The sequence below is a fragment of the Paenibacillus sp. FSL H8-0168 genome (genome assembly GCF_038592955.1).
GTDB lineage: Bacteria > Bacillota > Bacilli > Paenibacillales > Paenibacillaceae > Paenibacillus > Paenibacillus polymyxa_B.
Genome location: NZ_CP151948.1, coordinates 807058 through 864728 on the forward strand (window position 1 = coordinate 807058; position 57671 = coordinate 864728).

Here is a 57671-nt window from a genome sequence, read left to right on the forward strand (position 1 = left end):
TTACGTTGACGTTAACGTTATAGAGGCGTAGTATTTATATATAATCTTTTTCATAAGGTGGGTGTCATGGTTACGTATAAAATTGATGAGGTCGCCAAACAAAGCGGATTAACCAAGCGAACCATTCGTTATTATGAGGAAATCGGCTTACTGCCCTCTCCGCAGCGCAGTGAAGGAAATATGCGCCTGTATACGCAGGAGGATGTGGATTTACTAAAAAAAATAGTGAGTGCCAAGGAAGTACTTGGATTCTCCTTGCAAGAACTTCAGCGTTACATGTCCGCAGCGGAAATGCTCAAGGGTCAGCGGGAGGAATATCGCGAGCGAACAGAGCATTTGCAACCGAACGAGCGACGGGCCATGTTGGAGGATATGGAAGGTACACTGAACGAACAGTTGGAATTAATGGAGGGAAAAATCAACAGCATCCGTATGCTCCAGACTGAGCTGGAGGAGTTGCGGGTTAGGGTGCGTGAACGCAAGGTTCTTCTGGATGAGGAACTTGATCACGACCCGTCATAACAAGAACATTTACATTCAGATGTGGAGGTAACATCATAATATGAGTTCACAACATGCATTACCTGAAGAGTTAAAAGAACGCTCAGGCTTGCTGTCTCAACCCAAAGCGGTATGGGCGGTTGCCTTTGCTTGTGTTATTTCATTTATGGGTCTGGGATTGGTCGATCCGATTCTTCCGGCCATTGCCGATCAGCTTCATGCTACGAAAAGCCAAGTGTCATTGCTGTTCACCAGCTATAATCTGGTAACAGGCGTTGCGATGCTGATTACGGGCGTTGTATCTAGTCGATTGGGTGTCAAATGGACACTACTAACCGGGATTTTGTTTATTATTGTGTTTGCCGGACTGGGCGGCACAGCCAATACAGTTGGCGGAATTGTGGGCTACCGGGCAGGCTGGGGTTTGGGGAACGCTTTGTTTATCGCAACAGCGTTGTCTGCCATTGTTGGTCTGTCCACTTCTGGAACAGCTAAAGCAATTATTTTGTATGAGGCGGCATTGGGCCTTGGGATTTCAGTGGGTCCGTTGCTGGGCGGTGAGTTAGGTTCCATTTCCTGGCGTGGTCCGTTTTTCGGTGTAGCCGGACTGATGGTAGTGGGATTTTTGTTCATTACGTTTATGCTGCCTTCGATTCCAAAGCCTAAAAAACGCGGTTCCATTGCCGATCCGTTCAAAGCACTCAGTTATCCGGCTTTGCTCACGCTCGGTATTGTAGCGTTGTTATATAACTTTGGATTTTTTACGTTGATGGCGTATTCTCCATATGTAATGTATCTGGACGAGCATGGTTTAGGTTATGTGTTTTTTGGCTGGGGAATTATGCTGGCCTTTACCTCGGTGTTTGTAGCACCGAAGATTCAAGCACGCTTGAGCGTGGTATCTTCCATTAGTATCATGCTGACGCTGTTTGCCATTGATTTAGGTGTTATGGCGATTGGGACGATAGCTGGTTCACCAACGACTGTCATTGTCGCCGTCATTGTAGCTGGTATTTTTCTGGGGATTAACAATACATTGATTACAACTGCTGTTATGCAGGCTGCTCCAGTGGAGCGCTCGACAGCATCTGCGGCCTACAGCTTCATGCGGTTTTTGGGCGGGGCAATTTCGCCGTGGCTTGCAGGGAAGCTGTCAGAGTGGTACTCAGCAGAAACCCCATTTTATTTTGGAGCATTGATGGTACTGATTGGCGTAGCTGTGCTGATCGTACGTCGTCGACATATGCAGGATATTCAGGTGGATGCACACTAAGATCGAACTTCTGAGGAGGAAAAGAGTATGAGCGAATACAAACATATTCTGGTCGCGATTGATGGTTCGGAACATGCTATGAATGCGTTGCAGACAGCCAAAACGTTGTCTAAGCAGCTTCAGGGGAATCCACATCTGACTGTATTGCATGTAAACCCGGCTTTATCCATGAATGAGCCCCCGGTTGGGGTTGATGTGGATGAGCGAATCGAAGAGGAAGGTCGTCATATCTTGGAACCAGCATCCGACTATTTGAAGGACGAGGGTATTTCTTACCGTATGCTGGCGGGTCACGGTGATCCGGCGAGTGTCATTTGCGAAAGTGCAAAGCAGGAAAAGACGGATTTGATTATTATGGGAACGCGAGGCAAAGGACTTGTTTCCGAAATGATACTAGGTAGCGTGAGCCATCAGGTGATTCAGCATGCACCTTGTCCGGTGTTGACGGTAAAATAGATGGTAAAAGGAACGTTGATACCAAAAGAAGGAGGAAAAAGCATGCAGCAGCATTTATTTATCGGTGGAGAATGGAAAGCAGCTTCATCGTACACGACGTTGAAATCACCGTATTCCGGGGAAATCATTGCTGAGGTGGCAGAGGCCACAGCAGAGGATGCCAAGGCTGCTATTCAAGCGGCCTCTGATGCACGCTCGGAGATGCGGACCATGCCAGCGCACCAGCGGTCAGCCATTTTGGAGAAGCTGGCTGACCTGCTGGAAGAGCGGCGTGAGGATGCAGCGCGCATCCTTGCACGTGAAGCATCCAAACCATGGAAGGCTGCGCTGGCGGAGGTTGACCGGACGGTGCAAACCTACAAGTTCGCAGCTGAAGAAGCTAAACGGATTCACGGGGAAACCATTCCGCTGGATGCCGCACCGGGCGGCGAGGGCCGTATGGCCTACACGCTCAAAGAACCAGTAGGGGTAGTCGGAGCTATTACACCATTTAACTTCCCGATGAATCTGGTTGCTCATAAAGTGGGTCCCGCGCTGGCAGCAGGCAATACGGTCGTATTGAAGCCTGCGGAGCAGACGCCGTTGTCGGCTTACTTGATTGCGGAGCTGCTGGAGCAGGCTGGATTGCCTGCGGGCGCTCTTAACGTGATCAGCGGCGATGGTAAAACCATTGGCGACGTACTTGTCACTGATCCACGCGTCAGCTATATCACCTTTACCGGTAGCCCGGCGGTCGGTACAGAAATTCGCTCCAAGGCCGGCTTGAAGCGGGTCACGCTGGAGCTGGGTTCCAACGCGGCCGTTATTATCGACCGTGATACGGATGTGGACGCGGTCATCGACCGCTGTGTGAGCGGAGCCTTTGCCAATCAGGGACAGGTGTGCATATCGGTTCAGCGTATTTACGTTGTCGATGAACTGTATGATACCTTTGTATCCCGATTTATAGAAGCGACTCAACGTTTAAAAATTGGAGATCCGCTAGAGCCGGACACGGATGTATCCGCGCTTATTTCAGCCAAGGATGTCGAACGTGTCCGTGAGTGGCTGGAAGAAGCGGTTCAAGCAGGTGCGAGGATCGCTCTGGGTGGCCAAGCCAAGGGAGGTATTTTGGAGCCGACGGTTTTGCTTAATGTGGACCCGACTTCCAAGGTGTCCTGTCGTGAAGTGTTTGCCCCGCTTGTGCTGATTCATTCTGTTAGCTCTATAGATGAAGCCGTAAACCATGTGAATGATTCGATCTATGGCCTGCAGGCGGGAATTTACACGCGTGATATCACGACCGCGCTGGATGCAGCGGACAAACTTGAGGTTGGCGGTGTGGTAATCAATGACATTCCAAGCTTCCGTGTTGACCATATGCCGTATGGTGGTGTGAAGCAAAGCGGCACTGGACGAGAAGGCGTAAAGTATGCCATGGAAGAAATGCTGGAAACAAAGCTGATCGTTATTAAACGGTAGTAGTTATATAAAAGCCTATCTGATGGACATAGATAATACGTTTTACGTATGTCTGCTCATTAGATGGGCTTTTTTTTCACCTTTTGCGCGATTGTCAGATGAAAATAAAGTGTTAGACCGTTGGAACTGTTCCGCCGTCAATATTATATTCACTTCCTGTAATTGAAGCGGCCCGGTCGGATACCAGAAAAGCAACAAGCTCAGCGACTTCTTCTGGTAGTCCTGGACGACCAATTGGAATTCCTCCCAACGAGTCCATCAGTTGCTTTAATGCACTTTCTCGGTCACCTGTCGTCTCAGCAATCCGATCAATCAAACTTTGTGCTGCTTTCGTTTCGATAAAGCCTGGCGCAACTGTATTAATACGAATGCCCTGAGGCGAAAACTGCTTGGATAACCCTTTGCTGTAAGTAGTTAAAGCTGCTTTGGCTGCAGCATAAGCCAATGTTGCATCATATAGCGGCAAGCGACGTTGAATAGATGAAATATGAATAATAACACCGGAACCCTTTTCCACCATAGCTGGCAGCAGTCCACGGTCTAAACGGACGGCAGCAAACAGATTGGCGTTAAAAGTTTGCTGCCAATGCTCGTCTGTCAAGATAAGAGCTCCCCCAGATGGGGCTGACGAGCCTCCAACATTGTTGACAAGAATATCTACACCGCCTAGGCGCTCAAGAACACTGTTTACTACTTTATCTACACCTTCAGGCGTACTAATATCGGCTGGAATAAACAGGTCTGGATTTTCTAAATTAACTGGAGTAGTTCGAGCCGTAGTTATTACGGTAGCACCTGCAGCTGTAAGTCTCTTAGCAATAGCCTCTCCCATTCCTTTGGTACCGCCTGTGACCAAGGCCCTTTTGCCTTTAAACTCACTTAAAATGCTTTCTAATTGAAAACTCATGCGAATAATTCCTCCTAAATTCTACAATGTGGTTGAGAAATACCTCTAGGTATCTCCACTCCGAGTTCACTTGTCTTGCGAACCTTACAAACTATCGACAATGACACCCCGGTACCGCCCTCCGCGCAGTCGATGCTTTAGGGCTTTTTGATAGGCTGGACTAAAGTACCAAGCTTGTGCTTCCTCAAAAGTGGGGAATTCCAAGATGGCCAGCCCTTCAATAGCGGGTCCTTCGAGGACTTGGTATGCGCCATACATTGCTAGGGGTTTGACGGAATGTCCCGCCAAACCTGCCGGTGCCAACTCAGAATAGAGTTGGAGTTCAGTTTGATCGGTACTCTGTTCACGTATAAAAACAACATAAGCGGGCATATTCGTTTTCCCTTTCTTATTTTTTTAATTCCTTTACGGAAGTGTAATAATCAGTTCTTTAATTTTATTGTTGTTTACTAGAAATTGATGTTTAAGTAGGAGTGGATCGGGAAGATTTGATTTATCAAAGTCTCCGTCTACTTTCGCAATTACGACGATGGTATTATTACTGTCATCCATATCCACGATCTCAAAGGTGACATTCGGCCTCAATATTTCTGCTTCACACCATGATTTTATGGCTTCCATACCTTTGATTTCGCGATGATTATCCAAGATCAACGCATCTTTATCGAAAGCGGAAGTAAGTACTTCAAGCTGGGATTTGTTCGCTGATGTAAAGTAAGTTTCTACTGCCGGTGGCAGGGTTCTATGTGGATTCATTGATCCTTCAACCTCCTATGGTGAGTATGTTGTGAGCGATAACTTCAAACTCATCATAGCAGTAATAATATGACTACATGGTGTCATATTATAGAGGATCATTTAAATTTCTTTTCATCGTTTCTAAATGAGACAATATTCTTGTACGTACTTGTTCGGGGCTAACCTCTATAAGGAGGGGACCAAAGGACAGCAGATAACTGTCCAGCCAATTGCCTACAGGAAATTGTGCCGTGACGGAATAAGAGCCGTCTTCCTTCTGAGTAATTGTTTTCTCGGCAAATTCATCGTATACGCGGTAAGCTCCTTGAGCAGAAATGTGAAGAGTTACTTCTATGGTATGAAGCAAGTCGTTCATCTTTGTATCTGTAGATGCTACGACTGTTCTTGGCTCATAACTATTTTCGGTAACTGCAATCTCTTTCATTCGGCTAATCTTAAATACACGATGACTTTCGGTATTTAAACAGTAACCTTCCACATACCAGGATTTATCTTTAAACAAGAGCTTGGCAGGTTCGACGCTACGATAACTCTGTTCCCCGGCGACGTTATAATAGCGGAACTTTATAACACGGTTTGTGATTATTGCGTTGCGTATAAGAGTGAATAGCTGTCTCTGGCTGTTCTGGCTTCCCCATGGCGAAAAATCTACTTCGATCCAGTTTCCCATGTCTTTTTTAAAAAGCCTACTCAACTTGTTTAGCACTTCTTCTACCTGTGGGATGGTAGCTGTAGCTACACTCTGAAGGGCCATTAAGATATCATCTTGTTCCTGCTCGGACAGTAAAGAGGTGTTAAAGACATAACCCTCCATCAATGATATTCCGCCCCCCTTGCCTCTACTGCTGTAGATGGGAATCCCAGCTGCGCTTAAGGCATCTATGTCCCGATAAATCGTTCGTGTGGAAACCTCAAAATGCTCTGCCAATTCATCAGCAGTCACTTTTTTCTTATGGAGTAACATATAAACGATTTCAAAATGTCTGCTTAACGGCATACGCTTCACCTCTCTCGGTAGCATACACCTTATAACATGACATTATAAAGTCATATTAAGTGATTCTTGACATCACACCTTAATGGACATCAACTGGTGGCCTTTATTTTCTTTGAACAGCGATAATAACATTGCCTTGGGATCAGATCTTTTTACAATCTTTTATATAAAGTTGAACAAAAAGCACTTGCAAAGTAAAAAGGAATATACTATACTGAGGCCAATCATTAGTAATTGATCAATCACTAACTGAATTAACAAGCAACGGAGGTGATATTCATGAGCAGGATACCGCTCAAGTTTACTGAACGTATCTTTATCGGAACTATGGATTGAGCATATTCAGTTGATTGAAGGAGCACGAAGTTAAGTAATTGATCAATCACTTATTTTAAAGTGAATGGAGGAGAGAACATGAAGCATCTTATTATTTACGCACATCCATCCGAGGGAAGCTTTAATCATGCAATTTTGACCACAGCAGTCGAGGGGCTAAAGCAAAAAGGACATGATGTGGTTGTTCGTGATCTATATGCAATCAACTTTCAACCTGTGGTTAGCAGCAGCGAGGTTATTGGAGGAATCGGAGAAGATGTTGTACGTGAACAGGAATTTTTGCAATGGGCAGAGGTAATCACCTTTATTTATCCTATTTGGTGGACGGGGATGCCAGCCATTATGAAGGGATATATTGACCGCGTATTCTCTTACGGATTTGCTTATAAATATGTAAATGGAGTGCAGATGGGAATGCTCAAGGGAAAGAAAGCTATTATCCTCAATACGCAAGGGAAATCACATGCGGAATATGCCAGCAATGGTATGGATCAAGCCCTTCGCCTGACGTCCGACAAAGGTATATTTGAATACTGTGGACTTGACGTCATGTATCATCTATTTTTCGAGTCGGTACCTCAATCTGATGAAAATACGCGTAAGAAGTGGCTTCGCCAGATTGCAGACATGTCCAGCAAAGCCTAATATTTATGTTCAGAGCCAGAGGATTAAGCATTAGGGGAATCGAAGTAGCCAGTGGCTAACCCAAAAGGCATCACGTGCATCTACAGGCGGCACCTTTAAGCAACGATCTGTTGACCATTCACAGTAAATATTCCCCATAGATTAACAAAATTACTCACTTCAGTAGTGGTTGCAAAATGTGGTTGTAACGACCCCATCGAACGATGAGAAGAATGTTTAGACAAGGTGTGTATCTCTCCTTTAAATTGAATTTTGCAACGATCCCTATTGTCAGCCCGTTAATTAAAAAAGGCAGTCCATCCCTTCTGGACGGCTGCCTTTAATTATTTTTGAAGTTGACTTCAATAAAATGAGAGGTTACTCATTTGTAGTTCTATATGCGCCTGTGCTGCCCTTTTCGGGTTGATTTTAATTTTACAGAGCGCGAGTAACGGAGAAGACGGCAATCATTTGATTGGTATCGTATCGTATATGGACTTATTGCAGCAACTTTTTATGCAATCCTGACTTTGACCAACAAATTCATTAGGAATATGAATGGACTGGAGATCACGATTGTACAACTATTATTATCATCGATATTCTTGATTCCTGTTCTTTTTATTACTCAAGAGAAATTAGAAATATAGATAAAGTCTGCCCTTGCATACAGTAGAATCTATGGAAAAGGAACATCAAACTTCATGTAGATACCTTCACAGTAGATCCTACTGTTGTGGTTCTACTGGGGGGACTATAAAATTATACATTTTTATCCTCCTTCAACAGTGGATTCATTCTTATAAGTCCTAGCATGTTTTTTTAGTATAACACACGAAATTCAACTTAATTATGCTAAAAATACCATATATCGACTCCTTGTTAACCTGCCCGCTAGCTAATTAATCAATTGAAACAATTTGCCATGCGCCATCTTTATCTTTTTCAAAATAGAAGATATATTGTATATCGGGTGAATATCCTTCTTCATTAATCAGTCGTTCCCCTACAACAGGTATCAATATCCGATTATTTTCTTTTACAGCTTCGGCAATACTAGTAAACTTCACCGGATGATCGAAGAGGTAATCGTGACCTGTTCCGACGTCTGCACCTAGCACAGCATGGAATTGATCCAAATCTTTTGACACGAAGGCAGCTACTGCTACTTTGAGTTTTGTTATCATGGCATCCTCAATAAGAGGGTCTTTAACATCATTCCATTTGATCTCGTCTAAGCTTTGCAGGTCGGCTGATGGATCTATTCCTTCTTTTACTACCGTTTCTGAGGTTGTTGGTACTGTTTCATTGGTAGATGTATCCGTTGTTTCCTGCTTTCCACAACCAGCAAACGCACTTACACTTACGGAAAGTAGAAGAATTGAAATAATTTGAGCAGGTTTGTTCATATTAGATTCACACTTCCTTTCTCTTCCTATAACGAATACTATTTTTTTATGAGGAGGAGATGTAATGAAATTACGAAAAGCTGACGAAATGGAAAAGTATAGGCTGGCCCACCATAGAAAAATGAATAAATAAATGAAATGACCTTCTCAGATTAAAGAAGGTCATTTTTTAATTCAGGAATCATTATTAAATGTAGCACAGCCTTCTGCTTATAGGCGTTATCGCTTGCAAGTCATTCACTGGTTCTTTATACCTAGTGTGGAATTTTCGCATGGACGTTCATGCGTTTTGTCGGTTAGCTATGATGCTGCGTATCACGGTTCAAAAGTAGCTACACATGATGAAATCTCTGGTGTATATCTATGTAGGGTATCAAGCTGTAGTTAGAGCATTTTTTTGAGCTGGGATATACGGGCTTGGGAAACCTCAAGTATTTTGGCATATTCGTGCTGTGCTGCATTGGGGTGTTTTTGCATTAATTCTTTTAGACTTTCGATCATCTGTTGTGTCGATCGTCGCAGACGTTTGGGCTCTTTAATAGATCGTTGTGAGTTGGATAAAGCTGATTTGGCTGGTCTTAGGATAGGGCTAAAATGTATTCCCTTTTTTAAACTTTCAATACATTCCCCGCAAATAAAGCTGTCTCTAAAATAAGTTAATTGTTCTGTTGAACCACACATTTTACACGTCACCCCAGTATATTTTCGAAAGGCAAGAATACCAGTTTCCTCATCTGCAAAAATCTCAACAGGATCACCCACATTATAATCCATGGAAATTCGCATTTCTTTGGGAATAACGATGCGGCCTAACGCATCTAGGGGACGTGTCATACCTGTACTTTTCAAATGATAACCTCCTTTTTTTATATCCTTATAATACTAAATAGTTATGATAAAAAAGAATAGGCTTAGAGAAGCAATCGCATATATTTAGTAAACTGTTGAAAAGTATACAAGTAATTTCCAAAATATGTTTTGTTATGGAGAGAAACGTGTTGAGGAGATTATAAAGAATTTCCGATATATATTCATAAAGAATATTCTAGGTGGCAATTGATTCCCATGTTGTATGAGGTGGCGTTTGGTGTGTACGATTGGACGCAGTATAAGGCAGTGCGGGTATTAACTCGATTAGCACGTGAAGGTCTCTAGACCGACCAGATTGTGGACGATATTATCAGTCATGTCGACGATTTTCGTTATGAGGCACAAATGCCCACGTTCTATTTTCTATCTGGATTAACGGGCCATAAGAAGGTTGCCTCGCTGCTGCAAGGTAGTAGGAATCTTAATTTTGCACTCTTTACTATGAAAACTTATACTTATCGTTAAAGCTGACTTGAAGAGAAAATAAAAGAACGAGGAGGGGAATAACTATGTACTCCATTAAAGAAGTTCAAATGAAGAGCGGATTGCCCGCATCTACTCTTCGTTACTATGAAAAAGAAGGCATATTACCTGATGTGGGTCGGGATGAAGGTGGAAGAAGGGTATATACCGAAAAACAAATCGATTGGATTAGGTTCCTTATGGCTATGAAAGATACAGGGATGACCATTGAAGAAATTAAGGCATACCTTGAGCTAAATGTAAAAGGAGAAGCCACAATCCAAGAGAGAAGAGACTTCCTTGTAGCCCACAAAAAGAAAGTAGAAGAACATGTGGCACAAACGCAGCACAATTTGGAGAAAATTATTCAAAAGATAGCTTTTTATGATCATGTGGTTATGGGGAAAAGCCTTTCTTAGGTATCGTATGATCTGTAAATAGTGGTAAAGTCAAATCGAATATATGGAGCCCCCGGCATATTTGAGAATACGTGCTGGAGGGCTTTTTTTGCATAGATTTCTAAAGATGCAGATTCTAGGTCGTAAGTATGGAAAATGGTTGGCAAATGGGCGGTTCACAACGCGCTTACAGGGTAAAAGTGTAGTACCAAGGTGGGCAAGTGGGGGCGTTGACTCTCACGCCACGTGAGACTGTACACTGTCAAACAAGGGAGGTGAAGCGGAATGGCTTATACGGTGAAGGAAGTATCTAATCTGTCGGGAATCAGCGTACGAACATTGCATTATTATGATGAAATCGGATTGCTGAAACCGCATCATATTGGAAATAATGGATATCGCTATTACGAACAGGAACAACTGTTGAGGCTTCAGCAAATCATGATGTACAGGGAACTGGATTTGCCTTTATCTGAAATTGGAAATGTGCTGGAGCAAACCAAGGAACAAAAGGCCGAGGTTTTGCAGGAGCATCGAGCCAAGGTCGAGGCCAAAGTCTTCCGCTTGCATACTCTCCTACAGACCATCGACGAAACGGTGGCTCATTTGAAAGGGGAACAAGCAATGAAACCAGAGCACATGTACCAAGGATTTAATCCGGAAAAGCAGGAAATGTATGAACGTGATTTGACAGACCGTTATGGTCAAGAGGCTCAGGAAACAATTCAGGAGAGCAAGACGGCGACGAAGAACTGGAGCAAAGAGGATTATTTGGATTCGCAGGCAGAGGCTGACCAGATTCATCGGCGGCTGGCAGAAGCCATGAATAAAGGATTGAAGCATAACAGTGAAGAAGTACAGGCGCTAATCCGCCGTCATCTTCAATGGGTAAGCCGATTCTATACCCCTACAGCAGAAATTTATAGTGGGCTGGGAGACTTGTATGTAGAGCATGAGGATTTCAATAAAATGTATGAAGGCTATCGCCCCGGACTGGCTGAGTATTTGCGAGACGGGATGAAGGTTTTAGCCGAACGGGAATTAAATTAACAAAGGGGTGAACAACAAGCCAATTCCGATGGCCTGCTGTTCACCCTTTTTGTGTGTAAAGCAGCTTACATGCTGCTTTGTGCTGTTCTCATGCCTTGCTGACTGTTGTTTCCGTAATGTTGCATGCCACTGCTTGCGAAATGCTGTCCAGTCGTTCCCATATGTTGCGGAAAGCTGTGATTCATGTGGCTTCCTGTATTAAAGGAGGTTGGTTGCATACTGCGGGAAGCAAAGCTATCGCCAAATCCAGGCTGAGTCATTTGATTGCTGGAACGGATGGAGTTTTCCAACTGACTACACAGTTGAATCACTTGCTGGTATTGCTGCATAGCCTGCTGGTGATGCTGAATTGCAGTTTGGATCATTTGAGCTGCGCTTCGTTCACGTTGCACCAGGCTTTCAAGACTGGATGCATTTTGTTGTTCCTGTTGCAGCAACTGCTGATACATGGCAGTTCCTTGCTGTGTTTGTTGTACCAATTGCTGCATGATTTGTTCACATTGATGAAGTTGTTGTTGTGGAGCCATGTTGTTGTACATGAATCATCAATCTCCTTCGCCGGATAGTTTTGGGTTTCAGACCCTCCTATATTGTGGCGAAGGAAGACGATATATATGCGCTATTTTTGGTTATAGGCTGGCTACCAGAATAGCCGTAAATTCCTCTAGGAATACACGATCTTCGTGATCAAAGCGGCCTTTTAGTGGGCTGTCAATGTCCAGCACTCCAATCAGTTCCCCATTCTTGACAAGCGGAATAACGATTTCACTATTGGAAGCAGCGTCACAGGCAATATGTCCTGGAAACGCATGTACATCATCTATAACAAGCGTTCGTTGTTCTGCGGCTGCGGTACCGCATACGCCACGTCCTAATGGAATCCGTATACATGCAGGTAAGCCCTGGAAAGGACCAAGTACAAGCTCAGTGCCATCATAAAGATAGAAACCGCTCCAATTAATATCTGGAAGGAAATGACCAAGTAGTGCTGAAGCATTTGCCAGATTGGCAATGGTATTGGATTCATCATGAATAAGTGCCCGGAGTTGTCCAAGAACCGATTCGAATTGTTCATGACGTGTGCCTTCGTAAGGAATAGCTTGAAACATGTAGGGTTCACGCTCCTAACATTAAATTTTTACATTAAGTGTTGTATATATCGTAAAAAATAGGTAATTATCCAATTCACTTTTACCATTGGTTAATTAATTCAAGATATAACGATTGTATATATTCAGTCAAGTGGAAAATCACTCTGTAACCTTTTCGTACACTCCGTACTCTAATCTCTGTACAGAATCATTTTGGGAAGGGGAAAGCTATACGTTTTAGCGGGACAAACAATATAGAAAGTAATTCAGCGAGGGTTGCCCTCATCTGTTTCCAGCTTATCCTCTATGGGTAAAAACAGTGTAACATGGTGGCCTAGGCCAGGGAGGAGTTACAATTATGCATGCAGATGTTCAGAACTTGTTTATCCGTATACAGATGCTTTCTTATGCACATCAGAACGATCTCACGGTAAGAGATATTCAACCTGTGTTGGAAGAGCGCGGTTACCGTGTAGGAGAACGTGAGGTCAAGCAGGAGCTTGAAAACCTGACGCAGGAAAACTTTCTGACACCGCATGATGATATGTTCAGCATTACCGGCGCAGGGATCGATGAATTACAGGAAATTCAGTCGATGCTGGGCGTACTGTACAAGGATGTTGTGAAGAAACCGACTCGCACCACAGTTTAATCTCTTATAATATAGAAGATGCCCTTCTAATTCCTAACCCTAGGAACAGGAGGGCTATTTATATATATATAAGCTTCGCAGCTTTAAATAAGGTTGTGTTTGTTGAAGGTGTATGCTTAAATGTAGCGTATATTTATTGTCATTTTAATGCTGGAAGGATGATTGAACATGTGTGCATATGCATGTAAGGGGCATATACCACTGCTGGAAAGTGCGCGTCTTCGGCTGCGAAGGATGGAAAGCGGGGATGCGGCTACAATGTTCGCTTGCTGGTCTGACCCGGAGGTTCACCGTTATATGAACCTTTCTGGTATGTCAGGACGTGAGGACGCAGAGGATATGATTGAGCTGTTGAATGAGCTGGCGAAGACGGAGGATGCGCTGCGCTGGGGAATAGAGCTGAAGGAGAACGGGAAGTTGATTGGAAGCTGTGGTTTTAATTATTGGCAGACGGAGGGAGCTTATAAAGCCGAGATTGGTTATGAAATAGCCAAGCCTTATTGGCGACAGGGTTACATGACCGAGGCGCTACGCTTGGTTCTGTCATTCGGGTATAACACGATTCGGTTGAATCGGATCGAAGCGCTGGTGAACCCGCGCAATACAGGCTCGCAAGCTCTGCTGTCCTCGATGGGCTGGACACAGGAAGGACTGTTGCGGCAGGTGCAGCATACATCTACAGGCTTTAAGGATATGCTGATGTATTCTTTACTGCACGAAGAATGGCTCAGACTGGAGGCACAACGAAATGCTGTTTCAGTATAACGGCGGTTCATCACCACTGCACAAGCTAGGGCCGTTAAGTAAGCTAATATGGGTGGGATGCTTTAGCCTCCTGTCGATGGTTTGGGATTCGACGCTACGGGAAGCAGTTCTCTTGGCTGTACTGATTGCCGTGGCTGGCTTGGGCGCACGTTTGCCCTTAGAACGCCAGCTTCGGGCTATGTCATTCCTGATTGGGTTAGGCATCCCGTATTTTATACTGTCTATCCTAGCGATTCGAGAAGGACATACCGTGGCTGCATGGGGACCCATTGTGATTACAGCAGAGGGACTGGACATCGCAGGGGCGTTAACGTTGCGGATTTTTGTGTTGTTTTTGGCATCTTATATCTATCTCTCGACGACCGATCCCCGAGATTTTGTGCAGGCATTGAATCTGCGCTTGCGTGTTCCTTATCGGTTTGCGTTCGGTATTTCGGTGGCACTGACGTTTCTCCCCTTATTGGAAGAAGAAGGGAGAACCATTATGGCAGCACGGCGTGTTCGTGGACAGGAACCACCACGAGGGTGGAGCAATCGGTTATCATGGTGGAGCGGGTATGCGGCTGCCGTGTTGGTGAATGCTGTAAGACGGGTTCAGCAGACGGCGCTGGCTATGGAGGGCAAAGGTTTCGGTGCTTATGCAGAACGGACATATCTTCGTACACTGAACAATGGGCGTTTAGGCAACTTATGTGCGGTGACTGCTGTATTAACTACGGCTGTTTTATGGTGGAGCTTATAAAGTGAAGCCTCTTATTTTCGGCCTTATTGTCAACCTGTTAAATATAATTAGGTTGACAATAAGGCCGCAGATGAATACATTTATATAATAACAGCTTGTACAAGGAACAGAGCTGTAGTCTTATAGATTAGATAGGGAGAGGAGTCAAGAAATACATATGAAGGAATCTCGTATGTTTGCAAAGTTTACAACGCTGGATATCGTACTCATGGCGATGCTGGCCACGTTGAACGGTGTCATGACCGTGTATTTGTCGCTCATTAACAAAACATTAAACAGTCTGGGAGGGCCTATCGCTACTTCCTCTATTGTCGGGCTGTACATGATATACGGCTTGTTGGCTTATTATATTATTCGTAAGCCGGGTACGGCGGTTATTGCTTATGCATTTGGCGCGGTGGTGCAATCCTTTATGGGCTCTGCCTATGGAATTGCTTCTATTATCGCGGCGGCTGTCTGCTATATGATTGCGGCTGAGTTGGTATTTGCCTTGTTGCGGTATCGACGCTGGAACGCAGTTTCGCTGATGCTAGTGGGTGGGGCTATGGTTCCGCTGTGGTTTATTGTCGCAGCCAATATGTTTGGCTATATGCATTGGGGCTGGAAGGTGCTGACGATTGCACTGGTCGTTCGTATCCTGAGCGGCATTGTCCTGTGCGGTCTGCTAACGAAAGTGCTGGGTGATGCTTTAAATCGTACGGGACTGTTAAAACGTTTTGAACTGGGACGCGCTTCACGTGCATAGCCGTGGCTATACATGTGGTTATATCTTCAACAATGGGGATCGAGGATATTTCAATTATGAATGAACATAGCGATTATAACTCTAGCAGTAAAATAGCCATATCCTTGAAGAATTTTGGCTATCGGTATGATGACCAGGTGGAGCCAGCTTTACATGGTCTGACACTGGACATTGCGGTGGGCGAGCATGTAGCCATTGTTGGAGCCAGCGGAAGTGGAAAGTCTACGCTATGTCAACTGCTTCATGGCGGGTTGTCCCGTTCCGGTGAAGGCGAACGGACGGGGGAGCTGACCGTGTACGGGATGGACCCCGATACCGCTGATTTGGCTACTGTCGCCACCACTGTCGGCGTGGTGCTTCAGGACCCGGATGCCCAGCTGGTGCAGGGAATCGTCGAAGACGAGATTGCTTTTGGGCCGGAGAACCTGCGCGTGCCTCCGGCAGAAATAGCGCAGCGCATTGCCGCTGCGCTGGAGGCCGTCGGCCTAGCTCCCGAGCGCGACTCCTTCGTGCGGCGCCTCTCGGGAGGCCAGCGCCAACGCACCGCGATTGCTGCGGTACTGGCGTTGGAAGCGCCGCTGGTCGTGTTCGACGACGCAGCTGCGCAGTTGGACCCGCCGGCTGTACGCGACTTCGCCCTGCTATGTCGGCGGCTCCATGCCGAAGGCCGGACGGTAGTTACCGCGTCCGGCCGCATAGACGATGGCGCGCGGGCAGCACAGCGCGTCATCGTCTTGAAGGGGGGGACCGTGCAGCTGCAGGGTCCCCCAGAAACGCTGCTGCGCGAACATGGTGCGCAGCTGGCCTCCTTGGGGCTGCTCCCCTCTCCCGCAGGGAGGGGAGACATGCCGCGTGAGCCCGGGGTGAATCCCGGCTCAGCAGCGGACCGCGCTGGGCAGCCGTTGTTGGAGGTGAAGGGATTGACCTTCACCTATCCTGGTAGCCAGCGGGCAGCGCTAAAGGGTGTGAGCCTAACTCTTGCGCCCGGTGAACGAGCCGTGTTGCTGGGTGAGAACGGCTCGGGTAAAACCACGCTCGGCAAGTTGCTCATGGGCCTGCTCCCAGCACCGAAGGGGTGCATGCGGTGGGAGGGGCAGGATATGGTGAAGCTGCCCATTCACCAGCTGGCTGCCGGAATCGGCTATGTGTTCCAGCAGCCAGAGCATCAGTTTGCAGCTGCAACGGTGTGGGAGGAGTGCTTGTACAGCGTGCGCGCCAAGCTTGGTTTACGGACCGGGGAGCCGGTTCCCACCGCATATGTGGAACGGGCGCAGCGCTTACTGGCTTCCGCCAGGCTGGAGCACAGACTGGATGCCTCCCCGTACCTGCTAAGTGGAGGCGAAAAAAGGCTCTTGAGCGTTGCGGCACAGTTCATCTTGCCCAAAAAGCTATACATTTTGGATGAGCCTACCGCAGGAACGGATTACGAAGGAGCGAATATTCTACTTCGTATGTGCACAGAGCAGTCTGCCGAAGGTGCGGCTTTTCTGGTCATCACCCACGATATGCAGGTAGCTGAAAGCTTTGCCAGCGATGTTCTGTGCATAGAAGAGGGCCATCTCTATAAAATGGAAAATAGTGAGATTAATCATACGATTATAGTTGACAAAAATTAACGATATGTAGACAATAATATATATACATCGTACAAAACAGGCGGCCTATATAGGCCGCCTGTTTACGATTATGCGGGGCGGGTAATAATCCATTCTGGAAAGGCAAACCGCACAGATACAACACAGTTTTTATAAGGGAAGGATTTGTGATTTGCTTGGGAAACGATAAACCCATGAAGCGCGGACTCGTGCTGACAGGTGTTCTATTGGCCACTTTTCTGGCCGCAATTGAAGGAACGGTTATCGGTCCAGCGGGACCGACGATTGTTAGCGAGCTGGGTAGCGTGAAATTGCTCAGTTGGATTTTCACGGCATATTTGCTGACGATGGCTGTGACCACGCCCATTTTCGGCAAGCTTAGCGATTTGTTTGGCCGAAAACCCATTTTTTTAATCGGCTGTTCGTTGTTTGTACTTGGCTCGTTGCTTTGTATGATGGCTGGTAGTATGGAGCAGCTTATTATCTACCGGGCTATACAAGGGATTGGTGCGGGTGGTGTCATTCCCGTTACCTTTACCATCATCGGTGATATATACAAAATGGAGGAACGCGGCAAAGTCCAAGGCATGATCAGCTCCGTATGGGGAATTTCTTCCCTGATCGGGCCTCTCTTGGGCGGTTATGTGGTTACCTATTTTGGCTGGGAGTGGATTTTCGGCTTTAACGTCCCCTTTGGATTGCTGGCTATGTTCTTCATCGCCCGTTACTTGCGTGAACAGGTAAGCAAGCGTACCGCACGTATTGACGTCCCGGGAGCGGTTACCTTTACCATCGGGATGACGGCCCTCTTGCTCGTATTGGCACTGGGTGGGCAGTATATCGGCTGGGCTTCTCCTGAATTGCTGGCCTTGGCTGCCGTAGCCATTTTGTTCCTGATTCTGTTTTTGGTTATTGAAAAACGCGCTCAGGAACCGATGGTGCCACTAAAGCTATTTGGGATACGGGATATTGCTTTTTCCTGTGCCGCAGCCCTGTTAGTCAGCACTCTATTGATCGGACTGACTAGCTATCTTCCACTATGGATTCAAGGTGTACACGGTGGAGATGCCGCTTCATCTGGTCTCGCCTTGGCTCCAATGTCCGTAGGCTGGCTATTTGGCTCCATGATCGGAGGACGCATTTTGCTGACCCTGGGCTCGCGTCGAACCTCTTTGATTGGGCTGACCCTGATTGTATTGGGGGCTTTCGTCATGACCTTGATGGGCCAAACGGCTCCGATCTGGCTGCTGTTCCTGTCTACATTGTTGTATGGACTGGGATTCGGCTTCTCGATAACTGTGTTTACGATTATTGCCCAGTCCTCGGTCGGGTTCCAGTTGCGTGGCGCGTCTACAGCTTTGAATACGTTCCTGCGTACGTTGGGGCAAACGATCGGGGTTGCAGCCTTCGGTTCATGGCTGAACTATCGCATCGCTGCCCAGACAGCCGATGGACAGCTAACTCAGCAAGGGGTTACGCAGGAGGATATTAATGGTCTGCTGGCCCCGCATGCTTCACAGAGTCTAAGTGACAAGGTTGCCGGATTACTTCGTTCTGTACTGGAAAACAGTCTGCATTCCCTGTTCGTTATCATGGTCGTTATTGCGGTTATTAGCTGGTTTGTCGTCCTCGGACTGCGGAACCGTCCGCCGGGTACGGAAGAAGAGGCAGATCAGCGCGTAAAGACACCACAAAGAGAACACGCATAAAAAAATAATATAAATCTTTCATGATAAAGAGACAGTCCGGTGCACCAAATAAGGGTCCGGGCTGTCTCTTTATGCAATGGTCTCTCCTCCTACTGATTCAGCAAAATAGCCACCTCGTATAGGACCGATAAATTCCCCGGTATACAAAAAGGAGATAAAAACCCCCTAGAGTTGCTATATATTCATAGGGTATAGGTAACAAAATGGTAAAAAAGTCTTAAGAAATTGTAACAAAAAATTTGTTTCTGAATTGAGCTGTAGGGTACTAAGGAACCATTTTTTTGAATCCGCTTACAAATTGGGCTTTGTATGATTTATTTTAGAACGAATTTGCATGTGAATGAAGCAACCAACCTAGCAAAATGGGACACGGAAAAAAATCAAGTAGCAAATTTTTCTGAATGTAATGAAAATGAAAAAAATAAGAATTTTCAGAAAATTACTAGGAAAATATGAGGATGAAATTCATAGAGGGACCTGTTTTCTTACCTCACATAATAGGGCTTTTCAGTCTATATCAATCGTTTGACATACCATATAAAATGGCCCTAACAACCAAAAAGTTGGGTTTCAAATCTAGAAGCATAATTAGATTAAGGGAGATGGAGTACTTGAAGTTTAACAAATGGTTCAGTAAAGCAGCCACTGCAACAGTAGCAACTACCTTGCTGTTAGGAGGTGGCGTTCAGGCTTTTGCCGAGGAAAATGATGCATTTGATCTCAAAACAGACAATGCATTTACGCAAATTACGCGTAATGACATGCTGAATATTTTCAAACAGCAAGGCAAAGAGAAATATGAGGTTCCGTCCTTCGATGCGTCTACAATTAAAAATATTCCTTCTGCTATGGGTCGCGACAGCTCAGGCAAGCTGATTGATTTCGATGTCTGGGACTCTTGGCCGTTACAAAATGCCGATGGCACAGTAGCCAATTACAAAGGGTATAATATCGTTTTTGGATTAGCAGGCGATCCTAAAAGAGCAGAGGATACATTTATATATCTGTTCTATCAAAAAGCGGGTAATACCTCGCTGAGCGGCTGGAAAAATGCCGGAAGAGTATTTAAAGACAATGATAAATTACTTGCCAACGATCCGATTCTAAAAAATCAGTCAGAAGAATGGTCCGGTTCTGCTACGTTAACCGCTGATGGACAAGTACGTTTATTCTATACCAGCAGACAGCCCTTTGAGCCGAATAACCAACTATACGGTAAACAGACCTTGACTACGGCTCAAATTAATCTCTCTCAGCCTGATGAGGAGACACTGAAAGTGGATGGTATCGAGGATTTGAAACCGATCTATGACGGTGGTGATGGCAAAACCTATCAAAATGTTCTGCAAAGCGTCGGAGTGGAAATGGATAATCATACCTTTAGAGACCCTCACTATGTCGAGGATCAAGGCCACAAATATATTATATTTGAAGCCAACACAGGGACAGAAACAGGCTATCAGGGCGAAGATTCAATTCAAAACCCAGCTTATTATGGCGGCAATAAGAAATTTTTCACGGAAGAGCAACAAAACCTGCTGCAAAGTCCTAAGAAAAAGGGAGCTGAGCTGGCGAACGGCGCACTGGGTATCGTTGAATTGAATGATGATTATACGTTGAAAAATGTAATGCCTCCTTTGATTGCATCCAATCTGGTAACAGATGAAATTGAACGGGCGAATGTGTTCAAAATGAACGGTTTGTGGTATTTATTTACGAGTACGAGAGGTTCCAAGGTGACTGTAGATGCGATCGGTGACGATGATATTTACATGCTGGGTTATGTTTCTACTTCCTTGACAGGGCCTTATAAACCGCTGAATGGAACCGGTCTCGTTCTTCATCAGGATCTGGATCGTGATGATATTACCTGGACGTATGCCCATTTTGCTATCCCGCAAGGCAAAGGCAATAACGTAGTCGTTTCGAGTTATATGACTAATCGCGGGCTTTTCCCGGATCACAAATCTACTTTCGCACCAAGCTTCCTGCTGAATATTAAAGGCTCGAAAACCTCTGTTGTGAAAAACGGTATTCTGGAGCAAGGGCAAATCACGATTGATCCAACGGATGACAAAAAAGAACCTCCATATAATTATGGAAAGAAATAAGTAGCTTATACAGTATGTCCGAAGGCGGCAGCTTGGTAGCTTACCGATCTGTCGTCCATCGGGCGGTACATAACGATGCAATGAAAGGTAAGGAGGATCGTCATAATGAAAAAAAAAACTCCCAAGAGCATTTGGATACGATCCGTTGTAATTATCACAGGCTTAACTATATTTATAGCTATGGGATGGAGTATGTACCAACAGGATGCAGCCAAACCCCAAAAACCTGCTGCAATTCCCAAAAATCAAGCTAATCAAAGTAAGCATACAACACCAACCTACCGGGCATCCTATCATTTTACCGTTCCGGATAAGTGGAAGAATGATCCTCAACGGCCCATTTATTTTGATGAAAAATATCATTATTACTATTTATATAATCGTGACTATCCCAAAAAGAACGGTACAGAATGGCGACATGCCACATCAACCGACCTGGTACATTGGAAAGATGAAGGGGTGGCGATTCCAAAATATACGAACCCGAATGGAGATCCTTGGTCCGGTTCGGTCGTGATCGATGATAATAATACCGCAGGTTTTGGAAAAGGCACGCTGGTAGCCATTGTGACGCAGCCCTCCGCAGATGGCGGAAAGCAGGAACAATTTTTGTGGTACAGTAAGGACAAAGGCAAGACGTTTACTTCTTACCGCAACAAGCCTGTGATGTCCAACCCCGGTACAAAGGACTTCAGAGATCCCAAAATCATCCGAGATACTCAACGTAATCAATGGGTGATGGTCATGGCAGAGGGAACGAAGATTGGTTTTTATGAGTCTGATAATTTAAAGAATTGGCGGTATACGAGCGGCTTTCAAACGGAAAATATTGGGCTTGTGGAATGTCCTGACCTTTACCGGATGCGTGCGGATGATGGAACCTATCAATGGATTCTAGGTGTGAGCGCCAATAGCAAATCAACAGGCGGACCCAACACGTATGCCTATTGGACGGGAGATTTTAATGGAGAAGCATTTCTCCCTAATCACAGTGAACCTGAGTGGCTGGATTATGGGTTTGACTGGTATGGTGCAGTTACGTTCGAGGAAGGAAAAGACAAAGATAAATATAGTCACCGTTATGCTCTGGCCTGGATGAATAATTGGGATTATGCCAATAACACGCCTACCCTAAAGGAAGGCTTTAATGGAATGGATTCGATTGTTCGCCAAATTCGACTAAAAGTTACGGCAGATGCTGGATATCGTTTGGTTTCACAGCCGGTACCCAATTTGGAGCGATTCCAAACATCCAAAAAATCATTAGGAACGATTAAAGTAGAGGGTGCTCACCGGCTTCCGGTAGCAGGCGATGCCTATCAGTTAGAGGCGGATGTATCTTGGTCCACGATTAAAAATGTAGGATTGAGGCTTCGAGAGTCGACGGATGGCAAGCGTCATGTCGATGTGGGTGTCTCAGTAGACGGTCAATACTCCTACGTAAATAGAGCCAACACCGGGCAGCCGGATCAGAGTGGAAAATATGTGGAGAGCAAGGCGCCTTTTGATACTAATAAGAAAAAGGTTCACCTGAACATTCTCGTCGATAAAACCAGTATTGAAGTGTTTGTCGATGGTGGAGAAGTAGCTTATTCCTCTTTAATATTTCCACGGTTAGAGGATCAGAGAATCACTCTGTTTTCCGATGGCGGTCCAGCAATTTTTAATAATGTAGTAGTCAAACATTTTAGTCGATAGCAGGTACTTATGCTGCTCGTAAGCTTGGGCATATTTCGCTCTATTCAGGTATATGAAAAGTCCACCCATGAATATAAGGGTGGACTTTTCTGTGTAAATCTAAATTTTTGTTTAGCACAGCTATAAGATTGTTCGTTTATTCACAAACGATCAGTTGCTAAAATTACTATTCATTCTATTTGTGATAAGGTGACAAGTTATCAGCGCTACGGCCCAATTTTTTAAGCAAGCCGATGAGTTGATCTCTTTCGGTTTCACTGATTCCGCTAAAGGCACGTTCAATCTGACGTGTATAATCAGGATAAATTTCGTCCATGACACGTTGTCCTTCGTCCGTCAATTCTGCATATATAATCCGACGATCTTGGTCGCACGGGTGACGGTGCAAATAACCGCGGCTTTCCAGCTTGTCAATAACATAAGTGACATTTCCGCTTTGCAGAAGCAGCTTTGCTCCAATTTGTTGGATTGGCTGCGCGCCCTTGTGATATAAAACTTCCATCACGGCGAAGGCCGTTGGGTTGAAGCCCACCGTTTTGATGCCAGCAACCGCATGTTCGTTTACACTTTTGAATGACTTGGCAAACACGCTATACAAATGCATGGATTGCTGTGTCACCAATGTTCGGTAATCTATCATCTTCATTCCGCCTTTATGTATGGATTTGGGCATCCTTTGACCGCTCGGCTCGGATGACCGGGCAACCATACCCTTGTTACTAGCATAAAGGGATTTACGTAGCGAAAACATGCGATTTGTCACAGTAGCTGCTTTTTTAACTATTTAATTTCAAAGCTTTAAAGTAAATTTTTGAAAAATAAAGGTTTTGAATGTAAAAATACTGTTCCGCTTGGTTATATTAAAAATAACATACCTAGCTTGATGAACCCCAATTAACCAAATAGCTACTTCAGAGGAGATGAAACACATGGATACAGGTTCTTTCCGTTTTCAATTTCGTGATCCGCAGCAAGCTGCCCAAGCCTGTGAAACATTAAAGGAAATTGGATACTCCGCCAGCACAAATGGTGACACAGGTCTCAGTGTTCATATTGAGAACCAGGATGTGCTGTCTGCATTGGAAATTTGCCAAGCCTATGAAGGAAGCATGATTGAGGTAGGGACTCTTTTCTCTAAACCGGATGAATATCCCGGTTTGCAAGGAAATATAGGTGTACAACATCCAGGTTATAGCCCGGAAGATTGGATTATCCCGGCACACACGATCAACGAAGACTGGAGCGAAGCTTATAAAAATGGCTCCTCTCAAACGTATACTAATACGATGGAGGAGCACAACGTCAGCTCTGATCAACAACCTGAAGACGAAGTGGATGGATTTTCTGGAAGCATCCATATCTGATTTTGTCCTAAAAGTCATGATTAGAATTTGAGTCTTCACTGCTCAGCTCCTACTAGGATAAAGCTCCTATAAGACCATTAATTATTGTGGCTTTGAAGGAGCTTTTTTTGTGTGAGAAAAACTCAGTTAGAGCTTTCACCAGAATTGAAATTCTGTAGGATATGCAGCAAAGCTGTTAATCTTCATGAACAAATTTTTAATTATATGAAGAACAATGGTTACTATAACGCTTATGATCCGGATCAGCAAATACAAATGGATATTCAAAATGCAGACAAAGCACTTTCTTTGTCTAAATTTTGATAATTAATTAACGCAATAAAAGAATTATTTATTTAGTCCCAAATGAAGTCTCTGGTTTTATGTAGAAAAAGTATCAGCAAACCTTAAACGAGTTTGCTGGTGCTTTTTTATTATATAAATAGTCACACTAATCCTAGAAATCACAAATAACGAAATGAATTGCTGTCCACATGAAATATGGTGAAGAAGGCAAACATAATATCGAAGAACTAGGTCTCAATATCAGGAATAGGGTGATTTTCATTATGGGCAAGTCTTCAGCTGTTAAGCAAAAAGATCAAAAACTAAAATGGTGGCAACTTAGCTTATTAGGCGTTGCAGGTACCATTGGTACAGGATATTTCCTCGGGTCTGGCTTAGCGATCTCCATAGGTGGTCCAGCCGTGCTGATTGCATACTTTTTTGCAGCAGTGGGAACATATGTGGTGTTTGATGCCCTTTCGCGCATGACGGCAGATCATCCTGAACAGGGTTCTTTCCGTTCCTATGCCCAAAAAGCATTTGGAAGTTGGGCAGGATTCGGCAGTGGATGGGTGTATTGGTTCTCAGAATTGCTTATCAATGGGAGCCAACTAACCGCGCTATCTATATTCTCACGCTTTTGGTTTCCTCAGGTACCGATGTGGATATTCGCAGCAGGCTTCGGGATTTTAGGGCTTGTGATTGTTTTTTTTGGCAATAAGGGTTTTGATCGAGTTGAAAATGTACTGGCCATCATAAAGATGGCAGCTATTGTTATGTTTCTGGTCTTGGCCGTTGCTCTTTTGGCAGGCTGGATCGGAGGAGGAAAATATAATCCGAGGTTCCCCATCAGTTACAAAGAATTTTTTCCGACTGGGGGCATAGGATTGTGGTCATCTTTTATTTTTGCCTTTTATGCATACGGAGGTATTGAAGTACTCGGAATTATGTCTAATCGGCTTCAAAAACCGGAGGATGCACCTAAAGCAGGCAAGGTAATGCTGATTACACTGGTTGCAGTGTATGTGCTTTCGATTGGTCTGGCTGTGTCTATGGTGCCATTAAGTGCCTTTAACCCGAAAGAAAGTCCTTTTGTGCTTGCGCTTAGCAGCGATCATTTGGTTTTTGTGCCTCATTTATTTAATGGAGTGCTTATTATTGCAGGGTTCTCCACAATGACAGCATCCCTATACGCAGAGACATCTATGATGCTTACGCTTGCACAGGAAGGAGATGCGCCCACATTATTTTCACGGAAGTGGAAGGGCAAATATCCTCTTTATGCACTTAGTTTGATCTCCGTTGGATTAATCTCAGCCATCGTAATGTCGTTGCTGCTACCGGGAAAAGTATATGAATATATCACTACTGCAGCGGGTTTAATGCTGTTGTATAATTGGTGCTTTATTTTGCTGTCTTCAGGTAAGCTACTGGAATCGAGCAAATCAAACAATATTAAACGTTGGATTGGATTGTTGTTGATAGCTATGGCCGTGGTCGGATCATTTTTTCATAAACTTAGCCGCCCGGGAGTGTATATCAGCTTACTGCTTGTCTTGTTAATTGCAATATGTGACCTCATTGTACAATGGGTTCGCCGAAAGCACGCCAAGGAATCTCATTAACGTTGTCAGTGAGTTAAGCATTAGCGTAAAAAAAGTAATTGAAATGCTTGTACGCCAAAATAAAAGCCAAAACCGATAAGAGATAATCCGGACATCCAAGAAATGGTTTTAAGCAAGCCGGTTTTTAGGAACCGCCGGAAAATACTTGAAGCGGCTGCCATGGTCACATCCCAGAGTAACACGCCTAATACAATCGCTCCGCTATAGATCATTAGCTGTTGTACTGGATATGTATTAGCGACGTTTGCGAGTATGGATCCGTAAATGCCAAGCCAAAAAAGGATGGAGAGGGGATTAAATAATGACATTAGAAAACCGGACATAAATGAGTTACTTAATGTATTACCATTTCCCCTTAATTCGGATTCTGAAATCACACCTGCATTTTTGATGCTTTCAATACCTGTATACACAAGTACGAAAAAACCAAACAGCCATAAAAAAGCTTTGACAAACGGAGCATTAAGAAGGTGAATCATTCCCAAATAAACAAGCAGCATATAGATAATGTCTGCGGTTATTGCACCAAGCCCAATAAACCAGGCGTGCCAAAAACCATTCTTGATGCCTCGATCCAACTGTGCGGCATTAATCGGTCCAATGGGAGCCGAAAGTGACAGACCTAGAAAAATATAACTGATAAATGTATTAATGTCCTTTTTCCTCCTTGAGTATTATTGGATGTTATGTATTTGTCTATTTAAGTTTATTCGGACAAACCCATTTGTAAGACCATATTTTTTGTGCGTATATTGTAGGAGTAGCCTCGTTATTGCCAACCACCTATCAATGAATTAAATCTAAAAAAGGAGCTCTAATTCCGTTCACACGAGGATTAGAGCTTTTATAATGCAGATCATAAGTTCATCAAATAAATGGGCTTGACACTTTTATTGAAAGCGCTTATATTTATCTCGTAAACAATACGTTATATAACGTTATATAAAAAGGAGAGGTAAAAATGAATGTACAACAGACGGTTCAGACGATTTATGAACAAGCAAGTGGAGAGATTTCTGAGGTGTATTTAGTAGCCTGCGGGGGCTCATTAGTCGATATGTATCCCTCAAAATATTTTCTGGACAGTGAAGCAAAGAAGCTGGTAGCAGGGATGTATACGGCGAATGAGTTTGTGCATGCGCTGCCAAAACGATTAGGTAAAAACGCTGTAGTCATCGTTTGTTCCCATGGAGGAAACACGCCGGAGTCGGTTGCGGCTGCTAAATCAGCCAAAGAGAAAGGCGCTTACACCATCGGCTTAACCCACAATAGTGAAGCGACACTGCTCAATTATTCTGATTATTCATTCCTCTACGAGTGGGGAGATGAGAGCGATGTCAAAAATAACCCGATGGCTATTATTTTGGAGCTTGCTGTTGAGCTGCTTCAAATCGCTGAAGGCTATGTGCATTATCAAGCTTTCCAGAACGGCTTGGGAGCAATCAATGGAATTATTAACCGGGCAAAAATACAAGTTGAACCGCGTGCCAGTGTATTCGCTGACAAATATCGCAATGAAGATCTCTTCTATATCCTGACCAGCGGAGCTTCTTATGGACATGCGTACGGATTTGCTATCTGTTCTCTGATGGAAATGCAATGGCTTCATGCGGCTTCAATCCATTCCGGTGAATTTTTCCACGGACCGTTTGAAGTAACGGATAAAGAAACTCCATTTATTCTGATGATCAACGAAGGACGCACACGGGCATTGGATGAGCGGGCACAGACTTTCCTGAATCAATATGCCGAGAAAGTGGAAGTGATTGATGCAAAGGAGCTTGGAATCGGAACCATTGCCGACGAGGTCGTCGAGTTTTTTAACCCGGTTTTATTTTACAGCATTGTATGTGTTTATCGTGAAGCACTCGCAAATGTACGCAATCACCCACTGGAAACTCGTCGTTATATGGGCAAGGTAGCTTACTAAGCGCACTTACCAACAGGAGGAAACCATCATGAAAGTTCTAGGCATTGGCGATAATGTGGTAGATAAATATGTTCATCTGCGCATGATGTATCCTGGCGGCAATGCGCTTAATTTCAGTGTGTTTGCCAAAAAAGCGGGAGTAGATGCAGCCTTTATCGGAGTATTCGGAGATGATAACGAAGCACAGCATGTGGAACACATTCTCCGTGAGCTGGAAATCGACATTTCACGGTGCAGATATCACAGCGGTGAGAACGGCTGCGCACGTGTAACCTTGGAAGACGGAGACAGAGTATTTCTGGGCAGCAATGAGGGAGGAGTTACACGTCTCCATCCGCTGAAGCTGAGTGAAGATGACAAGGCCTATGTTGGCGGGTTCGACCTTATTCACACCGGCTTGTACAGTCATACAGGACACTTGCTGCCTGAATTGAAGATGCTGGGAATCCCTCTTTCTTTTGACTTTTCGGATGATTTCATAGATGCACAGGTGGAGAAATATATTGCGTACGCCGATTTCGCTTTCTTCTCTTGTAGCCATATGACGGATGAAGAGACACAGAACTATATCCGCTCCAATCGAAAAAAAGAGGGGCAAATTCTGGTAGCCACACGCGGCGGCGATAGATCTATCGCCTATGATGGTACTAAGTTCTATTATCAAATGCCTGATTCCGTGGACGCTATGGATACGATGGGGGCAGGAGACTCTTATATAACCGCCTTTTTACTGAGCTTTTTGAAAAATGGCAACATTCAGGACGCTATGGTAGAAGGCTCGAGGGTTGCTGCTCAGAGCTGTCTGGTAGAAGGTTCTTTCGGATACGGCGTCCGCTACTAAAAAAATTATGTTCAAATATCTTCACTTGTAAGAATATGTAACATTTGATACTCTAAGTGGGAGTAATATAACGTTATATGACAAGTGAGGGCACATTATGTTGAATTCGGACCAAGCAGAGCCATTATATATTCAATTACAAAAAGCGGTCAAAACTGCTATTCATAATGGAACATTTACGCAGGGAAGCCGTATACCGACCGAAACTGAGCTAAGCGAGACCTACAATGTAAGTCGAATTACCGTAAGAAAAGCCATTGCCGAATTGGTTCATGAAGGTTATCTGACCAAACGTCAAGGAAAAGGTACCTTTGTCAATGTACCCAAAATTGGGCGGAAGATTGAACATGTCATCAGCTTTACGGCTGCCTGCAAATCCAACGGCCTATCTTCACACAGTGTGGTCACAGAACGTGAAATCATAGAAGCAGATGAGGAAGTTGCACATCAGTTGCAGCTGCAACAAGGAGAAAAAGTGTTATATATTCAGCGCAAAAGATACGCTGGTGGTCGACCGCTAATGCTGGAGAATAATTTGTATCCTTATGACCGATTTTCTTTTCTAATGGAAGAGCAGTTGGAGGGCTCTGTATACGAACTGTTGCGTCATAAATACAGCATTGATCCTAACCAACCAGGAGAGACGATATTACAAATCTCTTTGGCGGATGAATACCAGGCAAAGCTGCTGGAGACGGCCATCGGACAGGCGTTGTTCTACATGCACACGATTATTTATGATCAGCATGGAAGCCCCGTTCATGTAGGTAAACAGTACATCATTGGAGATCGTTATCAATTCTCAATTTAAATCCGTTGCCTGTTATGTAAATGTATTCAGGTACGGCGCAGCTTCTGCTTCCACTCCATAAGAGAAGCAGAGGCTATATTATAACGTTATATTACGTTATGTAGTGAGGCGGATGAATGATGAGGGGGTGAAATTGTGCAAGGGAAGAATGACACATTAGCGGACAAAGTTTTACTGTCAAATGCTATTTTTAATGGCTTAGAAAATGAAGCCTCGCCAGGGTTTATTGCACTGCGAGGAGAATGTATTGCAGCTGTGGGTCGTCCCGAGGAGGCACAAGCTTGGATAGGAGCGGGAACGGTTGTCTGTGATTTGGGCGATGCTTTTATCATGCCAGGAGTTCATGACAACCATGTATTTTTTACCGGATATATGTCGATGCATCGAGGCGTGGATTTGACTCATGCAGACTCGATTGAAGAAGCAATGGAATCCATGCTACAAGCGGCAAACAATCTTCCGCCAGGGAAAGATGTAACCGCTTACGGTTGGAGCGAGGAAGGATGGGGCAAGCTGCCTGAGCAAAGCTTGTTGGACGAGTTGTTCCCTGATCGGGCGGTAATTGCCATTAACCTAAATAAAAGCTACTGCTGGATGAACCGACTGGCTCAGGAGAAATATCAATTTTTGCCGGATCAATGCAGTGCTGAGGCACGCGCTTTGCTGCTCCAAGCTATGATGAAGGATCACAGCCTTGTCAAACAAGAGTTTATGGAGTTTTGCCGCATACTAGCTGCACGAGGAGTTACCTCCATAAAAGATATTGGCTTTGACCGGCATAGCGAGCTGCTGCCAATTCTAGAAGAATTGAAAGAAACAGGAGAACTGCCGCTCCGATTTCATTTCTCGCTTGAACCCGTTGTTGAACCGTTGGATATTGCCACCGGTATGAAGTATAAAGCACTTTATAATGGAGACCTTATTCGTTTCCAAGGATACAAGCTGATGCTTGACGGCGTCGTAGCAGATCATACGGGGGACATGCTGGAACCTTACGCAGATATGCCCGGAGTAACGACTTTGAGTACGGTTGACTACAAAAAGATTGAAGCCTCTGTGCTGGAAGCGGACAGCCAAGGTATCAAATGCTGCTTAACTGCAGAAGGTGATGCTGCGATTCGCCAAGCGGTATCCATAATTGAAAAATGCCGCGAACAACAAGGTAATAACCTTATCGGACATTCTATTAGTGATCTAGAGTATCCTCATCCAGATGATCTGACAAGAATGGGAGAGAACGAAATTTTTGCCGAAGTCTATGCCCAAATACTGCTGCTGAATCCTTCTTACGAAGATGCTTATATGTCTGCTGTAGTAGGAAAAGACAATGAAAACCGCTTTTATAATTATAAATCCATGCTGGAAGCTAACGTGCCGGTCACCATAGGTACTGATCTGCCTTTATTTATCACGAGTGTTCCTGATTCACTGTACTCAGCTTCTCATCGGTTATTTCCGGACGGATCACCTGCTGGAGGCTGGTATCCCGATCGTGGGATGCCGCCATCCGAAGTTTTAAAAGCATGGACCATTAATGGAGCCAGACATTGTTATATGGAAGAGGTCACAGGCACGCTGGAGGCTGGAAAATATGCTGACATCGCCGTTTTTGACCGCAACCTTCTTAATGCATCCGCTGGTGATATCAGAGATGCCCAAGTGATACTGACCATTATGGGAGGGAAGGTTACTTATAACCATTCTTGGAATGAGGGATAAGCATGAACATCGAGAAAAAGAAATGGAAATTATCCTTGCCCCATAGCTATACCTTAATATTTTTGATTATTATTACAGTCGCCGCATTGACATGGATTGTACCCAGCGGACAATTTGACCGGCATGAAGTTACAGTGAACGGTGTGACCAAAACCGCGATCGTTTCGGGAACCTATCACACTGTACCCAAAACGGGTGAGAACGGTGATTTAAGACAAGGACTCCCCCAAATCCTAAGCGCTCCTATTGAGGGGATTATCAATGCCGCCGATGTGGTCTCTTTTGTCCTTATTGTGGGCGGCTCCTTCGGGATTATACTGCAGACGGGAGCCATTGACCGTGCCCTGACAGCTCTTGCCAGGCAGCTGAAGAATAAGGGGATTCTGCTTATTCCAATTGCCATGGTTATATTCAGTCTCGGAGGCTCTACCTTTGGGATGAGCGAAGAAATTATTCCGCTTTATGCGATTTTTATTCCATTAATGTTTGCCCTAGGCTTCGATTCTATGACTGCTATTCTCATTCTATTTCTGGGAACGCAAATTGGCTATGTTGGTTCGACTGTTAATCCATTTTCAGTATTGATCGCCCAGGGGATCGCAGGAGTAGAGGGGAATCCTCAGCTTTGGCTGAGATTTATTGAATGGCTTGTATTTACTATGATTTCTATTGCCTTTACGATGTGGTATGCGCACCGGGTTAAGAGAAATCCGGAGAAATCCATTGTTTTTCAGAGTGATATTATAAATCGCGAGCAGTTTATAAAAGAAAATACAGGTGAGGACGTCGTCTTCACGTTTCGGGACAAATTAATTATAGGTGGATTTATTGTAACGCGTGGAGCAATTGTCTGGGGAATTTTGGCCAAAGGCTGGTATATGACTGAAATCGGCGCCCTTTTCTTCGCACTCGGTCTTTTTGTCGGAGTAGTTACTAAAATGAGCCAGAAGGAAATAGCTGAGAATTTTGTAAAAGGGTGTGGAGAATTCATCTACGCTGCAGTGATCATAGGTCTCGCCCGCGGAATTCTGATCATCGCCGAACAGGGTATGATCATCGATACCGTATTGAATGCACTCGCAAGCATTCTGGAAGGATTGCCAAGTTACTTGTTCACCACCATTATGTTGGTTGCACACAATATTATTACTTTCCTGGTTCCATCTTCTTCGGGGGAAGCTGCACTAACAATGCCTGTACTTGCACCCCTTGGCGATCTTGTAGGTATCAATCGTGAAGCAGTAGTCACAGCGTACCAATTCGGTAACGGGTTAACCAATCTCATTTCACCGACAGGCGGAGTACTGCTGGCGGGATTGGCCATTGCCCGGATCAGCTTTGGACAGTGGCTGAAGGTAATCTTCAAGCTATTCCCCATCCTGTGGTTAGTTGCTGCTATTTTTGCTGCGATTTCGGCTGCGGTGGGTATCTAATAAATCAAGTGAGAGCCCCTGTCTTTTAGAGACAAGGGTTTCTTTTTGTGCATAAGTTTACGTGAAAAATGAATAATATGGATAGCATTTTCCTAAGGAGGAAATAAAATTTGATGCATGCTGATAATAGATTACTCATTGCTGCTCTAGGCGGTGTTAATGAAATCGGGAAAAACATGTATTTCATCCAATACGATCAGGATATTGTCGTTATCGATTGTGGCTCCAAGTTTCCTGATGAGAACTTGCCTGGTATTGACCTTATTGTGCCCGATGTCACCTATCTGCTGGAAAATCAGGATAAAGTCAGGGCACTCATTGTGACTCATGGGCATGAGGATCACATCGGAGGTATTCCCTATCTGCTGAAGCAGATTAATATGCCTGTTTATGGGACAAAGCTCACCATCGAATTAATTAAGATTAAGTTAAGGGAGCACAATCTTTTACGTGATGCTGAGCTTCATCTTATAGATGCAGATTCAACCGTTCAAGCGGGAACGATTCAGGCCTCCTTTTTCACCACGGTCCACAGTATTCCGGATTGCCTGGGTGTCTTTTTTCAGACACCGGAAGGCAATGTGGTCCATACCGGGGATTTCAAATTCGATATGTCTCCCGTAAGCGGACCTTTTCCCGATCTTCATCGAATGGCTGAAATAGGAAAGAAGGGGGTAAAAGTGCTGCTCTCCGAAAGTACAAATGCGGAAAGACCGGGATTTACCCCTTCAGAACGTTTGGTTGGCGGACATATTTTGGATGCTTTCGCCAGAGCCAAACAGCAAGTATTTATTTCTACATTTGCATCCAATGTGAACCGTGTCCAACAAGTCATTGACGCGGCTGTGGAAACAGGTCGCAAACTGGTTTTACTCGGACGCAGTATGATAAATGTGGTTTCGGTGGCCAAGGAGCTGGGCTTCTTGCACATGCCTGAGGACTTGTTGATTGAGGCGGGGGAAACAGAGCGGTTTCCCGCAGAAGAAATTGCAGTTTTATGTACCGGAAGCCAGGGAGAGCCGATGGCCGCATTGTCACGTTTAGCCAATTCCCTGCATCCCAAAATCGAAATTTTGCCTGGTGATACGGTCATCATTGCTGCGGGAGCCATACCGGGGAATGAGCGAAACCTTTCCCAGGTCATTGATAACTTGTATGTGCTAGGTGCCCAGGTTATTTATGGATCAGGCAGCTCCACGGGGATGCACGTATCCGGTCATGGCAGCCAGGAAGAATTAAAATTAATGATGACCCTGATGAAACCTGAGTATTTGATTCCCATACACGGTGAATTCAGGATGTTGTATCAGCATCGTCAGCTAGCGGAGTCTGTGGGGATTCCGATGGAGAATGTATTTATCGTCCATAACGGTGACACTGTTCAAATCGAAGAGGGAAGGGCATCCCTGGGGCCCAAAGTAGCAGCCGGCAATAGCTTGGTAGACGGGTTGGTAACAGGGGACGTAGGTAATATTGTACTACGAGACCGTAAAAAGCTTTCTTCAGACGGAATGCTGATTATTGTGATGACGTTGAGCAAAAACGAGAAGCAAATGCTCGCAACGCCAGAGGTCATTTCAAGAGGCTTTGTATATGTTAAGGATTCCGAAGAGCTCATGAGTCAGATCCACGACACGATTATGTCTACAGTGAACGAGTTAACAGAGATCGAAATGAGTCAGTGGGGACTGATTAAGCAGATGTTAAAAGATGATGTTGGCCGGTTTATTTACAGTCAGACCAAGAGAAGACCCATGATTTTACCTATCATTATTGAGGTTTAGGAATAGCGGCAAACGTCAAAACAAGATGGATCTTGTTCAATACGCGATTACTCAAAAAAAGACTTAAATCAGCAATACAACTGATTTAAGTCTTTTTGATTTCCTTCCTACTTTTCCTATAAGAATGCGGATGTAATGGCGGTTGCAGCGCAGCGGAGGATTTGAATCTGGAGAAGCGACAGCGATCATAAGATCAAAGCCTACGCGTAGTGTCTCCCACTCCTACAGCATCACGTTTAAAGCCGCTTGCGTTCCTGCTGTATGCCCTGTCGTAAACGCCGCTGTAATATTATAACCACCTGTGTAACCGTGAATATCGAGAATCTCACCGCAGAAGAACAATCCAGGCATCAGCTTGGACTCCATCGTTTTCGGATTAATTTCCTTCAAATTCACACCGCCCCCGGTAACAAATGCTTCCTTCAGAGAGAGCGTACCGTTCACACGGATTGGAAACGCCTTAATGCGATGAGCAAGTTCTTGCCATTGCTGCTTGGGAATATGATCATAGGTCAAGTCCTCACGCAGTTCGGCTTGCTGGAGCAACAATGGAATCAAGCGTTCCGGTAAATAAGGCTTAAGCACATTTTTGATCGCTTTTTTAGCATCGACCGATGCCAATTCCAGCGTCTCACGGTAGACTTCATCGGCATGTTTGTGAGGCAGTAAATCCAGAGTCAACAACACCGTGTTTACCTTATCCTTTTTCATTCCCTTGACGACAAACTGACTGCACCGCAAAGCAGTTGGGCCAGATAGACCGAAATGTGTAAAAATCATATCTCCTTCATGGACGACAACTTTTTTTTGCTTCGCATTCCATACGGTCAGACTGATATCGCGTAAGGATAGTCCCTGAAGCTCTTTCGTCTGGATGAACGTCTCGCCTGAGGTCAACGGCACCTCTGTTGGGTACAGTTCCGTAATCGTATGCCCTGCTTGTTCTGCCCATGCATAGCCGTCACCTTCCGAGCCTGTATGTGGGACGGATTTGCCGCCAACGGCTACAATGACATTACGGCTATGTAGGATTTCACCGGAACGCAGCCGCACCCCAGCCGTATGACCTTCATTGTAAATAACCTCTTGAACAGGACAGCTTGTCCGAATCTCGACTCCTTGAGAGCGTACCTTGTTGATCAAAGCATCGACAACTGTTTTGGCTTTGTCCGTCACTGGAAACATACGCCCATTGTCTTCCTCCTTTAAGGCTATACCCAGCTGTTCAAAAAAGGCGATGATATCCCGATTGCCGAAAGCCGCCAGTGCACTGTGCAGAAAACGGCCATTGCCGGGAATGTGCCGAATGAGTTCGTCCAGCTCTTTGGCATTCGTGACATTGCAACGGCCTCCACCAGAGATCCCCAGCTTTCGCCCGAGCTTATTTCCCTTTTCCACTAAAAGCACCTTGGCGCCCTCACCGCTGGCAGCGGCAGCAGCCATTAATCCAGCTGAGCCGCCTCCGATCACAATAACGTCGTAAGTCATAGACCTCTTCCTTTTCGTCGACAAATTTTCAAAAAATTCAGAATGGTGTAACCGATTTTTCATCATATCGTAATACCGTCGCTTTAGATAGCCTTAGAACGCAGTAAATACGTATATATTTCAATTTTCAGGAATTTATAACACGTAAAAACGATCCATTTATATACATCTGGTATTTAGCAGATTTTGTCGTTCTACACCGGGATTTTAACACATATATTGTAATATATTGTAGCCTGTGCTTTAATTCAACTAACGGCGTCAAGGAAAGATGATGAGGGGGAGAAGTCCTTGTTAATTGCGTTGAAGGAAAGTGTGCTCCAAGTTCTCCTTGCCGTTATATCGGCGGGTTTTTTCTCTATATTAACGGATTATGGGGATAAGAAAAAGGTTTGGGGCGGCAATCTGCTTCCTGGACCTAATCAAGGAATACTGTATCTGTGTTGCTTGCCAGCCATATTGCTATGTACACTCTTTCAATATCAGTCTCCGTATGGTCTACCTTCCAATCTCGGTATTATTCCCCTTGCTGTTGGCATCATGTACGGTAGACGTCGCACTGCCTTCGTGCTCGCCGCTTCCGCACTGATGGGTGTCCTGATTATAGCCCAGTCGACAGAAATGTCCCCGATGTATGTGGGCACGGGTTTTATTCTTTTTCCTTTTATGCTGCTGCATGTCAAGTTTTTTCAAAGAGGAACTTTGTTGGATAAAAAACTCCTAATCTCCGCATATGTTGTGGCTGATATGCTGTTTAAGGCGATATTTCCGCTACTGTGGGGCAAACAGGATATTTCGGTATACATTCCTGACTTACTTACAACGTTCTGGAATATTGGTGCAGGTGTGCTGGCAAGTTTTACGGTCGTGAGTCTGATGCATAATGCCTTTGAGAAGCTGGCGCTGCGGCGTGATGTGACTGAATTTACGAGCAAATACTTAATTGAAGTGGATAAGCTGCGTCAAGTTATGGATTTGATGCCGTTATCTCTTGTTACTCTGGACAGCGAAGAACGAGTTATACATATGAACAAAACGATGCTGGAACTCTACCAGGACTTCGATCCCTACATTACACTGCCTGAGGTAGTAGGCCGTCCATTGACCTCGTTATATGGTTTTAGCTCTTTGCCTGTGGTTAACGAACGAGTTGCAAAGGCGTTGGAAGGAGAGGCGGGTGCTGATTTTATAAATGTTACTCCCAAAGTATTCTTCTCAAGTTTCCTTCCTATTCGTGATAAACATGTAAACCAAACGACAGGCGTCATTATCGCCTTGCAAGATATTACAGAGCTGGAGACGCTGCGCAGTGAGCTAGGCAATTTCGAGAGGCTCAGTCTGGTCGGACAGATGGCAGCGGGTATTACACATGAAATACGTAATCCGATGGCGGTTGTGCGTGGGTTTTTACAGCTTATGCGTGAGAAAAGTCCAGAATCTCTCAACCATTACTACCGCATTGTGATGGAGGAACTCGATCGGGCGAACGGAATTATTAACGATTTCCTTTCACTGGCCCAGAATCGGATTGTCGAGAAAGAGCAATGTCATCTGCATGATATCATTCGCGAACTGACGCCTTTATTGTGGGCAGATGCGAATCTGAGGGGGCAGACGATTGAGCTAAAGCTGGAGGAACATGTGACGATGCTGCATTTGAACCCTAAGGAAATGAAGCAGTTGCTGCTTAATTTATCACGTAATGCGATGGAAGCTATGGGGGAAAAGGGGGTGCTGACCATTTCGACTCATGAGGAAGGGGATTTCGTGGAACTCGAAGTAAAGGACACAGGTCCGGGAATTCCGCAAAAACAGCTTGAAAAGCTGTTCCAACCTTTTTACACTACCAAAACGAAAGGTACAGGTTTGGGGCTGGCCTTATGTCAAAGTATAGTGGAGCGTCATCACGGTACGATTGCCGTAGACTCGGTGGAGGGAATGGGCACGCAGTTTAAAGTCCGATTGCGCAGAACCGTCCCGACTTACCGGGATCATGCTGAACCTCCTGTCATAAATTCTATACAGAAATAATCGTGCAAATATATAGCCGGATTTTTGCAAATTACGTGAAAAAGATTGTATAATGAAGTTTAGATGTCCATGCCTTTACTACGGCAAAGGATGAAATTAGAAACGTAGTATACATGATTTTTGGAAAAGGAGTGAAAGAATATGTCTATGTCTTTCGATCAATATATGAGAGATTCAGTTCAGCCAATGCGCGATGAACTGACGAATCTTGGGATTCAGGAACTGCGTACTTCTGAAGATGTGGAGGCCAAGCTGCCTAATGCCAAAGGGACAGTGCTGGTTGTTGTGAACTCGGTATGTGGTTGTGCCGCAGGCCAATGCCGTCCGGGTGTGGCTGAAGCGTTGAAGCATGATATTACGCCAGATCATCTGTATTCGGTTTTTGCCGGACAGGACAAGGAAGCAACGGCAAAGGCTCGCGAATTTTTCGCACCTTACCCACCGTCTTCCCCTTCCATCGCGCTGTTGAAAGACGGCGAGCTGGTTCACTTCATCGAGCGTCATCAGGTGGAGGATCGTTCGGCAGATCAGATCGCTGCTGATTTGACCAGTGCATTTGATCGTTTTTGCCGGTAAGACTGCTCAAGCTATGCCCCGCATTTTTCGCCTGCGAAACTTGCCGGGGCTTTTGCATGTTGGCTTGTGAAGGAAATTCCTAAAAAAGAGGTGCTTATCTGATGAGTTTGCAGGAACAGATTATTGCTGAATTGGGAGTACAGCCTACGATTAATGTAGAGGCGGAGGTCCGTAAGCGTGTGGATTTCCTCAAGTCGTATGTAACGAAAACGGGAAGCAAAGGGCTGTTAATCGCCATCAGTGGCGGGATTGATAGTGCAGTAGCAGCCGCTTTGTGCAAGCGGGCTACAGATGAATTGACGCAGGAACAAGGGGACGAATACAAAACACTGGGTGTATTCCAGCCATACGGCCAACAGGAAGATATCGAGCATAGCTACGCGGTAGCCAAAGCGTTCGACCTGAAATATGCTGGGGAAACGAACATTAAGGAAGCCGTGGACAAGGTTGCCGTGGAAGTAGAGCATACGTTAAAGGATATCGGTCTGGAGCGTTCCATTACTCCGCAAGTGAGAGGGAATGTAAAGGCAAGAACACGTATGGTGGTTCAGTACGCACTCGCGAATGAGCTGAATCTGCTCGTCGTTGGCACAGATCACGCTTCAGAAGCCATCACAGGCTTTTATACCAAATGGGGCGATGGTGCAGTCGATATTACGCCACTTAGTACGCTTAACAAACGTCAGGTGCGCTTGCTAGCCAGCTATCTTGGAGTTCCGCAGGCCATTTTGGACAAAGCGCCTACAGCAGGATTGTGGGAAGGCCAGACGGATGAAAAAGAACTGGGGATCTCCTACGAAGCAAACAGCGACTACCTGGAAGGCAAGGAAATTGACCCGGCGGCACGCGAAAAGCTGGAAAGCTTCTTTACACGTACAGCGCATAAGCGGACAAGCATCCCAGGAGTGTAAGCATTAATCTTATGGAATTGTAAAATCCTGAAGTAAATAAATGCGGCGATCCGCCCGGCGGATCGCCGTTTGTATTGAAGGGGCAATAATTTAATTGGTGATCCACTCAATGAAGCGGCGGGTTTCAGTAATCGCTTGGTCCAGTGGAAGGCTACCTCCCTGGAATGGATGAACGGTATTAAAGGTATGATTGCCGCCTTGAATTTGTACCCATTCGATGTCGGGACGAACGGATGTGAGCAGGGCAGAGCCTTCCCGTAGACGTTTGGAATCTTCGGTTCCCTGGATCAGTACAGCTGGGAGCTGGCTGTTGGCAAGTCTGTCTACAATGGCAAAACGCTGGCGATTTTGTTCCAGGTCTTCCAGAATGACAGCATCCAGCGGAAGCTGTTGTCCTGTTCTAGCGTTCTCCACATAGCTGCGCCCTTTGGCGCGCATTTCTTCTTTTTGCGGTAAAGTAAACAAATCAAGATCTGTCACGCCATTCCATGAAATGACGCCAGCAATCTCGCCGGGATGATCCAGAGCATATACAAAGCAGCTTCCCGCGCCTCGGCTATGTCCTAACAGAAACAACGGCAATTCTCTGAACTCATGACGTGCTCTCAGATTGGACAGCAATAGTTCCAAATCCTCTTGTTCGCGGCTATAGGTGTTGCGTGCGAACTTTTCCAGCTCGGTAAAATTCTCTAGATCCTCACCTATGCCATTATGCGAAAAGTTGAAGGTCACAACATGGTTATCCATACTCAATGCTTCTGCTATATAGGGGAACATGCCCCAATCCTTGAATCCTTTGTAGCCGTGAGCGATGATGAGCAGGCTTTTGGCTGTATTTTTAGAGGGAAACCAGGAAGCCCGGATCACCGCATCTGTTCCTGCTTCGGTACCTGCTTCAACAATAATGGTTTCTGACATCCTATCCTTCCTTTCAACGGAAATTTTTTACAATGGGCATATGAGCTGAATTTCAAAACATTCACCTATAGCCTTTCTTATTTTAACATATTTTGGTGCCGCTTTTACGCCTTTGTGACTCGCCAGGGTGTGGACGCACTGTTACAATAGATCCAGTAAAGTAAAAAGGACGGGGAATACCCAAATGATCTACGGAATTGGACATGATGTGCTGGAAATAAGCCGTATGGCTCATATTTTGGCAGGTAAATATGCAGATGCGTTTTTGAATCGGGTGCTGACCCCAGCAGAACGTGAGCTTGCTGTGGAACGCAAGGGTAGACTAACGGAGTTCGTAGCAGGGCGCTTTGCCGCCAAGGAAGCGATAACGAAAGCCTTCGGCTGCGGAATTGGGCAAATCATCGGGTTCGGCGATATGGATATTTTACCGGAACCTGGGGGGAAGCCAGCCGTTTATTTGTCTTCATCCGCGTGGGATAGACTGAGATTGCCGTCTACAGGTGACTCGAATTACAGCATTCACTTGAGTATTACACATCAGCCTAACATTGCCTCTGCTTTTGTGATTGTCGAATATAAGGAGATGTGATGTGATGACTACAAATACATTGGAACAAAAGCGTTATTTCAGCTTTGAACTGTTGAATTGGTATACACGTAACAAGCGCGATTTGCCGTGGCGCCGCCATCGGAATCCTTTTTATATCTGGATCTCGGAAATTATGCTTCAGCAGACGCGTGTGGATACGGTCATTCCGTATTTTAATCGCTTTATTGCACGTTTTCCTACAATTGAAGCGTTGGCGGAAGCACCCGAGGAGGATGTGCTTAAGCTGTGGGAAGGGCTGGGTTATTATTCGCGGGCCCGGAACTTGCAAACTGCGGCAAAACAAGTAGTTGAGCTTCACGGCGGGCAGGTGCCGGATGATACACAGGCTGTCGCTGCACTGAAAGGAGTAGGCCCGTATACGACGGGGGCGATTATGAGTATCGCCTTCAATCGACCAGAGCCTGCTGTGGACGGAAATGTGATGCGTGTGCTGTCGCGTTATTTTCTCATTGAAGAGGATATTATGAAGGGCAGCACGCGGGCGCATATGGAAAGTCTGGTACGGGAGCTGATTCCCGAAGGGAGGGCTTCTGATTTTAATCAGGCTCTGATGGAGCTGGGGGCGCTGGTCTGCACGCCGAAGTCGCCTCATTGTCTGACCTGCCCGGTCATGGAGCATTGCTCGGGCAGGTTGGCAGGTCGCGAGGAGACGCTGCCGGTCAAGACCAAGGCGAAGCCGCCGCGGCTGGAGCCGCGTTCCGTAGCCCTCATCGAGGGCAGCGGAGCGAACGCAGGCCGCCTGCTCGTACGGCAGCGCCCGGCCAAGGGCCTGTTGGCCCGCATGTGGGAGCTGCCGCATGAGCTTGCCGGGCCGGAGGGCTACAACGGCCCGGTGCCGGATGAGCCCGCCATGGACCATTTGGCGGCTCATTTGCTGGCAGAGGGCGTGCTTGCGCGCCCGGTGCGGTTTGTACGTGAGGCGGAGCACACGTTCAGCCACATTCACTGGAACCTGCGTGTGTTCCAGTGTGAAGAGGTCGCCGTCCCTGCCGGGGAGGCGGGAGGACATCCGCTGGCTGCCGAACAGCGGGCCAGCTACAGCACCGAAGCGAAGCCGGGTGCGTTGATTGCGCTGGCTGAGCAGGCGGAGCACGCGCATAATGCGCTGCCAGCGGGGTACCGCTGGATCAGCGAAGCGGATATGGCCACCTTGGCGTTTCCCAAGGTGTTCCTCGATCTGATCACCGAGTATTATGCGAAGCAAAAAGGAGACTGATGTTAATTGAATAGCGCTGTCAGCAAAAAATAAAGTATTAGACTGAGCCTAGAAAATGGAAACAGCGACAACCAAGGACGAGAAAATAAAGTCCTAGACTGTCGCTGTTTCCATTGAACTAACGTTTCCCGTTAGCGTAATGGGTTCATTGTCATTAGCCTCAACCGCTTACCTGTTTGCTCAGACTCCTGGCAACAGCTGGGGCATGATGCTTTTTCCATAATCCAAGACGTACTTATTAATCTCTGAGACAAGTTTTGTGTCCTTAGTTTTGTAGTGCACCTTGTTAATTACGAAGTAACCTGTACTAGAATATTGCTCATCACTCGAAAACATCAACGTAAAACGATAAAACAAAAAAGCCGCTAAAATAGCGACTTCAAATGGGACTATGCTCTTGTCCCCCGACAGTTAATCCAGATACAAAATCTCAATCTCGCCCGGAGCGAAGGATTGCTCTGCGTAATTCCCCCCCCAATCACAAAGCGATCTCAAAATGGGTTCAAGTGATTGACCCAGTTCCGTCGTTGAATATTCCACCTTAGGCGGTACCTGATTGTACATCTTTCTGCGAATTAATCCGTCTGTTTCCAGTTCCCGAAGAGTTTGAATCAGCATCTTTTGCGATATATTATGAACGAGTCGCTTAAGCTCTCCCGTCCGTTTAGGTCCTTTTATTAAATAGTACAGAACAAGCCCCTTCCACTTTCCTCCGATAACCTCTAGTGTAACTTCCAGTTCACAGAAAAATGTTTTCATATCAATGCACCATCTCCCGATCTAAGAATATCCCCTTCATGTATCGCTTGATCCTTCAAGGATCACTGAAGGAAAAATTGAACGTTACATGGAGGGGATAATACAATCGCATTTAAGTTGATTTAAAAATCTTTGTCGTTTGAAAATTATTATGTCCTGGTTAAACTTGAGCTACTCCGCCATCTACGAATAATTCAACGCCGTTCATATAACTGCTTTCATTAGAGGCTAGGAACATGACAGCATTGGAGATCTCTTCAACCTGCCCCACTCTGCCGAGCGGAATATCATTTTTTGCCTGTTCCAGGAAATGATCTAGTTCAGAGCCAAATAACTCATCGTACGCCGGCGTTACGATTGTTCCCGGACTAAGGATGTTTATACGAATTTCGGTCCCTCTCATATCAAGAATCCAGCTGCGGACGAGCTGTCTGATCGCTGCCTTGGATGCACCATAGATACTAAACGCTGGCATCCCCGTCGAGCCAGCAGTGGATCCCGTTAGAATAATCGAACCTCTTTTATTTGGAAACAAAGCTAATGCCTTTTGTACTGTAAAGATGGTTCCTTTCACGTTGACATCGAAAGTCTTGTAGTATTGTGCTTCTGTAATTTCTCCTAATGGAAGCAATGACCCTAGTCCGGCATTTGCAAAGAGAATGTCCAAGTGTCCCTTTTCTCGCTTAACTGTTTCGAATAATATATCTAGATCTTCCGATTTAGATATGTCACCTCGGACACCTGTAACATTCTTTCCGATCTGCTTTACTGCTTCATCCAGTTCACGTTGTCTGCGTCCCGTGATAAAAACGTAAGCCCCTTCTTTTACGAACTGTTGTGCCGACGCGAGACCGATGCCGCTTGTACCTCCGGTTACAACTGCTACCTTCCCGTCAAATTTCCCCATTCTATTACACTCCTTTTATAATGATTTATATGGTATAGGATGCTCTGTCTGCTTCATGAACCTCCTATGAACGATAGTATGGGGGGAAAGTTACAAGAAAAACAGTACCCACTTTTTTGTGATATAGTCACCAAAAAGTGATAATTGAGGCGGCACAAGCGTTTGTTTTTACAGCCTAACAGATGGAAGTGAGCTCCATTAAGTTTGAGATTGTATATGTGCTTTTAATTTCTGCCGGACTTATTTGTCCGGTTCTGTTGACCCAACAGGTGTCAATGCCCGACTGAAGACCACCTTTGATATCCGTATTTAATGAATCTCCAATGACAAGCGCATCCTTTCTATTAAATTCTGAAATATGACTTATGACGTAATTGAAAAATTCTTCCTTCGGTTTTTGATAACCAATGCTTTGCGAATCAAAGATATCCTCGAAAAACTTATATAGCCCAGACTGCTTCAAGCGTTTGATTTGCGTGTGAGTGATACCATTCGTGATTACGAACATTCGATGGGTCTTTGATAAGCGATGACAGACATCCATTGCGCCTTCCATAAGCAATTGGTTTCCATCTCCCAACAATTCTCTATACAAACCTTCCCATTCCAAGCCGACCACGATTTCCCCCATTCTCAACATTGTAAAAGAGGGCTCCATTAATTACTCACCACATGATACCACGTAATTGAACTATCCTGCCCGTTAGCTTAATGAAGCAACGTCAGTCTAATACTTTATTTTTCAGTCTAGAACTTTATTTTCTTTTGACAATAGCGGCAGTATGGACATGAGGTTGATCCATGCTGCCGCTATTTTTCTGTTTTTGAAATATGCCTAATTTAGTTGCGAACGAAGTGTGTTACTTTGGGGGATTTTTTCGGTATTCGGATGGAGTCACCTTGTTGACCGTTTTGAACATTTTGGAGAATAGGAGTACATCTTTATACCCTACAGACCGAGCAATATCCCCGATTTTAAGGGAAGTATTTCTTAATAGGGAGCACGATTTTTCAATCCTCAAATGCAATAAAAATTCCTGTGGTGACTTATTTAGTTGCTGTTTAAATAAACGATGCAAATACGAACGGTCAATTGAAATGTACTTGGCAATGTCACTTACGGTAATGAAGTGTGAATAGTTTTGTTGAATGAAGAGAAGCGCTTCTTTAATATACCGCTGCTGTCTTACCTCATGGTTGACTTCCTGATTAGGGTAATGTTCAAACATCAGATACAGAAATTCATACAGCTTGGATGCAAGCAGCAGGTCTTTGTTGGATTTCAGTGTAGAAGAAACGACGATACTCTCCATACAGCGGGCAAGGCTGCCCTCTGCTTCAAACCGGAAAATGGGATTGTCCCTATTGATACAGGTCCGGCTTAGATATTCTTTTGCTTGCACCCCATTAAAACCAATCCAGGCATATTCCCATGGGTCGACTTCATCCGCTTCGTAGTAAATTAAAACCTTCGGCTCAATAAAGAAAGCATCGTTTTTCTCCAAATGATAGATTTTATCGTTGACTTTAAAGATCCCTTTTCCTTTTAAAATATAATGCACCATATACCCGCTTCGAATGGCTGGACCATAAGAGTGTTTGCTGATACAGCTTTCTTTGCCACATGTGTATAAATTGAGATCCAGGTTGTTATAGGAATGATTGGAAAAGTGTGAACTCATTTGTTTTCACCCCTTAATTCATCTCTGCATATTATCACACCGTTTCATATAGAGTCTACATTATTCCATATAATTATTTAAATAATTCAATTATTATTAGGATGTAAATGATAAGTAAACAACATAATTTATACTTTTTGGAAATCGTACTATTGGCTCTATAAGGGGGTTGCTATGGCTATACACATCGATAAAGAGAAGCTTTTATTCCATTTACAAGGCAGCAATACGAGTTATGTCATGCAGGTTATACGAGATGGTTATTTAGCCCATCTGTATTGGGGAAAGAAAATTCAGAACTATCGGGGAAGCAATAAAATCATCTTTATGGATAGAGGATTTTCACCCAATCCCGATGGCGAGGATCGAGCCTTTTCACTGGATACTATCCCACAAGAATATCCATCATTTGGAAAAAGTGATTTCAGGATTCCTGCGTATCAGCTTCAATTGGAGAATGGTTCTACCGTGACAGATTTTCGGTATAAAGAACATCGGGTTTACCAAGGCAAACCAAAATTGAAAGGGCTTCCTTCTACTTATGCAGAGGATGCTGGCGAAGTAGAAACCCTGGAAATCGTCCTTGAAGACCCATTAATTGATGTAAAGATTGTACTATCCTATAGCCTATATCAAAAGCGGGATGTCATTACTCGTTCAGTCCGTTTCGATAATGAAGGTCGGCAGCAGCTAAAACTGCTTAGAGCGTTAAGTGCTAGTGTGGATTTTCGTGATGATGAATACGAACTAATTACTTTGTACGGTGCGCATAATAATGAAAAAAATATAGCAAGGCGAAAAATTTTACCCGGAATTCAAGTGGTAGACAGCTGCCGTGGAGCTAGCAGCCCTCAACAGGCACCCTTTATGGCACTTGTAAGAGAAGGGACAGATGAAGAACAGGGTGAAGTGTACGCCTTTAATCTGGTGTACAGCGGGAACTTTACGGCCCAGACTCAGGTAGATTCCTATCGGAACACAAGAGTCACCATGGGGATTAATCCTTTTGATTTTACATGGCTGCTTGAACCGGAGGAATCGTTCCAAACCCCTGAAGTGGTCATGGTATACAGCGAAAATGGCTTGGGCGGCATGTCGAGAATTTATCATGAATTATACAGGAACAGATTATGTCGTGGGCCTTTTCGTGACAAAGAACGGCCGATCCTGATTAATAACTGGGAAGCCACTTACTTTAACTTTGATGCTGACAAGATTGAGCAGTTGGCGAAGGAAGCTCAAAGTGTAGGAGTGGAGCTGTTTGTATTGGATGATGGGTGGTTTGGAAAACGGGATGATGACAATACTTCATTAGGCGATTGGGTGGTGGATCGTCGCAAACTTCCAGATGGATTGCTGGATCTTGCAAACCGCATACGAAATCTGGGTATGGAGTTTGGTTTGTGGTTTGAACCTGAAATGGTATCCATAGACAGCGATTTATACAGAAAGCATCCCGATTGGTGTATCCATGTCCCCGATCGTCCGTATACGTTGGGAAGAAATCAGCTGATGTTGGATTTATCGAGGAAGGAAGTGTGTGAGTACATTATTAAGTCGGTTTCCGATATTTTATCGGACGTTCCGATTACTTATGTAAAATGGGACATGAATCGTCACATGACGGATGTGGGTTCGGCAGCCTTGCCACCTGAGAGACAAAGGGAGACTGCGCATCGTTATATCCTGGGACTCTATAGTGTTATGGAAGAGCTTACATCAAGATTTCCCCATGTCTTATTTGAGAGCTGTTCTAGTGGAGGAGGCCGTTTTGATGCCGGTATGCTCTATTACATGCCTCAGACCTGGACGAGTGACAATACGGATGCCATTTGCCGACTGAAGATTCAATGGGGGACAAGTCTTATCTACCCTCCGATTACTATGGGGGCACACGTCTCCACAGTACCCAACCATCAAGTGGGCAGAATAACTCCCTTGGAGACAAGAGGTTATGTCGCCATGGCCGGTAATTTTGGATATGAGCTGGATCTGACGACATTAACCATTGAGGAAAAAGAAATAGTAAAAAAACAGATAGCTTTATATAAAGAAATGAGATCGCTCATTCAATTTGGGAAGTTTTACAGAATAATTAATCCGTTTGATGAAAATGAAGCCGCATGGAACTTTGTGTCGGAAGATCAAACGGAAATGGCGGCCAGCTATTTCAAGGTTTTATCCCAACCCGCAGCCGCGATTAAAACGTTAAAATTCAAAGGTTTGAATCCAGACTACGTTTATAGAAATGTAGAAACCGGTGAGCTGTTCGGCGGTGATGAATTAATGCATGTCGGCATAACGCTTGCCAGGGTAAAGCAGGACTTTTTAGGCATGTTCTGGAGATTTGTTAAAGAAGACATCTGATTCAGCTAGAGGGGGTTTTACTAGATGGAAGCAAAAGAAAAGCAGTATAAGCAAATTTCTCAAGAAATTTTAAAATATATCGGTGGTGAAGACAACATTATCGGTGTGGCCCATTGTGCCACCAGATTAAGAATTGTACTTGAGGACAATGAAAAAGCGGAATTAAAAAAGATTGAAGATATTGATCTGGTTAAAGGCGTTTTCATAGCGGGGGATCAACTACAGATCATTTTTGGAGCAGGGTTGGTCAATAATATCTATGCCGTATTTTCCAAACTGACCGGAACGGAAGATATGTCATTAAGTGATGTCAAAACGAAGTCCGCACAAAGGCAAAATCCTTTTCAAAAAGCCATTAAATCGCTGTCAGATGTCTTCATTGAGATCATGCCGGGAATTCTTGCCGCCGCATTGTTAATGGGGATAACCGGGCTATTAGGTCAGAAGGGGTTATTCGGTCCTAAATCGATTGTGGAGATGTATCCAATTTTTCAAGGGATCAATCGCTTCGTTCAAATCGTTTCTACGGGTATTTTCACCATCCTGCCGCTGCTTGTTGTTTATTCTGCAACCAAGAGATATGGCGGTCGTCCGATTCTGGGGCTTGTGCTGGGTGCAATTATGCTTCATCCAGCCCTGGCGGATGCCTTTGAGGTAGCTAAAGGGAGTCAAAACCCGGAATCGATCAGTCTTTTCGGCCTTCCCGTACAGTTGGTTGGATTTCAGGGCGGTATTATTATTGCTCTAATGATGGGATATGTGGTAGCCAAGTTGGATCAGTTTTTTAACAAAAAGGTTCCGGACATGATTAAACTATTTTTGGCTCCGTTGCTGACTGTCTTTGTTTCTTCCCTGCTATTGTTTACCATTATCGGCCCTCTTGGGCGAGAGTTGGCTAGTCTGGTCACCGTTTCGCTGCTTTGGATGACGCAAAACCTTGGGATATTCGGTTTTATGTTTTTTGCAGGCATTCAGCAGATCATTGTTATTACAGGCTTACATCATGTTATGGGTGCGGTAGAAGCGCAGCTGTTAACCGATACAGGCAGAAATTTTATCAACCCGTTGGCATCAGTAGCTTTGATGGCTCAAGGGGGCGCCGTTTTGGGGTATATTCTTTTGAAACGCAAAGACACCAAGGTTAAAGAAATGGGTTACTCTGCATTCGGGTCTGTACTTTTTGGAATCTCGGAACCAGCGATCTTTGGGGTCACTTTAAAGTATAAGTTCCCCTTGGTTGCTGGATGCCTCGGAGGAATGATTGCGGGAGCATATGTATATTTAAGCAAGCTGACAGCCATAGGATTCGGAACCACGGCTCTTCCCGGCTTTGCAATTGCCGCGTCAGAGAACCATGGTCATATGAATTATCTTATCGCTCATCTTATTGCCCTGTTATGTGGAGCATTATTTACATTGGCTTACGGTGCTTTCAAGAGCAAGGGGTCAACAGTCTGAACCAAGAGAATATTGATTAGGTTGAAAAACTTAATCAGTTACAATCAAGCTTTTATGAAAACGGTTAAAAGAAGAGAATATTCGTGGAATAGACAAGAGAGCATAGATGAAAAAGTAAAAGGGCCGTCCTCAGTCGTTAAAAATGACAGGGGACGGCTCTGAGTCACATGAATATACTTGTATGTTCGTTAAAGCTAATTGATTCCATCATTGCTTTCAATCAGCCCTTTGCCGATTACATTGGCCGAAACCGGAGGCTTGCCGAGCTCCCGAGACCATATGGACAACTGCCCAATATGGTGGATTTGGTGGGCAATGACATGCCGCATCACCTCACCCCACGCATCAATTACAATCCTGCCGTCCGGGAGGTGATCTTCGAATCTTTTCCGTTCCAGACCATCATGCCAGGCGAGCACGAACGGCTCGACATCGAGTCGAAACTTTGCATCCAGCTCACGGACTTTGTCGAGCGTATCATACAGAGAGAAGTCCTCTTGAAAGTCGGGTTTGCCCTGAATCGTTTGAATCCAGCTCCACTCTACATCAACGATATGAAAGAGTGTCTTTAGAATGCCGCCGACTCCGCCGACGCGTTGTTTCAGTAATTCCTCCTGCGACACCTCTTCACACCAGCGGTACCATTGTTCCCGAATCATCCAGTTGTAACGAAAAAAAGTCTGCATCCATCAACCTCCAGAGCTGTATTTGAGATCATCTCCACCAGTTTACCATGGAATGCCAAAAGGGCTGTCTCATTCGTAGAAAATCTACTTTTGAGACAGCCCTTTATTATAGGATAGAGATGTTGTTACTGGCTTATTTCTTTGCAGCCGCGTAACGTTTGTTTACTTCATCCCAGTTGATTACATTGTAGAATGCTGCAATGTAGTCTGGGCGTTTGTTTTGATATTTCAGGTAGTAAGCATGCTCCCAAACGTCCAGTCCAAGTACCGGAGTCAGACCTTCAGACAGCGGGCTATCCTGGTTTGGAGTGCTAGTGATCGCCAGTTTGCCGTCTTTGCCGACAACCAACCAAGCCCAGCCGCTACCAAAACGTGTTGTAGCTGCTTTAGTGAAGTCTTCTTTAAATTTGTCGTAGCCGCCCAGCTCGTTGCTGATTGCTTCAGCAATAGCACCTGTCGGTTGTCCGCCACCGTTAGGACCGATAACTTCCCAGAACAGGCTGTGGTTGTGGTGTCCACCACCGTTGTTGCGAACCGCAGTGCGGATGCTTTCAGGAACGCTGTCCAGATTGGAGATCAGATCCTCCAGGCTTTTGCTTTGCAGTTCAGGAGCGCTCTCCAGAGCTGCGTTTAAGTTCGTTACATATGTGTTATGGTGACGATCATGGTGAATTTCTACTGTCAGTGCATCAATGTGCGGTTCCAGTGCGTCTTTTGCGTAAGGAAGTTCTGGTAATTGAAATGCCATAGTAAAATCCCTCCTGGTTATATGGTTGGGTAAGTGTTCCTATGTAATAATACCCTCGATAGTTATATTAAACCGCATTCAGCCTATTTTATCAACATTTTTGTTTGTAAAATAGCAAACTGGGCAATACGGCCTGGTAGCTAGCATGTCCAAAAACCCGATTGGAATACACAATACATAGGTAATAAGAGGTAAATTGTGAACTTTAAAATGTAAACGCTTTATATACAGCGCTTACATGAGAAAAAGGGATGTATTCCGTCAAAAAGTATGGTTTAATGGTCAAGGAAGCAGAAATTTCGGCTTTTTTGTCGTCTGCTATAATCTGTCATGTCTATGACATGACGAACTTGAGGGCATACACCCTTTTCCTGTTCTTCATTTCATATATAGCAGATCGTATGCATTTTTATCATAATGCCTTGTGATTAACACCATGATAAGAAATTTAAGGATTTATGTAAAAATGACGGTGCTGTCTCAATTTTTTTATTATGCTTACGAAAAGGGAGATATTACTTATGCACGTTCGTTCCTTTCAATTAAGTGATGTGAACTCAGTAACGGAACTCATGCAAATTGCCTTGTCAGAGGAGTGCTACAAAGAGACGGTGAAAGCATTTGCCCGTCAGCTTTCGTGGGATTCCGGTTTGATCATCGTTGCAGAAGAAGAGGGAGAGATCGTGGGTGCTTTGATCGGCACGATCGATCAGAATGATGGTTGTTACTATCGTATCGCTATTCACCCGGATCGTCGTCGGATGGGAATCGGCAAATCGCTTGTGGAGTCCATGGAGCAGCGTTTTCAGCAACGTAAGGTTAGCCGTATTTGGGTAGCAGGGGACAAGCATAACAGTGCGGCCATGCCTTTGTACGAAGCGATGGGCTATGGAGCAAGCCAGATTTTACAGGCTTTTCAGAAGCTGAGTATTTTGGCGCCTCATTAATCGGGAATCGAAATAAAGAGAATTGAATAACATTAAGTATAATATTTACATTTAGAGCATATCTGAGTAACCGTTGCAATCGGGTACGGGATATGCTTTTCTATTTATAACAGGGTTGAGGAGGTTTAATTATGGACGCTTTGGCTCCTTCGTCAGGCCCGCTTCCCTCGCCGGAAACGTCCAAACAAGCAGGCCGCTCTGGTTACATACGCGATTGGTTAGTCACTCTGCTGATCGCCATGGTCGTCTTGCTGCTTCTGAACCTGTTCGTATTTAACTTGTCCACGGTCAGAGGACATTCGATGCAGCCGACGCTAATGGAAAGCCAGCATTTGTTCGTTAACAAACTGGTTTATAATTTTCATGATCCGGGCAGGGGGGACATTGTGATTTTAAAAGATCCCGATTCCAAGCTGTCGAGCCCAAGATTTTTAGTGAAGAGAGTCATAGGTATTCCCGGAGATGTAATCCGAGTTGAACATAATCAATTGTATGTGAACGGTGAGCTGCTAAATGAACCTTACACCAACTCTAACGTGGAGGATGGTGATTATGGTCCCTTTACGGTGGAGCCGGAGCACTTTTTTGTCATGGGGGATAATCGCCATATTGCAGCAAGCAAGGATAGCCGCTATTTTGGCAGCATTAAATCTCAAGATTTACTGGGACGTGCAGAATTTATATTTTGGCCGATATCTGAGTGGAAATGGCTATAGAGCAACTATAGTCTGAAATCAATGAGGAACACGTCCAAACCGATCAGGACCATGACGGAGCAGGCGGTTACCGATGAGGAAAGGAAGAGGATGATGAAAGAAGTGATGGTATATACCGACGGTGCTTGTTCGGGAAATCCGGGTCCTGGGGGCTGGGGGATTGTTTTGCTGTATGGGGAGCATCGTAAGGAGCTGTCAGGTGCCGAGAAAATGACGACAAACAACCGTATGGAGATCAAGTCTGTGATTGAAGCGCTAAAGCTGCTCAAGGAGCCTTGCCATGTGAAAGTACACAGTGACTCTGCCTATGTCGTCAATTGCTTTAAACAGGGCTGGATTAAGAATTGGCTTCGTAATGGCTGGCGCAACAGTAAAAATCAGCCAGTGGAGAACAAGGAACTATGGGAAGAACTGTGGGAACTGATGGGTAAGCATGAGGTTGAATATGTGAAGGTTAAAGGGCACAGTGACAACGAACTGAATAATCGCTGTGATTTTCTGGCGACCAGTGCTGTTAAAAATTTACGGTAGCATCTGCTGCTATTTTCTGTTGAAATTTGAGATATGGGTATTTTGCAAATCCTCATATCTGTAATGATAAAAAGTGGAAGAGAGGTGAGTATCGGATGCAACGCGGATTGACTCAGGCGGCTGCCGGAACCGCTTTGACTTGGGCTGCGCTCAAGCAGGAAATTATTGAGGCAGCTCCAGGGCTGGGTATCGACTCCATCGGGTTCGCATCCGCCGACCCCTTTCTGTCTCTGAAAGCTATATTGGAAGATCATCGTGCGAAAGGCTATGAATCCGGCTTTGAGGAGCCAGATATTGATAAGCGGATCTACCCGGAGCTGTATGGCTCACAGCCTGCATCTCTGATTGCTATTGCGGTGGCGTATCCTTCTAAAATGAAGGACCCGCCGAAGTCGGACAAGGGGAAGTACCGTGGTATTTTGGCGCGTTCAGCCTGGGGGAAAGATTATCATCTGGTACTACGCGAAGCGATGGAAAAGCTTGAGGCTTTTATAAGTGAGCGGGTGCCTGATGCCATATTGAAAAACATGGTGGATACCGGAGAACTATCGGATCGAGCCGTTGCGGAACGCGCAGGGATTGGTTTTAGCGGCAAAAATACGATGATGATTTCACCGACGCTGGGATCATGGATTTATCTAGGTGAGCTGTTGACGAACATTCCTTTCCAGCCAGATGAACCGGTAACGGATGGTTGCGGCGAGTGTACCAAATGTTTGGATGCCTGTCCTACGGGCGCGCTTGTGGGTCCTGGACAGCTGAATGCCCAGCGGTGTGTGTCCTTTTTGACGCAAACGAAGGGCTTTCTGGATGAGGAGTTTATGCGGAAGATAGGGAATCGGCTGTACGGATGTGATACCTGCCAAATGGTATGCCCCAAAAATCGGGGTCTCAACTGGGATCACCATCCCGAGCTTACACCCGATCCTGAAATTGTGAAGCCGTTGCTGCTGCCGTTATTGGATTTGAGCAACCGTGAATTTAAAGACCGATTCGGTCAAAGTGCGGCGGCTTGGCGGGGGAAGAAGCCCATTCAACGCAATGCGGTCATTGGACTGGGCAATTTCAAGGATATCAGTGCGGTGCCCAAATTAACGGAGGTTTTATTGGATGATCCGCGTCCCGAGCTGCGAGGCACGGCGGCGTGGGCTTTGAGTCGAATAGGAGGGGAAAACGCTATGACAGCGATCAAGCAAGCATCAGAGAAGGAACAACATGAGCAAGTACGCGAAATGATCGCGCAAGCGCATTCCAAACTGGAGGAACAAGAGCAGGCAGAACAGCATAAGGCGTCTGAATCATCAAAATCAGAAGTAACAGCTGGGGATTCACAGGGCCCAACCACCATTTATTATGATGAGATGGAGACACCTGTAGGCACGTTGACGCTGTGCGCTACAGATCGGGGGCTGTGCCGAATAGACTATGGCGTTTTCCATGCGAAGGAAGCACTGCTTCAGCAATGGGCCCGAACATGGATTGGGGAATATGTCTATGTGCAGGAGCCGGAAAAGCTGCGCGAAGCCGCGGATCAGCTGCGTGAATATTTTGCGGGAGAACGACGGGAATTCAGCATAGCCTATGATTTGAGAGGCACTCCTTTTCAAGAGCAGGTATGGCGTGCATTGCAAAATATTCCGTACGGACAAAGTGTGTCCTACAAAGATATTGCAGAATCGATCGGACGAGCCAAGGCAGTACGTGCTGTGGGTGGAGCCAATAACAAAAATCCGTTACCCATTCTGTTTCCATGTCACCGGGTATCGGGTGCTAACGGAAGTTTGGTCGGTTATGCTGGAGGCTTACCAGTCAAGACGAAGCTGCTGGATTTGGAGAAACAATAAGGACATATGTTTGCAAAAAGTGATTTGCTAGCTGTCCCATGTTTTGCTATGATAGGTTCGTGCAATTCAAGATGTTTCATATAAATATACAGAGGTGACGACTTCGTGGTGTGGAATATTGTCATTCCGATTATTACCCTGATTGCTGGTTTGGTTGGGGGATTTTTCATCGGTGCTTATTATCTTCGTAAACAGCTTGAAAAGATGCAAAACGACCCTGAAACGCTGCAAAAAATGGCCAAACAGATGGGTTACAACCTGAATGGGAAACAAATGCAAAAAGCCCAGCAGATGATGAAGAACCAACAGTTCTCCAAAAATCAGCCTGGTCCGCGTAAAAATCAGGGCCGTCGGAAATAATGAGCAACGTGAGCACGGATGCCGCATGAGGTTGCTGCATAGAGGAGGATTACTGTGGCTGGCGTAAAAGATTATATTAACCGCAAAGCTGCGGATAACCGGGATAAAATCGAGTACCATGTGGAGCAGATTTTACAACTGATCGGTGAGGACCCCAAGCGTGAAGGGTTGTTGGAAACACCGGCACGCGTTGCGCGCATGTATGAGGAAATATTTGCGGGTTATGAGGTTGATCCCCGGGATGCGTTGGGTGTGACATTTGACGAGAATCACGAGGAGCTTGTGATCGTGAAGGACATCGTTTATTACAGCCAGTGTGAGCACCATATGGCTCCTTTCTTCGGAAAAGTGCATATCGGCTATGTACCCAGCGGCAAAATTGTAGGACTGAGCAAGCTTGCACGTCTGGTAGAGGCAGTGACCCGCCGATTGCAGGTACAGGAGCGTATTACATCACAGATCGCTGATATTTTAAATGAAGCAGTCTCCGCTCACGGGGTTATGGTGGTCGTGGAAGGCGAGCACCTGTGCATGTGTGCAAGAGGTGTCAAAAAGCCTGGTAGCAAAACGGTAACGTCTGCGGTACGTGGTACGTTTCGTGATGATGCAGCGCAGCGCGCAGAATTTCTGTCGCTGCTCAAGGATTGATCGAACATCGCAAGACGTTTATGTGATGAACAAAAAAAGGGTGGTTTACGCATAGGCGTAGCCACCTTTTTTTGTTAACATCAGAAATAGAGACGACGGGATAGCCGCCTTAAAATACAATTAGCCTATGGATAACAGCTATTTTTACAGATAGGGGATAACGTATGGAGAATGTACATAGATCAACAGAAAAAACAACAGCTTTGCCTGAATTGCAGTGGTTTGAAGCGCCACTCGCGGCCACTCAGGAGGACGTTTTGTCTCCGCTGGCTTGGGAGGAGCTGGCCTGTCGGCAAGTAGGGAAAGGAGCTGCACCCATTTTGCATCTATGGCGGCATCCGTCAGCGCTTGTGATCGGTCACCGGGACCGCAGGCTTCCCTACGCCCCACAGGCGATGGAGCGAGTGCGCAGCACGGGAACCTCGGTATGCGTACGCCCCTCGGGTGGAGCAGCCGTCATGCTGGACAGGGGGGTGCTGAACCTGTCCTTGATCCTGCCGAATCCACAGCGGGCCATCAGCCTGCATGAGGATTTTCGGCTCATGGCAGCGCTAATTGCCGATGCGCTGGTTCCGTGGTCTGGCGAGGCGCAGACCGGAGAAATCCCCGGGTCCTTCTGTCCCGGGGATTACGATGTCAGCGTCCGAGGCCGCAAGTTTTGCGGCATTGCACAGCGGCGCCAAGCCAAGGCGTATATCATCACAGCTTTCGTGATGATTGAGGGCAGTGGTGTAGAGCGTGCACAGGCGGTACAGGAGTTCTATACAGAGGCAGCCGGAGATACGCCGGCGGGCGTGCAGCAGCAGAATTACCCTCGGGTGAATCCAGCAACGATGGGTAGCCTGGCAGAGCTGGCTGGAGTGCCATCTGTTGAGGCGTACGTGGCATCTCTGCGCCGTGTCGTTGAGAGCCGGACAGCCGTTTTACCTGCCGATGGCTGGCTGGTACAACCGGAAGGATTGACCGAACAAATGGCAGCGCTCAGAGAGCGATACGATTTGCAGGTATAGTTTGTCTTTAGCTTAGAAGCTTAGAAGGGTTGCCATCTCAGCTTGGAGGCTTGATCGTAGCGTGCTTCCACTTCAGGCCAGTTAACGACATGCCACCAGTCTTCGATATATTTGTTGCGTTCGGCCTGATGCTTTAAGTAATATGCGTGTTCCCACACATCAATCGCCAGCAGCGGAATGGACTCCCACTGAGTCAGATTCTGGTGCTTTTCGGCTTGCAAAATTTCAAGCCGTCCCGCGCGCGGACTCCACACCAGTATCGCCCAGCCGCCGCCCTCAACCTTCTCGGCCGCCGAACTGAATTGCTTTTTGAATGCATCGTAGCTGCCAAAATCCTTTTTAATCTGTTCAGCCAGCGGCCCGCTAGGGTTCCCACCGCCTTGTGGACTCATGATCGTCCAAAAAAGAGTATGCAGATAATGGCCTGCACCGTTAAATGCCAGTTCTCGTTCCCAATGCTTTACGAGGTCAAAATCACCTGTTTTTCGGGCTTCTTCCAGTTTCTTTTCCGCTTTGTTCAGGTCATTCACATAGCTCAAATGATGCTTGTCATGGTGAATACGCATCGTTTTCTCATCAATATACGGTTCAAGCGCATTATAGGGGTAAGGGAGCGGCGGTAGCCGATGTCCCCCAATAGGAACCGACCGGCCGATTGAGGTTTTTTCCGTTGCCGAAGGTTGCGCCTGGCTGGACTTGACGCCTTTAGTGGTCCATGCGCCTTCTCCCCTTATGCCTGCCTGCCGTTCTCGAAACGCTTCCTCTGGGTAATTCTCACCCTCTGTAGCTACATGATACAACCTAGCAGCCCTTGCGATGGAGCCAGGTTCCTGAAAGGGGGTTGTCGAGATCAGGAAATATTGGCTTTCATGTGCC

At 45.4% G+C, this 57671-nt stretch carries 57 protein-coding genes (1 of these 57 running past the window's edge); 38 read left to right on the plus strand and 19 right to left on the minus strand.

What is annotated here, in order from left to right; genetic code table 11:
- The first annotated feature begins 66 nt into the window (after nt 1–66).
- Genes MHI21_RS03690 through MHI21_RS03705 form a run of 4 tightly spaced genes read left to right on the plus strand, consistent with a single transcriptional unit; the run spans nt 67 to nt 3691 of the window.
- Nucleotides 67–522 (plus strand): MerR family transcriptional regulator, encoded by a 456-nt coding sequence (locus tag MHI21_RS03690; RefSeq protein ID WP_013308689.1) that lies wholly within the window; start codon nt 67–69, stop codon nt 520–522.
- Nucleotides 523–562: 40 nt separating this feature from the next.
- Nucleotides 563–1774 carry an MFS transporter gene (locus MHI21_RS03695; RefSeq protein WP_342419460.1) on the plus strand — a complete coding sequence of 404 codons (1212 nt, stop codon included), beginning with the start codon at nt 563–565 and terminating at the stop codon, nt 1772–1774.
- Nucleotides 1775–1801: 27 nt separating this feature from the next.
- Entirely contained in the window at nt 1802–2230 is a 429-nt protein-coding gene (locus tag MHI21_RS03700) for a universal stress protein (protein WP_023986945.1), read from the plus strand.
- Nucleotides 2231–2272: 42 nt separating this feature from the next.
- Nucleotides 2273–3691 (plus strand): aldehyde dehydrogenase family protein, encoded by a 1419-nt coding sequence (locus MHI21_RS03705; protein ID WP_342419461.1) that lies wholly within the window; start codon nt 2273–2275, stop codon nt 3689–3691.
- Between the two features lie 112 nt (nt 3692–3803).
- On the opposite strand, the gene MHI21_RS03710 is transcribed toward MHI21_RS03705, so the two are convergent.
- From MHI21_RS03710 to MHI21_RS03725, 4 genes are all read right to left on the minus strand, one after another.
- Nucleotides 3804–4598 (minus strand): SDR family oxidoreductase, encoded by a 795-nt coding sequence (locus MHI21_RS03710; RefSeq protein WP_076265259.1) that lies wholly within the window; start codon nt 4596–4598, stop codon nt 3804–3806.
- Nucleotides 4599–4682: 84 nt separating this feature from the next.
- The gene (locus MHI21_RS03715) at nt 4683–4970 is read right to left on the minus strand and encodes a DUF1330 domain-containing protein (RefSeq protein ID WP_322161478.1); all 288 of its coding nucleotides are present in this window, start codon (nt 4968–4970) and stop codon (nt 4683–4685) included.
- Between the two features lie 33 nt (nt 4971–5003).
- On the minus strand, nt 5004–5354 hold the full coding sequence (locus tag MHI21_RS03720; RefSeq protein WP_069291065.1) for a nuclear transport factor 2 family protein: 351 nt from the start codon (nt 5352–5354) through the stop codon (nt 5004–5006).
- A gap of 88 nt (nt 5355–5442) precedes the next feature.
- Nucleotides 5443–6354: a YafY family protein gene (locus MHI21_RS03725; RefSeq protein WP_342419462.1), complete on the minus strand. Its 912-nt coding sequence runs from the start codon at nt 6352–6354 to the stop codon at nt 5443–5445.
- Nucleotides 6355–6768: 414 nt separating this feature from the next.
- On the opposite strand from MHI21_RS03725, the gene MHI21_RS03730 reads away from it, so the two are divergent.
- On the plus strand, nt 6769–7335 hold the full coding sequence (locus tag MHI21_RS03730) for an NAD(P)H-dependent oxidoreductase (protein ID WP_342419463.1): 567 nt from the start codon (nt 6769–6771) through the stop codon (nt 7333–7335).
- An 881-nt stretch (nt 7336–8216) separates the two neighbouring features.
- Here the strand turns inward: MHI21_RS03730 and MHI21_RS03735 are convergent.
- Both MHI21_RS03735 and MHI21_RS03740 read right to left on the minus strand, forming a co-directional pair.
- On the minus strand, nt 8217–8723 hold the full coding sequence (locus MHI21_RS03735; RefSeq protein ID WP_342419464.1) for a hypothetical protein: 507 nt from the start codon (nt 8721–8723) through the stop codon (nt 8217–8219).
- A 384-nt stretch (nt 8724–9107) separates the two neighbouring features.
- Entirely contained in the window at nt 9108–9572 is a 465-nt protein-coding gene (locus MHI21_RS03740; RefSeq protein ID WP_013308700.1) for an AbrB/MazE/SpoVT family DNA-binding domain-containing protein, read from the minus strand.
- Between the two features lie 530 nt (nt 9573–10102).
- Here MHI21_RS03740 and MHI21_RS03745 point away from each other — a divergent pair.
- The gene (locus MHI21_RS03745) at nt 10103–10474 is read left to right on the plus strand and encodes a MerR family transcriptional regulator (protein WP_069291070.1); all 372 of its coding nucleotides are present in this window, start codon (nt 10103–10105) and stop codon (nt 10472–10474) included.
- A 264-nt stretch (nt 10475–10738) separates the two neighbouring features.
- Nucleotides 10739–11503, plus strand: a complete 765-nt coding sequence (locus MHI21_RS03750; RefSeq protein ID WP_254327348.1) for a MerR family transcriptional regulator — start codon at nt 10739–10741, stop codon at nt 11501–11503.
- 65 nt (nt 11504–11568) lie between these two features.
- Here MHI21_RS03750 and MHI21_RS03755 read toward each other — a convergent pair whose 3' ends face one another.
- A complete protein-coding gene (locus tag MHI21_RS03755) occupies nt 11569–12042 on the minus strand; it encodes a hypothetical protein (protein WP_250267424.1) in 474 nt (157 codons plus the stop codon).
- A gap of 90 nt (nt 12043–12132) precedes the next feature.
- A complete protein-coding gene (locus MHI21_RS03760) occupies nt 12133–12612 on the minus strand; it encodes a GAF domain-containing protein (RefSeq protein ID WP_025719270.1) in 480 nt (159 codons plus the stop codon).
- A gap of 340 nt (nt 12613–12952) precedes the next feature.
- Here MHI21_RS03760 and MHI21_RS03765 point away from each other — a divergent pair, with 340 nt between their 5' ends.
- From MHI21_RS03765 to MHI21_RS03800, 8 genes are all read left to right on the plus strand, one after another.
- Entirely contained in the window at nt 12953–13246 is a 294-nt protein-coding gene (locus tag MHI21_RS03765) for a hypothetical protein (protein WP_061831300.1), read from the plus strand.
- 168 nt (nt 13247–13414) lie between these two features.
- On the plus strand, nt 13415–14011 hold the full coding sequence (locus MHI21_RS03770) for a GNAT family protein (RefSeq protein ID WP_342419465.1): 597 nt from the start codon (nt 13415–13417) through the stop codon (nt 14009–14011).
- The gene (locus MHI21_RS03775) at nt 13995–14753 is read left to right on the plus strand and encodes an energy-coupling factor transporter transmembrane component T (protein ID WP_342419466.1); all 759 of its coding nucleotides are present in this window, start codon (nt 13995–13997) and stop codon (nt 14751–14753) included. Before MHI21_RS03770 ends, MHI21_RS03775 begins: the two co-directional genes overlap by 17 nt.
- A 157-nt stretch (nt 14754–14910) precedes the next feature.
- Nucleotides 14911–15498 carry an ECF transporter S component gene (locus MHI21_RS03780; protein WP_235307211.1) on the plus strand — a complete coding sequence of 196 codons (588 nt, stop codon included), beginning with the start codon at nt 14911–14913 and terminating at the stop codon, nt 15496–15498.
- Between the two features lie 56 nt (nt 15499–15554).
- Nucleotides 15555–17114, plus strand: coding sequence for an ABC transporter ATP-binding protein (locus MHI21_RS03785; RefSeq protein WP_342419467.1), 1560 nt, complete (start codon nt 15555–15557; stop codon nt 17112–17114).
- Nucleotides 17115–17287: 173 nt separating this feature from the next.
- Nucleotides 17288–18802 (plus strand): MDR family MFS transporter, encoded by a 1515-nt coding sequence (locus tag MHI21_RS03790; protein WP_341162302.1) that lies wholly within the window; start codon nt 17288–17290, stop codon nt 18800–18802.
- Nucleotides 18803–19413: 611 nt separating this feature from the next.
- Nucleotides 19414–20913 (plus strand): glycoside hydrolase family 68 protein, encoded by a 1500-nt coding sequence (locus MHI21_RS03795; protein ID WP_342419468.1) that lies wholly within the window; start codon nt 19414–19416, stop codon nt 20911–20913.
- 105 nt (nt 20914–21018) lie between these two features.
- Nucleotides 21019–22611, plus strand: a complete 1593-nt coding sequence (locus tag MHI21_RS03800; RefSeq protein ID WP_341162300.1) for a glycoside hydrolase family 32 protein — start codon at nt 21019–21021, stop codon at nt 22609–22611.
- 175 nt (nt 22612–22786) lie between these two features.
- Here the strand turns inward: MHI21_RS03800 and MHI21_RS03805 are convergent, their stop codons facing one another.
- Entirely contained in the window at nt 22787–23251 is a 465-nt protein-coding gene (locus MHI21_RS03805) for a MarR family transcriptional regulator (protein WP_013369372.1), read from the minus strand.
- Nucleotides 23252–23540: 289 nt separating this feature from the next.
- Here MHI21_RS03805 and MHI21_RS03810 point away from each other — a divergent pair, with 289 nt between their 5' ends.
- The 3 genes from MHI21_RS03810 (at nt 23541) to MHI21_RS03820 (ending at nt 25864) form a co-directional block, all read left to right on the plus strand.
- Nucleotides 23541–23975: a hypothetical protein gene (locus MHI21_RS03810; protein WP_103046978.1), complete on the plus strand. Its 435-nt coding sequence runs from the start codon at nt 23541–23543 to the stop codon at nt 23973–23975.
- A gap of 111 nt (nt 23976–24086) precedes the next feature.
- A complete protein-coding gene (locus MHI21_RS03815; RefSeq protein ID WP_341162299.1) occupies nt 24087–24278 on the plus strand; it encodes a spore coat protein in 192 nt (63 codons plus the stop codon).
- Between the two features lie 245 nt (nt 24279–24523).
- Nucleotides 24524–25864 carry an amino acid permease gene (locus tag MHI21_RS03820; protein ID WP_341162298.1) on the plus strand — a complete coding sequence of 447 codons (1341 nt, stop codon included), beginning with the start codon at nt 24524–24526 and terminating at the stop codon, nt 25862–25864.
- A 20-nt stretch (nt 25865–25884) separates the two neighbouring features.
- Here MHI21_RS03820 and MHI21_RS03825 read toward each other — a convergent pair whose 3' ends face one another.
- A complete protein-coding gene (locus MHI21_RS03825) occupies nt 25885–26517 on the minus strand; it encodes a LysE family transporter (protein ID WP_081112522.1) in 633 nt (210 codons plus the stop codon).
- Nucleotides 26518–26825: 308 nt separating this feature from the next.
- On the opposite strand from MHI21_RS03825, the gene MHI21_RS03830 reads away from it, so the two are divergent.
- The 6 genes from MHI21_RS03830 (at nt 26826) to MHI21_RS03855 (ending at nt 34382) form a co-directional block, all read left to right on the plus strand.
- The gene (locus MHI21_RS03830; protein WP_235307214.1) at nt 26826–27794 is read left to right on the plus strand and encodes an SIS domain-containing protein; all 969 of its coding nucleotides are present in this window, start codon (nt 26826–26828) and stop codon (nt 27792–27794) included.
- Nucleotides 27795–27822: 28 nt separating this feature from the next.
- Nucleotides 27823–28635, plus strand: a complete 813-nt coding sequence (locus MHI21_RS03835) for a PfkB family carbohydrate kinase (RefSeq protein WP_342419469.1) — start codon at nt 27823–27825, stop codon at nt 28633–28635.
- A 97-nt stretch (nt 28636–28732) separates the two neighbouring features.
- Nucleotides 28733–29446, plus strand: a complete 714-nt coding sequence (locus MHI21_RS03840) for a GntR family transcriptional regulator (protein WP_342419470.1) — start codon at nt 28733–28735, stop codon at nt 29444–29446.
- Nucleotides 29447–29581: 135 nt separating this feature from the next.
- On the plus strand, nt 29582–31165 hold the full coding sequence (locus tag MHI21_RS03845) for an amidohydrolase family protein (RefSeq protein WP_342419471.1): 1584 nt from the start codon (nt 29582–29584) through the stop codon (nt 31163–31165).
- A 2-nt stretch (nt 31166–31167) separates the two neighbouring features.
- Nucleotides 31168–32598: a YfcC family protein gene (locus tag MHI21_RS03850; RefSeq protein ID WP_342419472.1), complete on the plus strand. Its 1431-nt coding sequence runs from the start codon at nt 31168–31170 to the stop codon at nt 32596–32598.
- A gap of 113 nt (nt 32599–32711) precedes the next feature.
- Nucleotides 32712–34382: a ribonuclease J gene (locus MHI21_RS03855; protein ID WP_103046986.1), complete on the plus strand. Its 1671-nt coding sequence runs from the start codon at nt 32712–32714 to the stop codon at nt 34380–34382.
- A 222-nt stretch (nt 34383–34604) separates the two neighbouring features.
- On the opposite strand, the gene MHI21_RS03860 is transcribed toward MHI21_RS03855, so the two are convergent.
- A complete protein-coding gene (locus MHI21_RS03860) occupies nt 34605–35870 on the minus strand; it encodes an NAD(P)/FAD-dependent oxidoreductase (RefSeq protein ID WP_342419473.1) in 1266 nt (421 codons plus the stop codon).
- Nucleotides 35871–36161: 291 nt separating this feature from the next.
- On the opposite strand from MHI21_RS03860, the gene MHI21_RS03865 reads away from it, so the two are divergent.
- The 3 genes from MHI21_RS03865 to nadE all read left to right on the plus strand — a co-directional run bounded on the left by MHI21_RS03865 (nt 36162) and on the right by nadE (nt 39388).
- Nucleotides 36162–37901, plus strand: a complete 1740-nt coding sequence (locus MHI21_RS03865; RefSeq protein WP_342419474.1) for an ATP-binding protein — start codon at nt 36162–36164, stop codon at nt 37899–37901.
- Nucleotides 37902–38042: 141 nt separating this feature from the next.
- Complete coding sequence (locus MHI21_RS03870; protein WP_013308727.1) at nt 38043–38477, plus strand: BrxA/BrxB family bacilliredoxin; 435 nt, start codon at nt 38043–38045, stop codon at nt 38475–38477.
- 101 nt (nt 38478–38578) lie between these two features.
- The gene (gene nadE / locus MHI21_RS03875) at nt 38579–39388 is read left to right on the plus strand and encodes an ammonia-dependent NAD(+) synthetase (RefSeq protein ID WP_025722646.1); all 810 of its coding nucleotides are present in this window, start codon (nt 38579–38581) and stop codon (nt 39386–39388) included.
- A 90-nt stretch (nt 39389–39478) separates the two neighbouring features.
- Here nadE and MHI21_RS03880 read toward each other — a convergent pair whose 3' ends face one another.
- Nucleotides 39479–40306 carry an alpha/beta fold hydrolase gene (locus tag MHI21_RS03880; RefSeq protein WP_342419475.1) on the minus strand — a complete coding sequence of 276 codons (828 nt, stop codon included), beginning with the start codon at nt 40304–40306 and terminating at the stop codon, nt 39479–39481.
- Nucleotides 40307–40490: 184 nt separating this feature from the next.
- Between MHI21_RS03880 and acpS the strand changes: the two genes are divergently transcribed.
- Nucleotides 40491–40895 (plus strand): holo-ACP synthase, encoded by a 405-nt coding sequence (gene acpS / locus MHI21_RS03885; protein ID WP_069291092.1) that lies wholly within the window; start codon nt 40491–40493, stop codon nt 40893–40895.
- A gap of 4 nt (nt 40896–40899) precedes the next feature.
- The gene (gene mutY, locus MHI21_RS03890) at nt 40900–42132 is read left to right on the plus strand and encodes an A/G-specific adenine glycosylase (RefSeq protein ID WP_342419476.1); all 1233 of its coding nucleotides are present in this window, start codon (nt 40900–40902) and stop codon (nt 42130–42132) included.
- A 411-nt stretch (nt 42133–42543) separates the two neighbouring features.
- Here mutY and MHI21_RS03895 read toward each other — a convergent pair whose 3' ends face one another.
- The 4 genes from MHI21_RS03895 to MHI21_RS03910 all read right to left on the minus strand — a co-directional run bounded on the left by MHI21_RS03895 (nt 42544) and on the right by MHI21_RS03910 (nt 45480).
- Nucleotides 42544–42891 carry a winged helix-turn-helix transcriptional regulator gene (locus MHI21_RS03895; protein ID WP_019685981.1) on the minus strand — a complete coding sequence of 116 codons (348 nt, stop codon included), beginning with the start codon at nt 42889–42891 and terminating at the stop codon, nt 42544–42546.
- A 160-nt stretch (nt 42892–43051) separates the two neighbouring features.
- Nucleotides 43052–43798: an SDR family oxidoreductase gene (locus MHI21_RS03900; RefSeq protein ID WP_058711000.1), complete on the minus strand. Its 747-nt coding sequence runs from the start codon at nt 43796–43798 to the stop codon at nt 43052–43054.
- A gap of 175 nt (nt 43799–43973) precedes the next feature.
- On the minus strand, nt 43974–44438 hold the full coding sequence (locus MHI21_RS03905; RefSeq protein ID WP_226888891.1) for an HAD-IA family hydrolase: 465 nt from the start codon (nt 44436–44438) through the stop codon (nt 43974–43976).
- Between the two features lie 220 nt (nt 44439–44658).
- On the minus strand, nt 44659–45480 hold the full coding sequence (locus tag MHI21_RS03910; protein ID WP_341162291.1) for an AraC family transcriptional regulator: 822 nt from the start codon (nt 45478–45480) through the stop codon (nt 44659–44661).
- A 174-nt stretch (nt 45481–45654) separates the two neighbouring features.
- Between MHI21_RS03910 and MHI21_RS03915 the strand changes: the two genes are divergently transcribed.
- Together MHI21_RS03915 and MHI21_RS03920 are read left to right on the plus strand one after the other, a co-directional pair.
- Complete coding sequence (locus tag MHI21_RS03915) at nt 45655–47847, plus strand: alpha-galactosidase (protein ID WP_341162290.1); 2193 nt, start codon at nt 45655–45657, stop codon at nt 47845–47847.
- Nucleotides 47848–47871: 24 nt separating this feature from the next.
- Complete coding sequence (locus MHI21_RS03920; RefSeq protein WP_341162289.1) at nt 47872–49305, plus strand: PTS transporter subunit EIIC; 1434 nt, start codon at nt 47872–47874, stop codon at nt 49303–49305.
- A gap of 194 nt (nt 49306–49499) precedes the next feature.
- Here MHI21_RS03920 and MHI21_RS03925 read toward each other — a convergent pair whose 3' ends face one another.
- Together MHI21_RS03925 and MHI21_RS03930 are read right to left on the minus strand one after the other, a co-directional pair.
- Nucleotides 49500–49991, minus strand: a complete 492-nt coding sequence (locus tag MHI21_RS03925) for a DinB family protein (RefSeq protein ID WP_342419477.1) — start codon at nt 49989–49991, stop codon at nt 49500–49502.
- Nucleotides 49992–50124: 133 nt separating this feature from the next.
- Nucleotides 50125–50739: a superoxide dismutase gene (locus tag MHI21_RS03930; protein ID WP_023986992.1), complete on the minus strand. Its 615-nt coding sequence runs from the start codon at nt 50737–50739 to the stop codon at nt 50125–50127.
- 521 nt (nt 50740–51260) lie between these two features.
- Here MHI21_RS03930 and MHI21_RS03935 point away from each other — a divergent pair.
- The 7 genes from MHI21_RS03935 to MHI21_RS03965 all read left to right on the plus strand — a co-directional run bounded on the left by MHI21_RS03935 (nt 51261) and on the right by MHI21_RS03965 (nt 56795).
- A complete protein-coding gene (locus tag MHI21_RS03935) occupies nt 51261–51686 on the plus strand; it encodes a GNAT family N-acetyltransferase (protein ID WP_160789290.1) in 426 nt (141 codons plus the stop codon).
- 131 nt (nt 51687–51817) lie between these two features.
- Nucleotides 51818–52402, plus strand: a complete 585-nt coding sequence (lepB, locus tag MHI21_RS03940) for a signal peptidase I (protein WP_069291099.1) — start codon at nt 51818–51820, stop codon at nt 52400–52402.
- Between the two features lie 93 nt (nt 52403–52495).
- Complete coding sequence (rnhA, locus tag MHI21_RS03945; RefSeq protein ID WP_023986996.1) at nt 52496–52933, plus strand: ribonuclease HI; 438 nt, start codon at nt 52496–52498, stop codon at nt 52931–52933.
- Nucleotides 52934–53028: 95 nt separating this feature from the next.
- Complete coding sequence (gene queG / locus MHI21_RS03950; protein WP_342419478.1) at nt 53029–54777, plus strand: tRNA epoxyqueuosine(34) reductase QueG; 1749 nt, start codon at nt 53029–53031, stop codon at nt 54775–54777.
- A gap of 105 nt (nt 54778–54882) precedes the next feature.
- Entirely contained in the window at nt 54883–55137 is a 255-nt protein-coding gene (locus MHI21_RS03955; RefSeq protein WP_013308742.1) for a YneF family protein, read from the plus strand.
- Nucleotides 55138–55191: 54 nt separating this feature from the next.
- Nucleotides 55192–55785, plus strand: coding sequence for a GTP cyclohydrolase I FolE (folE, locus tag MHI21_RS03960; RefSeq protein ID WP_013308743.1), 594 nt, complete (start codon nt 55192–55194; stop codon nt 55783–55785).
- 164 nt (nt 55786–55949) lie between these two features.
- Nucleotides 55950–56795 (plus strand): lipoate--protein ligase family protein, encoded by an 846-nt coding sequence (locus MHI21_RS03965; RefSeq protein WP_342419479.1) that lies wholly within the window; start codon nt 55950–55952, stop codon nt 56793–56795.
- 20 nt (nt 56796–56815) lie between these two features.
- Here the strand turns inward: MHI21_RS03965 and MHI21_RS03970 are convergent, their stop codons facing one another.
- On the minus strand, nt 56816–57671 hold the 3' portion of the coding sequence (locus MHI21_RS03970; RefSeq protein WP_341162284.1) for a Fe-Mn family superoxide dismutase. Its footprint extends 524 nt past the window's final position; 856 of the gene's 1380 nt are visible here — the last part of the coding sequence; the start codon falls outside the window, past its right edge; the stop codon is at nt 56816–56818.

Coding starts and splice junctions, on each gene's coding strand:
- MHI21_RS03690 (WP_013308689.1), top strand. CDS start 67: ATGGTTACGTATAAAATTGATGAGGTCGCCAAACAAAGCGGATTAACC.
- MHI21_RS03710 (WP_076265259.1), bottom strand. CDS start 4,598: ATGAGTTTTCAATTAGAAAGCATTTTAAGTGAGTTTAAAGGCAAAAGG.
- MHI21_RS03730 (WP_342419463.1), top strand. CDS start 6,769: ATGAAGCATCTTATTATTTACGCACATCCATCCGAGGGAAGCTTTAAT.
- MHI21_RS03900 (WP_058711000.1), bottom strand. CDS start 43,798: ATGGGGAAATTTGACGGGAAGGTAGCAGTTGTAACCGGAGGTACAAGC.
- MHI21_RS03910 (WP_341162291.1), bottom strand. CDS start 45,480: ATGAGTTCACACTTTTCCAATCATTCCTATAACAACCTGGATCTCAAT.
- MHI21_RS03765 (WP_061831300.1), top strand. CDS start 12,953: ATGCATGCAGATGTTCAGAACTTGTTTATCCGTATACAGATGCTTTCT.
- MHI21_RS03695 (WP_342419460.1), top strand. CDS start 563: ATGAGTTCACAACATGCATTACCTGAAGAGTTAAAAGAACGCTCAGGC.
- MHI21_RS03870 (WP_013308727.1), top strand. CDS start 38,043: ATGTCTATGTCTTTCGATCAATATATGAGAGATTCAGTTCAGCCAATG.
- MHI21_RS03840 (WP_342419470.1), top strand. CDS start 28,733: ATGTTGAATTCGGACCAAGCAGAGCCATTATATATTCAATTACAAAAA.
- MHI21_RS03790 (WP_341162302.1), top strand. CDS start 17,288: ATGAAGCGCGGACTCGTGCTGACAGGTGTTCTATTGGCCACTTTTCTG.
- MHI21_RS03760 (WP_025719270.1), bottom strand. CDS start 12,612: ATGTTTCAAGCTATTCCTTACGAAGGCACACGTCATGAACAATTCGAA.
- MHI21_RS03715 (WP_322161478.1), bottom strand. CDS start 4,970: ATGCCCGCTTATGTTGTTTTTATACGTGAACAGAGTACCGATCAAACT.
- acpS (WP_069291092.1), top strand. CDS start 40,491: ATGATCTACGGAATTGGACATGATGTGCTGGAAATAAGCCGTATGGCT.
- MHI21_RS03930 (WP_023986992.1), bottom strand. CDS start 50,739: ATGGCATTTCAATTACCAGAACTTCCTTACGCAAAAGACGCACTGGAA.
- MHI21_RS03895 (WP_019685981.1), bottom strand. CDS start 42,891: ATGAAAACATTTTTCTGTGAACTGGAAGTTACACTAGAGGTTATCGGA.
- MHI21_RS03770 (WP_342419465.1), top strand. CDS start 13,415: ATGTGTGCATATGCATGTAAGGGGCATATACCACTGCTGGAAAGTGCG.
- MHI21_RS03705 (WP_342419461.1), top strand. CDS start 2,273: ATGCAGCAGCATTTATTTATCGGTGGAGAATGGAAAGCAGCTTCATCG.
- MHI21_RS03925 (WP_342419477.1), bottom strand. CDS start 49,991: ATGCAGACTTTTTTTCGTTACAACTGGATGATTCGGGAACAATGGTAC.
- MHI21_RS03915 (WP_341162290.1), top strand. CDS start 45,655: ATGGCTATACACATCGATAAAGAGAAGCTTTTATTCCATTTACAAGGC.
- MHI21_RS03735 (WP_342419464.1), bottom strand. CDS start 8,723: ATGAACAAACCTGCTCAAATTATTTCAATTCTTCTACTTTCCGTAAGT.
- MHI21_RS03835 (WP_342419469.1), top strand. CDS start 27,823: ATGAAAGTTCTAGGCATTGGCGATAATGTGGTAGATAAATATGTTCAT.
- mutY (WP_342419476.1), top strand. CDS start 40,900: ATGACTACAAATACATTGGAACAAAAGCGTTATTTCAGCTTTGAACTG.
- queG (WP_342419478.1), top strand. CDS start 53,029: ATGCAACGCGGATTGACTCAGGCGGCTGCCGGAACCGCTTTGACTTGG.
- MHI21_RS03720 (WP_069291065.1), bottom strand. CDS start 5,354: ATGAATCCACATAGAACCCTGCCACCGGCAGTAGAAACTTACTTTACA.
- MHI21_RS03810 (WP_103046978.1), top strand. CDS start 23,541: ATGGATACAGGTTCTTTCCGTTTTCAATTTCGTGATCCGCAGCAAGCT.
- MHI21_RS03850 (WP_342419472.1), top strand. CDS start 31,168: ATGAACATCGAGAAAAAGAAATGGAAATTATCCTTGCCCCATAGCTAT.
- MHI21_RS03820 (WP_341162298.1), top strand. CDS start 24,524: ATGGGCAAGTCTTCAGCTGTTAAGCAAAAAGATCAAAAACTAAAATGG.
- MHI21_RS03880 (WP_342419475.1), bottom strand. CDS start 40,306: ATGTCAGAAACCATTATTGTTGAAGCAGGTACCGAAGCAGGAACAGAT.
- MHI21_RS03800 (WP_341162300.1), top strand. CDS start 21,019: ATGAAAAAAAAAACTCCCAAGAGCATTTGGATACGATCCGTTGTAATT.
- MHI21_RS03775 (WP_342419466.1), top strand. CDS start 13,995: ATGCTGTTTCAGTATAACGGCGGTTCATCACCACTGCACAAGCTAGGG.
- MHI21_RS03920 (WP_341162289.1), top strand. CDS start 47,872: ATGGAAGCAAAAGAAAAGCAGTATAAGCAAATTTCTCAAGAAATTTTA.
- MHI21_RS03725 (WP_342419462.1), bottom strand. CDS start 6,354: ATGCCGTTAAGCAGACATTTTGAAATCGTTTATATGTTACTCCATAAG.
- MHI21_RS03935 (WP_160789290.1), top strand. CDS start 51,261: ATGCACGTTCGTTCCTTTCAATTAAGTGATGTGAACTCAGTAACGGAA.
- MHI21_RS03785 (WP_342419467.1), top strand. CDS start 15,555: ATGAATGAACATAGCGATTATAACTCTAGCAGTAAAATAGCCATATCC.
- nadE (WP_025722646.1), top strand. CDS start 38,579: ATGAGTTTGCAGGAACAGATTATTGCTGAATTGGGAGTACAGCCTACG.
- MHI21_RS03905 (WP_226888891.1), bottom strand. CDS start 44,438: ATGTTGAGAATGGGGGAAATCGTGGTCGGCTTGGAATGGGAAGGTTTG.
- MHI21_RS03855 (WP_103046986.1), top strand. CDS start 32,712: ATGCATGCTGATAATAGATTACTCATTGCTGCTCTAGGCGGTGTTAAT.
- rnhA (WP_023986996.1), top strand. CDS start 52,496: ATGAAAGAAGTGATGGTATATACCGACGGTGCTTGTTCGGGAAATCCG.
- MHI21_RS03860 (WP_342419473.1), bottom strand. CDS start 35,870: ATGACTTACGACGTTATTGTGATCGGAGGCGGCTCAGCTGGATTAATG.
- MHI21_RS03755 (WP_250267424.1), bottom strand. CDS start 12,042: ATGTACAACAACATGGCTCCACAACAACAACTTCATCAATGTGAACAA.
- MHI21_RS03780 (WP_235307211.1), top strand. CDS start 14,911: ATGAAGGAATCTCGTATGTTTGCAAAGTTTACAACGCTGGATATCGTA.
- MHI21_RS03805 (WP_013369372.1), bottom strand. CDS start 23,251: ATGATAGATTACCGAACATTGGTGACACAGCAATCCATGCATTTGTAT.
- MHI21_RS03750 (WP_254327348.1), top strand. CDS start 10,739: ATGGCTTATACGGTGAAGGAAGTATCTAATCTGTCGGGAATCAGCGTA.
- MHI21_RS03965 (WP_342419479.1), top strand. CDS start 55,950: ATGGAGAATGTACATAGATCAACAGAAAAAACAACAGCTTTGCCTGAA.
- MHI21_RS03830 (WP_235307214.1), top strand. CDS start 26,826: ATGAATGTACAACAGACGGTTCAGACGATTTATGAACAAGCAAGTGGA.
- MHI21_RS03700 (WP_023986945.1), top strand. CDS start 1,802: ATGAGCGAATACAAACATATTCTGGTCGCGATTGATGGTTCGGAACAT.
- MHI21_RS03745 (WP_069291070.1), top strand. CDS start 10,103: ATGTACTCCATTAAAGAAGTTCAAATGAAGAGCGGATTGCCCGCATCT.
- lepB (WP_069291099.1), top strand. CDS start 51,818: ATGGACGCTTTGGCTCCTTCGTCAGGCCCGCTTCCCTCGCCGGAAACG.